At 48.0% G+C, this 57,671-nt stretch carries 51 protein-coding genes and 1 riboswitch (1 of these 52 cut by a window edge); of the genes, 44 read left to right on the top strand and 7 right to left on the bottom strand.

Annotation, left to right across the window (positions count from 1 at the left end):
* The first annotated feature begins 436 nt into the window (after window positions 1-436).
* From BLA28_RS15885 to BLA28_RS15800, 18 genes are all read left to right on the top strand, one after another.
* The gene (locus tag BLA28_RS15885; RefSeq protein ID WP_081330087.1) at window positions 437-1,858 is read left to right on the top strand and encodes a sodium:solute symporter family protein; all 1,422 of its coding nucleotides are present in this window, start codon (window positions 437-439) and stop codon (window positions 1,856-1,858) included.
* A 44-nt stretch (window positions 1,859-1,902) separates the two neighbouring features.
* On the top strand, window positions 1,903-3,834 hold the full coding sequence (locus BLA28_RS15880) for an FAD-dependent oxidoreductase (protein ID WP_069158141.1): 1,932 nt from the start codon (window positions 1,903-1,905) through the stop codon (window positions 3,832-3,834).
* Between the two features lie 72 nt (window positions 3,835-3,906).
* A complete protein-coding gene (locus tag BLA28_RS15875) occupies window positions 3,907-4,176 on the top strand; it encodes a 4Fe-4S dicluster domain-containing protein (protein WP_009252463.1) in 270 nt (89 codons plus the stop codon).
* Between the two features lie 61 nt (window positions 4,177-4,237).
* Window positions 4,238-4,915 carry a Crp/Fnr family transcriptional regulator gene (locus BLA28_RS15870; protein ID WP_044969814.1) on the top strand — a complete coding sequence of 226 codons (678 nt, stop codon included), beginning with the start codon at window positions 4,238-4,240 and terminating at the stop codon, window positions 4,913-4,915.
* A gap of 113 nt (window positions 4,916-5,028) precedes the next feature.
* Window positions 5,029-7,530, top strand: coding sequence for an FAD-dependent oxidoreductase (locus BLA28_RS15865; RefSeq protein ID WP_069158140.1), 2,502 nt, complete (start codon window positions 5,029-5,031; stop codon window positions 7,528-7,530).
* Between the two features lie 203 nt (window positions 7,531-7,733).
* On the top strand, window positions 7,734-9,176 hold the full coding sequence (locus BLA28_RS15860) for a DUF389 domain-containing protein (protein ID WP_069158139.1): 1,443 nt from the start codon (window positions 7,734-7,736) through the stop codon (window positions 9,174-9,176).
* Window positions 9,177-9,185: 9 nt separating this feature from the next.
* A complete protein-coding gene (locus BLA28_RS15855; RefSeq protein WP_069158138.1) occupies window positions 9,186-13,364 on the top strand; it encodes a DEAD/DEAH box helicase in 4,179 nt (1,392 codons plus the stop codon).
* Between the two features lie 24 nt (window positions 13,365-13,388).
* Entirely contained in the window at window positions 13,389-14,030 is a 642-nt protein-coding gene (locus BLA28_RS15850) for a nuclease-related domain-containing protein (RefSeq protein WP_069158137.1), read from the top strand.
* Between the two features lie 375 nt (window positions 14,031-14,405).
* A complete protein-coding gene (locus BLA28_RS33775; protein ID WP_169897253.1) occupies window positions 14,406-14,600 on the top strand; it encodes a hypothetical protein in 195 nt (64 codons plus the stop codon).
* A 14-nt stretch (window positions 14,601-14,614) separates the two neighbouring features.
* Window positions 14,615-16,648 carry a ribosomal protection-like ABC-F family protein gene (gene abc-f / locus BLA28_RS15840; RefSeq protein ID WP_069158630.1) on the top strand — a complete coding sequence of 678 codons (2,034 nt, stop codon included), beginning with the start codon at window positions 14,615-14,617 and terminating at the stop codon, window positions 16,646-16,648.
* 104 nt (window positions 16,649-16,752) lie between these two features.
* Window positions 16,753-17,184 (top strand): MarR family transcriptional regulator, encoded by a 432-nt coding sequence (locus BLA28_RS15835; RefSeq protein WP_044962712.1) that lies wholly within the window; start codon window positions 16,753-16,755, stop codon window positions 17,182-17,184.
* A 14-nt stretch (window positions 17,185-17,198) separates the two neighbouring features.
* Window positions 17,199-17,645 carry a pyridoxamine 5'-phosphate oxidase family protein gene (locus tag BLA28_RS15830; protein WP_016359749.1) on the top strand — a complete coding sequence of 149 codons (447 nt, stop codon included), beginning with the start codon at window positions 17,199-17,201 and terminating at the stop codon, window positions 17,643-17,645.
* Window position 17,646: 1 nt separating this feature from the next.
* Window positions 17,647-18,198: a flavin reductase family protein gene (locus BLA28_RS15825; protein WP_069158135.1), complete on the top strand. Its 552-nt coding sequence runs from the start codon at window positions 17,647-17,649 to the stop codon at window positions 18,196-18,198.
* Window positions 18,199-18,286: 88 nt separating this feature from the next.
* Window positions 18,287-18,373, top strand: a riboswitch (Fluoride riboswitch).
* A gap of 60 nt (window positions 18,374-18,433) precedes the next feature.
* Window positions 18,434-19,609: a cation:proton antiporter gene (locus BLA28_RS15820; RefSeq protein WP_069158134.1), complete on the top strand. Its 1,176-nt coding sequence runs from the start codon at window positions 18,434-18,436 to the stop codon at window positions 19,607-19,609.
* A gap of 91 nt (window positions 19,610-19,700) precedes the next feature.
* Window positions 19,701-20,396 carry a hypothetical protein gene (locus tag BLA28_RS15815; RefSeq protein ID WP_069158133.1) on the top strand — a complete coding sequence of 232 codons (696 nt, stop codon included), beginning with the start codon at window positions 19,701-19,703 and terminating at the stop codon, window positions 20,394-20,396.
* On the top strand, window positions 20,383-20,967 hold the full coding sequence (locus BLA28_RS15810) for a hypothetical protein (RefSeq protein ID WP_069158132.1): 585 nt from the start codon (window positions 20,383-20,385) through the stop codon (window positions 20,965-20,967). Before BLA28_RS15815 ends, BLA28_RS15810 begins: the two co-directional genes overlap by 14 nt.
* A complete protein-coding gene (locus tag BLA28_RS15805; RefSeq protein ID WP_069158131.1) occupies window positions 20,964-21,818 on the top strand; it encodes an ATP-binding cassette domain-containing protein in 855 nt (284 codons plus the stop codon). Before BLA28_RS15810 ends, BLA28_RS15805 begins: the two co-directional genes overlap by 4 nt.
* On the top strand, window positions 21,812-22,537 hold the full coding sequence (locus BLA28_RS15800; protein WP_069152590.1) for a hypothetical protein: 726 nt from the start codon (window positions 21,812-21,814) through the stop codon (window positions 22,535-22,537). Before BLA28_RS15805 ends, BLA28_RS15800 begins: the two co-directional genes overlap by 7 nt.
* Before the next feature lie 101 nt (window positions 22,538-22,638).
* On the opposite strand, the gene BLA28_RS15795 is transcribed toward BLA28_RS15800, so the two are convergent.
* Both BLA28_RS15795 and BLA28_RS15790 read right to left on the bottom strand, forming a co-directional pair.
* The gene (locus BLA28_RS15795) at window positions 22,639-23,745 is read right to left on the bottom strand and encodes a Gfo/Idh/MocA family protein (protein ID WP_069158130.1); all 1,107 of its coding nucleotides are present in this window, start codon (window positions 23,743-23,745) and stop codon (window positions 22,639-22,641) included.
* Between the two features lie 29 nt (window positions 23,746-23,774).
* Entirely contained in the window at window positions 23,775-24,506 is a 732-nt protein-coding gene (locus BLA28_RS15790; RefSeq protein ID WP_069158129.1) for a ThuA domain-containing protein, read from the bottom strand.
* Between the two features lie 222 nt (window positions 24,507-24,728).
* Here BLA28_RS15790 and BLA28_RS15785 point away from each other — a divergent pair, with 222 nt between their 5' ends.
* From BLA28_RS15785 to BLA28_RS15680, 20 genes are all read left to right on the top strand, one after another.
* Complete coding sequence (locus BLA28_RS15785) at window positions 24,729-25,511, top strand: AraC family transcriptional regulator (protein ID WP_069158128.1); 783 nt, start codon at window positions 24,729-24,731, stop codon at window positions 25,509-25,511.
* 263 nt (window positions 25,512-25,774) lie between these two features.
* Window positions 25,775-26,047 (top strand): CD3324 family protein, encoded by a 273-nt coding sequence (locus tag BLA28_RS15775; protein ID WP_069158126.1) that lies wholly within the window; start codon window positions 25,775-25,777, stop codon window positions 26,045-26,047.
* 345 nt (window positions 26,048-26,392) lie between these two features.
* Window positions 26,393-27,055, top strand: coding sequence for a DUF1062 domain-containing protein (locus BLA28_RS15765; protein WP_069158124.1), 663 nt, complete (start codon window positions 26,393-26,395; stop codon window positions 27,053-27,055).
* A gap of 244 nt (window positions 27,056-27,299) precedes the next feature.
* Entirely contained in the window at window positions 27,300-28,538 is a 1,239-nt protein-coding gene (locus tag BLA28_RS15760) for a DUF6070 family protein (RefSeq protein ID WP_242880619.1), read from the top strand.
* A 307-nt stretch (window positions 28,539-28,845) separates the two neighbouring features.
* Window positions 28,846-30,231: an ABC transporter substrate-binding protein gene (locus BLA28_RS15755; protein ID WP_069158123.1), complete on the top strand. Its 1,386-nt coding sequence runs from the start codon at window positions 28,846-28,848 to the stop codon at window positions 30,229-30,231.
* A gap of 94 nt (window positions 30,232-30,325) precedes the next feature.
* The gene (locus BLA28_RS15750) at window positions 30,326-31,213 is read left to right on the top strand and encodes a carbohydrate ABC transporter permease (protein ID WP_069158122.1); all 888 of its coding nucleotides are present in this window, start codon (window positions 30,326-30,328) and stop codon (window positions 31,211-31,213) included.
* Entirely contained in the window at window positions 31,213-32,007 is a 795-nt protein-coding gene (locus BLA28_RS15745; RefSeq protein WP_009252487.1) for a carbohydrate ABC transporter permease, read from the top strand. The genes BLA28_RS15750 and BLA28_RS15745 overlap by 1 nt, the downstream gene beginning before the upstream one ends.
* 67 nt (window positions 32,008-32,074) lie before the next feature.
* Complete coding sequence (locus BLA28_RS15740) at window positions 32,075-33,958, top strand: cache domain-containing sensor histidine kinase (protein WP_143131504.1); 1,884 nt, start codon at window positions 32,075-32,077, stop codon at window positions 33,956-33,958.
* Window positions 33,958-35,520 (top strand): ADP-ribosylglycohydrolase family protein, encoded by a 1,563-nt coding sequence (locus BLA28_RS15735; protein WP_069158120.1) that lies wholly within the window; start codon window positions 33,958-33,960, stop codon window positions 35,518-35,520. Before BLA28_RS15740 ends, BLA28_RS15735 begins: the two co-directional genes overlap by 1 nt.
* A gap of 75 nt (window positions 35,521-35,595) precedes the next feature.
* A complete protein-coding gene (locus BLA28_RS15730) occupies window positions 35,596-36,348 on the top strand; it encodes a response regulator transcription factor (protein WP_069158119.1) in 753 nt (250 codons plus the stop codon).
* A 102-nt stretch (window positions 36,349-36,450) separates the two neighbouring features.
* The gene (locus BLA28_RS15725) at window positions 36,451-36,828 is read left to right on the top strand and encodes a BlaI/MecI/CopY family transcriptional regulator (protein WP_044962744.1); all 378 of its coding nucleotides are present in this window, start codon (window positions 36,451-36,453) and stop codon (window positions 36,826-36,828) included.
* A 41-nt stretch (window positions 36,829-36,869) separates the two neighbouring features.
* Window positions 36,870-38,786 (top strand): M56 family metallopeptidase, encoded by a 1,917-nt coding sequence (locus BLA28_RS15720; RefSeq protein WP_069158118.1) that lies wholly within the window; start codon window positions 36,870-36,872, stop codon window positions 38,784-38,786.
* A gap of 435 nt (window positions 38,787-39,221) precedes the next feature.
* Complete coding sequence (locus BLA28_RS15715) at window positions 39,222-41,072, top strand: NAD(P)-binding protein (RefSeq protein WP_044962750.1); 1,851 nt, start codon at window positions 39,222-39,224, stop codon at window positions 41,070-41,072.
* Entirely contained in the window at window positions 41,066-42,772 is a 1,707-nt protein-coding gene (locus BLA28_RS15710) for an NADH-dependent [FeFe] hydrogenase, group A6 (protein ID WP_069158117.1), read from the top strand. The genes BLA28_RS15715 and BLA28_RS15710 overlap by 7 nt, the downstream gene beginning before the upstream one ends.
* Before the next feature lie 176 nt (window positions 42,773-42,948).
* Window positions 42,949-44,526: a DEAD/DEAH box helicase gene (locus BLA28_RS15705; RefSeq protein WP_069158116.1), complete on the top strand. Its 1,578-nt coding sequence runs from the start codon at window positions 42,949-42,951 to the stop codon at window positions 44,524-44,526.
* 132 nt (window positions 44,527-44,658) lie between these two features.
* The gene (locus tag BLA28_RS15700; protein ID WP_044962946.1) at window positions 44,659-45,144 is read left to right on the top strand and encodes a superoxide dismutase family protein; all 486 of its coding nucleotides are present in this window, start codon (window positions 44,659-44,661) and stop codon (window positions 45,142-45,144) included.
* Between the two features lie 109 nt (window positions 45,145-45,253).
* Window positions 45,254-45,976, top strand: coding sequence for a pseudouridine synthase (locus BLA28_RS15695; RefSeq protein WP_009252498.1), 723 nt, complete (start codon window positions 45,254-45,256; stop codon window positions 45,974-45,976).
* 40 nt (window positions 45,977-46,016) lie between these two features.
* Window positions 46,017-47,981, top strand: coding sequence for an NAD-dependent DNA ligase LigA (gene ligA / locus BLA28_RS15690; protein ID WP_069152576.1), 1,965 nt, complete (start codon window positions 46,017-46,019; stop codon window positions 47,979-47,981).
* Between the two features lie 3 nt (window positions 47,982-47,984).
* The gene (metA, locus tag BLA28_RS15685) at window positions 47,985-48,899 is read left to right on the top strand and encodes a homoserine O-acetyltransferase MetA (protein ID WP_009252500.1); all 915 of its coding nucleotides are present in this window, start codon (window positions 47,985-47,987) and stop codon (window positions 48,897-48,899) included.
* A 112-nt stretch (window positions 48,900-49,011) separates the two neighbouring features.
* Complete coding sequence (locus BLA28_RS15680; protein ID WP_069158115.1) at window positions 49,012-49,494, top strand: HAD family hydrolase; 483 nt, start codon at window positions 49,012-49,014, stop codon at window positions 49,492-49,494.
* A 90-nt stretch (window positions 49,495-49,584) separates the two neighbouring features.
* Here the strand turns inward: BLA28_RS15680 and BLA28_RS15675 are convergent, their stop codons facing one another.
* Genes BLA28_RS15675 through BLA28_RS15665 form a run of 3 tightly spaced genes read right to left on the bottom strand, consistent with a single transcriptional unit; the run spans window position 49,585 to window position 50,539 of the window.
* Entirely contained in the window at window positions 49,585-49,776 is a 192-nt protein-coding gene (locus tag BLA28_RS15675; protein ID WP_141702968.1) for a helix-turn-helix transcriptional regulator, read from the bottom strand.
* A gap of 2 nt (window positions 49,777-49,778) precedes the next feature.
* Window positions 49,779-50,069, bottom strand: a complete 291-nt coding sequence (locus BLA28_RS15670) for a hypothetical protein (RefSeq protein WP_069152574.1) — start codon at window positions 50,067-50,069, stop codon at window positions 49,779-49,781.
* A 53-nt stretch (window positions 50,070-50,122) separates the two neighbouring features.
* Window positions 50,123-50,539, bottom strand: a complete 417-nt coding sequence (locus BLA28_RS15665) for a hypothetical protein (RefSeq protein WP_069158113.1) — start codon at window positions 50,537-50,539, stop codon at window positions 50,123-50,125.
* Window positions 50,540-50,749: 210 nt separating this feature from the next.
* On the opposite strand from BLA28_RS15665, the gene BLA28_RS15660 reads away from it, so the two are divergent.
* The 6 genes from BLA28_RS15660 to BLA28_RS15635 all read left to right on the top strand — a co-directional run bounded on the left by BLA28_RS15660 (window position 50,750) and on the right by BLA28_RS15635 (window position 56,700).
* A complete protein-coding gene (locus tag BLA28_RS15660) occupies window positions 50,750-51,376 on the top strand; it encodes a DUF4317 family protein (protein WP_044962947.1) in 627 nt (208 codons plus the stop codon).
* 42 nt (window positions 51,377-51,418) lie between these two features.
* Complete coding sequence (locus tag BLA28_RS15655) at window positions 51,419-52,066, top strand: hypothetical protein (protein WP_141702949.1); 648 nt, start codon at window positions 51,419-51,421, stop codon at window positions 52,064-52,066.
* A gap of 529 nt (window positions 52,067-52,595) precedes the next feature.
* Window positions 52,596-53,912, top strand: a complete 1,317-nt coding sequence (locus tag BLA28_RS15650) for an ABC transporter substrate-binding protein (protein WP_069431126.1) — start codon at window positions 52,596-52,598, stop codon at window positions 53,910-53,912.
* A 92-nt stretch (window positions 53,913-54,004) separates the two neighbouring features.
* Window positions 54,005-54,874 carry a carbohydrate ABC transporter permease gene (locus BLA28_RS15645; RefSeq protein WP_069158628.1) on the top strand — a complete coding sequence of 290 codons (870 nt, stop codon included), beginning with the start codon at window positions 54,005-54,007 and terminating at the stop codon, window positions 54,872-54,874.
* Window positions 54,874-55,725, top strand: a complete 852-nt coding sequence (locus tag BLA28_RS15640) for a carbohydrate ABC transporter permease (protein WP_044962779.1) — start codon at window positions 54,874-54,876, stop codon at window positions 55,723-55,725. Before BLA28_RS15645 ends, BLA28_RS15640 begins: the two co-directional genes overlap by 1 nt.
* Before the next feature lie 21 nt (window positions 55,726-55,746).
* On the top strand, window positions 55,747-56,700 hold the full coding sequence (locus BLA28_RS15635) for a glycoside hydrolase family 43 protein (protein ID WP_009252508.1): 954 nt from the start codon (window positions 55,747-55,749) through the stop codon (window positions 56,698-56,700).
* Window positions 56,701-56,737: 37 nt separating this feature from the next.
* Here BLA28_RS15635 and BLA28_RS15630 read toward each other — a convergent pair whose 3' ends face one another.
* Together BLA28_RS15630 and BLA28_RS15625 are read right to left on the bottom strand one after the other, a co-directional pair.
* Window positions 56,738-57,337: a YesL family protein gene (locus BLA28_RS15630; RefSeq protein ID WP_159463978.1), complete on the bottom strand. Its 600-nt coding sequence runs from the start codon at window positions 57,335-57,337 to the stop codon at window positions 56,738-56,740.
* A gap of 45 nt (window positions 57,338-57,382) precedes the next feature.
* Window positions 57,383-57,671 carry the final stretch of an ArsR/SmtB family transcription factor gene (locus BLA28_RS15625; protein WP_044962784.1) on the bottom strand. Its footprint extends 683 nt past the window's final position, so only the last 289 of its 972 coding nucleotides appear in the window; its start codon lies off the right edge, out of view — the gene reads right to left on this strand; it ends in the stop codon at window positions 57,383-57,385.

Here is a 57,671-nt window from a genome sequence, read left to right as displayed (position 1 = left end):
TCCTTTTATATATGTTATCGGTATCGCTGTCGTGTTATCTGCAATGGAATCACCCTTTCTTTTACTATGTATCTATATACTAAGTGTAACACATTTTTAAGTTGTTAGAATTGCTGTTGAAGGACAAAAAAGTACTTTTGGTGGTCAAAATAATTCATATTTAATAGGGAGTAACCAATGACAAAAATTATTTTACATCCATCTATATGAAGAAGATTCCCCTCCTTCCACCATTTTTCCTATAGCCTCTTATGAACGGCTTACAATATGGAAAGCGTAAATACGGAAAGTACAAATGCGGCTTGCTTTCCCTATGGTAAAATGTTACAATAATAAAGCTTTGCTGCTTTAAAGCGTGTACGCGACAGCGTGTGTATGCGGGAAGCCGAAAATCTATGCATGCAATACCCAAGATAAAATATCCAAAGGAGACAGAATGATGGGGGAAAACACAGTTATTGTAACAATCTGCGTGGCATATTTTCTGGTTATGATCGGGACCGGAATCTATGCATCGAGAAAGAATAAGAAAGCGTCGGATTTCCTTGTGGCAGGAAGACGACTGAACACTCCGATGACAGCCATAACACTGGCGGCTGTCCAGATAGGAGTCGGTATTGTGCTCAGCAGTGCCACAAACGGTTATAACGATGGCGTATGGCCGGGAATTTATTATTCCATTGGCTGCGGCGGCGGATTAATCCTGGCCGGGCTTCTGACGGCGAGAAAGCTGCGCCAGGAGGAAGGCTATGTGCCTCTCGATTTCTTCGCAAAGAGATACGGGGACAGCAAAGGCATCCGCTTCTGGGCATGGATCAGCAATGTACCGAGCCTTCTGGGAATTTTTATCGCCCAGCTTCTTGCCTGCGGCGGTATCCTTTCCGGCTTTGGGATTCCTTTTGAAGCAGGTGTTGTCATTACCGCCGTGGTTATCCTTATTTACTGTACGGTTGGCGGCATGTGGGGTGTGGTGCTTACTGATGTAATTCAGACAGGGATTATAATCATCGGGATTCCCATTCTTGCCGTTGCAACCCTGATTCAGTTTACTCATGCGGGAGGAAGCATCGGCGCTATCTATGCAACACCGTTTATTCCTCATGGAATGGGCACCAAGTTTATCTATCTGGTGCTGCCGTTTTTCCTCTCCATATCGGTTTCTTATGATGCCTATGCCAGGATTCAGTCGGCCAAGGATGCGAAGACGGCTACCAGGGGATGTATTGGGGGCGGAGTGATCGTTATTATTATCGGTCTGCTGTGCTCTACGGTGGGAGCGGCCTCCACCATACTTTTCCCGGGAGTGACGGATGGTATTTTTACCATAGCGGCTACCGGAGTCCTTCATCCTGTGTTGGCGGGAATTGTTATTGCGGCTATTCTTTCTGCGGCGATGTCAAGCGCAAACTGTGTTATTCTGTCTTTGGGGGCTTCTTTTTCCAGGGATTTCTATAACAAATTTCTTCACCCTGAGGTGGAAAATCTGGATGAGCTTCCCAAGGCCAAGCTGATATCCCGTGTGGCCGTATTTGGAGGCAGTATTGCAGGAATTCTGTTTGCCTTTAAGATGACGGATATACTGGACGCCATGATTATTTTTAATTATCCGTATATGGGAAGTATGCTGGTTCCTCTGCTGGGAGGGCTTTTGTGGAGCGGAGCTACCAGAAAAGGCGCCTTTGCGGCGGCTTTCGCAGGCGGGATCGTAGGAGTGGTTTCCTTCTTTATCGGAATCCCGGGACCTCTTTATGGTGTGATCAATGTGGATCTGGCGCTGATGATCGCTTACCTGGTATCAGCCGCAGCGCTGGTTATTTTCAGCAGCCTGGATAAGAACGGGAAGAAAGTGCGTGCTTAACCGGCAGCATAACAGGAAAATGTAAAAGGAATGTGAGAAGATATATGAGTACATATCAGTGGCCATATCAAAATGAAATCGGTCAGGAAGAGGAAGCTTCCTGTGATGTCCTGGTTCTGGGCGGAGGGCTTGCGGGATGCTATGCGGCCATTGCCGCCGCCAGAAAAGGGAAGAAGGTAATCGTGGTGGAAAAAGGGGCAACCGAGCGCAGCGGCGCGGCGGGAAGCGGCTTTGACCACTGGGAATCAGCCTGTACCAATCCCTGTTCCCTTGTCACGGCGAAGGAAATCGCCGAAGCATATGTGGAGGAGCAGGATTATTACAGCAATGGAATAGCCCATTATATCGAATGCAGGGAAGGCTATGACCGCCTTCTGGATATGGAATCCTTCGGCGGAAAGGTGAGGGATACGGAAGACGAATTCAAGGGAGCGGAGTTCCGGGATGAGGAAACCAGGCTCATGTTTGCCTATGATTATAAAAACCGTTTTACCCTGCGCGTTTGGGGGAGCACCTTCAAACCGGCCCTTTTTAAGGAATTGAAGAGACTGGGAGTAAGGGTTTATGACAGGACGGAGGCCACTGCGCTGCTGACGAAGACAGAGAATGGGAAAAAACGGGGAATCGGCGCCATGGGCATGAATGTGCGCACCGGAAAATTCATGGTTTTCAAAGCAAAAGCCACGATCCTTACAATGTCAAGGCCGGCCAGGCTCTGGCTCTTTAATCCGGATCTGGTCGGACTGTGCGAGTTCAGGCCGACGCAGAGCATCGGCAGCGGACATGCCATGGGTTATCGTGCCGGGATCGAATTTACCATGATGGAAAAATCCGTGAAAGGGGAGTTCTCTGCGGCGGGCAGAAGCTTTCCTCCCTATGGAACAGGCAACAATCATAATACATGGTATGCGGCAACCATGGTGGATGCCAGGGGAGTGGAAATTCCCTATGTGGACAGGGACGGCAGGGAGCTTCAGACGGTATCGGAGCGCTATTATCCTGCTCCGGGACAGAAGTTTTTCCTGAAAGGCGGTGTGATTGACGAGGCAAAATATGAATACCGGGGGCCGGAAACCCTTCCTTTTGAGGAATTGATAAAACGGGGCTATCAGCTTCCCTTCTATGCAGATTTAAGCCGTATGCCGGAAATGGAGCGGAAGGTGATATGGGGAATGATGGTAGGAGAAGAAGGAAAAACCAAAATTCCCATTCTGGAAAATTATACGAAGCGCGGATTTGATCCGGCAAAGCATATGCTGCAGAGCTATGGAAACGGCTGGCAGTCCGCTGCATTCCTTGCCCAGGAGCGCCAGCTTTTCGGAGCGCCGGGCGGCATTATGCACGACTGGGATCTGAAAACTAATATTGATGGTATTTACGCCGCAGGTGATCAGCTTTTTGCATCGGACTGCTGCGGATTTGCCGCGGCAACAGGGTACTATGCGGGAAGAAAAGCCGCGGACAGTACGGAGGGCATACCGGAAGCGGAACCGGACCGGCTGGAGACAGAAGCGGAGAAAAAACGGCTCTATGCCCCTCTTTATGTGGAAGAGGGAATGGATTGGAGAGAACTGAATATGGCCGTCTCCAAGGCGATGCAGAACTACTGCGGCGGCGTGAAATGCAAAGCGCTCCTGGAGGAAGGTCTTGCTTTGCTTAACAGCTATGAAAAAGAAGCGCTGCCTCTTGTGAAAGCGGAAAATCCTCATGAACTCATGCGCGCCCATGAAGTATTTGATATTCTGGAGGTTGCCAAAATGATTCTTCAGGCCTGTATCTTCCGGGAATCCAGCTCCAGGCCCTTGTGTTTTGAACGCAGTGATTTCCCGGAAATGGATCCGAAGGAAGACAACTGTTTTATCACCATCCGCCAGGAAAACGGGAAGGCAGTTAAAGGCAGAGTTCCCCTGGGCTATTTCGGTGATTTGGAAACGGAATATGAAAAAAGAAATCAGGATTATATAAAGAGCCGCTGATACGGCAGCAGGGGGAGTGTCAGGCACCCCTTGCATTCATTCGCGTGCAGATGCGCGCAGACAGGAGGAACCATGGAAAAGGAAATGACGGCTTCGGTGATTCCCTGCAGTGCAAGGCCGCTGAAATTCGATGACAGTCTGTGTGTGGGCTGTAACCGCTGTGCAGATGTGTGCCAGGTGGATATTATGATACCCAATCCCACAAAGGGGAAACATCCCATTGTAATTTATCCGGGAGAATGCTATTATTGTGGCAGCTGTGTGATGGCCTGTCCGAATAAAGGGGCGATTTCCCTGGAACATCCGCTTATGAACCAGGCGAAATTTGTTCCGGTCAGGTGATAGCCGCTGAACACTTGTTTTGAGTATTCGGCCCTTACGGCAGCAGAACAGGGGGCATGGTATGCAGAAAGAGGATTGCGGAAGGATGGCGGGCTTTTTCCCATTCTGGGATAAGCTGACCGGAGAAGAACAGAAGACAATCTGCAGGAATGCTGCTTCGGCAGAGTATCCGAAAGGCGCTTTTATCCATCGGGCATCGGAGGACTGTGTTGGAGTCCTTCTCGTTAAGGAGGGGCAGCTTCGGGTATATATGCAGTCGGAGGACGGCAGGGATATCACCCTGTTCCGGATTGATGAAGGAGAAGCCTGTGTTTTAAGCGCTTCCTGCTTTATGCAGGAAATCACCTTTGAGATCCTCATAGATGCGGAGAAAGACAGCGAGGTTCTGGTAATCCCGACGGCTGTCATCCGAAGGCTTTCCCAGGAAAATATCTATGTGGAGAATTTCATCTACAAACAGGCGGCGGAACGGTTTTCCGACGTGATGTGGACCATGCAGCAGATTCTTTTTATGAGCTTTGATAAGAGGCTGGCGGTGTTCCTTGTGGATGAAGCCGCCAAAACAGGAGAAGATACCCTGACTATGACACATGACCAGATTGCCAGGTATACCGGCAGCGCAAGAGAAGTCGTTTCCCGTATGCTGAAATATTTTGAAAAAGAAAATCTGGTGGAACTGGCAAGAGGCAGAGTGAAGCTGGCAAATAAGAAAAAACTGCAGGAGCTGGCCCGGAAATAGCGGTCAGTAAAAAAAGAAGACCCGAAATCAGACATATGTGACCTGGTTACGGAAAAAAAGCACTCCCCGGAGTAAGATTGTTTCAGGATCTTATTTCGAAGGAGTGTATTTTTATGAGTAAAACAGTGATTATCGGCGGCGTGGCCGGTGGGGCTACCGCAGCGGCAAGACTTCGCCGCAGAGATGAAAGCATGGAAATCGTGATGCTGGAGAAAGGAGAATATATTTCCTTTGCCAACTGCGGCCTTCCCTATTATATCGGAGACGTCATTCACAGCCGGGAATCCCTGCTGCTGCAGACGCCGGAGGGGATGAAGAAAAAATTCAATATAGATGTACGTATCTGCCAGGAGGCTGCAGCCGTCCGTCCGGAGGAAAATATAGTTACGGTACGGAATCTGAAGACAGGAGAAACCTATGAGGAGAGCTATGACAATCTTATCATCGCCACCGGTTCCTCACCTCTGAAGCCTGGAATTCCGGGAATTGACGGAAGCCGCATTTTTACCATCTGGAATATTGCGGATACGGACAGGATAAAAGAATTTATGGAAAAAGAGAAGCCGGAGAGCGCTGCGGTCATCGGCGGCGGCTTCATTGGCCTGGAAATGGCGGAAAATCTCCATCGTGCGGGTCTTTCCTTATCCGTGATAGAGATGCAGAAGCAGGTCATGGCTCCTCTGGACTATGAAATGGCCCAGCTGCTGCATGAAAATATGGAAATGAACGGCGTGGAACTGATTCTGGAAGACGGCGTAAAGCAGTTTTGTCAGAAGGAAAACCAGGTGGAGCTTTTGCTTGCCAGCGGGAAAACAATCCGCACGGATATGGTTATCCTTTCCATAGGGGTGCGTCCCAACAGCCGTCTAGCCTCAGAGGCCGGGCTTGCCCTGAATGCAAGGGGCGGTATCCTGGTCAATGAATTCCTGCAGACAAGTGTTCCCAATATCTATGCTGCCGGGGATGTCATTGAAGTGGAACAGCTTGTCTCAGGAGAGCGGACGATGATACCTCTCGCCGGCCCTGCCAATAAGCAGGCCAGGATTTGTGCGGATAATATTGCGGGCGACAGGAAGCGCTATAAAGGAAGCCTGGGAACCAGTGCGGCCCAATGTTTTGATCTGACCGCCGCGGCTGTGGGCTTAAATGAAAAGGCACTGTTGGCCTCCGGAAAAATAAAAGGCCGGGATTATCATACCATACTGATACAGCAGAAATCCCATGCAGGCTATTATCCCGGCGCGTATCCTCTGACTCTGAAGCTGCTTTTTGATCCGGATTCCCGGATCCTGGGCGCACAGATAGTGGGCCAGGAGGGTGTGGACAAGAGGATTGATACCATCGCCTCCGTCATGCGGCTGTCCGGCACAACCGATGATTTGGCTAAACTGGAGCTGGCATATGCCCCTCCTTTTTCCTCGGCGAAGGATCCGGTGAATATGGCGGGCTTTACGGCGGAAAATGTACGGAAAGGTCTTGTATCCTTCCTTGGAGTACAGGAACTGGAAAGCATACAGGCGGATGAAAAGAAGAGGGACGACTGTCAGATACTGGATGTGACTGAAGCGGCGGAACGCCTTGTATTTGCTGTCCCCGGTTCCATGCACATCCCTTTGGGAGAACTCAGGGAGCGGATGGAAGAGCTGGATCCCGGAAAACTGATTATCCCTTACTGCTCGGTGGGAGTCCGTTCCTATAATGCGGCACGTATCCTGATGCAGTCCGGTTTTAAGCGGGTGAAGGTACTGGAAGGCGGGACGACATTCTATAAGTCCTATCATTATAAAAATTACAGGATGGCAGAAGCTGTGGAAAAAACGATGCGGGAACGAAACGATAAACAGGAAAAAAGAGTGCTGGAACTGGACTGCAGCGGCCTGCAGTGCCCCGGGCCGATCATGAAGGTTAATGAGACTCTGCGCGATATGGAGGAAGGAGAAAGGCTCTGTGTTGCTGCCACGGATTTGGGCTTCGCACGTGATATTTCCGCATGGTGTTCCAGAACCGGCAATACCCTGGCCGCATCGGAAAAGGACGGAAAACAGATCCGGGTTACCATTGAAAAAGGGAATGGGGAAAAAGGAAGCGGGAAAGCAGCCGAAACAGGCTGCTCTGTCCGGGAAGACGGAAATCCTGCGGCGGAACGGGAAGGAAAAACAATTATTGTATTTGACGGTGATCTGGATAAGGTGCTTGCCGCCTTCATTATTGCCAACGGAGCGGCAGCCATGGGTAGGCCGGTAACCATGTTTTTTACCTTCTGGGGACTGAATGCCCTCCGCAGACCGGATAAAGTAAAAGTGAAAAAGCCGTTCCTGGATCGTATGTTCGGCATGATGATGCCGCGGGGAACAGGGAAACTGAAGCTTTCCAACATGAATATGGGAGGTATGGGCACACGGCTCATGAAAAAGGTGATGCGGGATAAGAACGTAAGCTCTCTGGAGGAGCTGATGAAACAGGCCATGGCACAGGGCGTGCGTCTGGTAGCCTGCACCATGTCCATGGATGTGATGGGAATTACAAAGGAAGAACTGATAGATGGCGTGGAATTGGCAGGAGTGGCTTCCTATCTGGGGGATGCGGAGCTTTCCAATGTGAATCTGTTCGTATAATAAGACCGGCCGGAAGAGGATTCTGCGGAAATTTCCGCAGGACCTCTTTTTTGCGTGCAGGATGGCCGTTCTGCCGTGTTATTTTGATACCGGCTTAATGGAAACCATATGTTCGGAAAAAATTGTTTGGAATATGACAGGGAAAAGGATATAATAGGGGAAATGAGAAAAACCGGCCGGGCCGGAGAAGGCGGTAAAGAAAGTTGAACCAGCTGCGAAAGATATTGAATGATACCTTTAATCTGAATACGGACTGTGCATCCCAGGAGGAGATTGCGGAAAGGATAAGGAGCGGAGGGCAGCTTCGGGGAACCAACATGTGCATCATGATTCTTGCCATGTTTATCGCGTCCATCGGGCTTAATATGAACAGCACCGCGGTCATTATAGGAGCGATGCTGATATCTCCCCTGATGGGCGGGATCATGAATATCGCTTATGGAATTGCGGTCTATGATATGGCCCATGTCAGGCATGCGTTTATGAAGCTGGGATTTCAGGTGGTATTCTGTGTGCTGGTTTCCACGGTTTATTTTATGCTTTCCCCAATAACAGCCCCGTCCAATGAGCTGCTGGCAAGAACCTCGCCGACGATTTGGGATGTGCTTATCGCCGTGTTCGGCGGTCTTGCGGGTATCATAGGAATAACAAGGGAAGAAAAGGTAAGCAATGTGATCCCGGGTGTGGCGATAGCTACGGCCCTGATGCCGCCGTTATGTACGGCTGGCTATGGAATTGCCCGCCATTCCTGGAAATTTTTCGGCGGCGCCATGTATTTATTTTTTATCAACTGCTTTTTTATCGGCATGGCTGCCGTTGTGGTTCTGAAGATCATGCATGTGACCTCCAAGAGGGAAATTTCCGATAAAGTACTGCGGAAACAGAAGTTCTATGTGTCGCTTGTAATTATTATTACCATACTTCCCAGCTTTTTCCTGGCCTGGCAGATGATTAACAACAGCGCGGTGAACAGCCAGTTCGGCAGCTTTATTTCCAGCCAGTTCGATTTTGATGATACGCAGGTGGTATCCAAAAGCCTGGATGCCAAAAACGGGATTATACGGGTGGCTGTCGTGGGAAAACGTCTGGACAGCTCCACACAGGAGGCTATTCAGGCGGCGCTTTCGGAATACAGCCATCTGAAGGGTATGAAGCTGTATCTGACCCAGACGGAGTTTACCGGAGGAATTTCCAAGGAAGAGGTGGAAAGCCTGATTAATACGGAGATTGCTGCGGGAGAAGAGCTTCAGCTGGACTATGAAGAAAAAAATAAGGCTCTTTCGGATAAGGTGGATTTATATTGGCCTGCCTATGCCCAGTTTTCTTTCAATTCCTCCCTGAAAGAGCAGCTGATGTCTGAGCTTCCGCTTTTTTATCCCCAGATCCGGGATCTGGATTGTGCGGCGCTTGGAAGCCTTGACGAGGAAAAGAAGGTACGGGTGGATAAATACCTGCTGATCCTTCAGGTGGATGCGCCTCTGGACGCAGAACAGGTGGCTAAAATCGAAGAGTGGTCATCCAGAATCATAGACGGTGATGTGCTCGCTTCCTGGCGTCTGCTTCCCGGCGTATCCGATAATTCGGTATCCGGAAACAGCGTTTCGGAAAACAGCCTGGAGGAAATGCCGGACAGTAACGGAGAATGAGGAAACAGAATGACAGATATGAACAGCATTTTCGATAAAAATACGGCAGACTGGTTTGCCGGAGCCCTTGGAGAACCGACGCCGGTTCAGAAGGAGGCCTGGCCTGCCATTGCGGGAGGAAAGAATACACTGGTGTCCGCTCCTACGGGTACCGGCAAGACGCTGTCTGCCTTTCTGGTGTTTATCGACAGGCTTACAAGACAGGCGAGAGAGGGGACGCTGACAAGACAGCTTCACCTGATCTATATCTCTCCGCTGAAATCCCTGGCTGCGGATATCCGGGAAAATCTGCGAAGGCCGCTGGACGGGCTTGCAGGCCAGGGCGGAGAAGAAATTGAAATCGCCATCCGTACCGGGGACACGCCTCCGAGAGACAGGCAGAGGATGATCAAATATCCGCCTCATATTCTTATCACCACACCGGAATCCCTGTATCTGATGCTCACGAGCAAAACGGGGCAGGGAATACTGGCAACGGCGAAGGCCATCATACTGGACGAGCTTCACGCCCTGATAGACACCAAAAGGGGAGCCCATCTCATGCTGTCCGTAGCCAGGCTGGATAAGCTTTGCAGTCAGCCGCTGCAGCGTATCGGGCTGTCGGCTACCATCGAGCCGCTTTCCACGGCGGCGGCCTACCTGTCTCCGGAACCGGCCGCCATTATTGCTCCTGCCATGAAAAAGGAAGTGCAGCTTATCGTGACAAGCCCGTTTGCGGATGTGACGGCCGGAAAAAGGAAGGATCCGGTATGGGAGGAACTGGCGGAGCTGGTATATCGCCACTGCCAGGGTAACCGAAGCGTGATTGCCTTTGTGGAAGGGCGCAGATATGCGGAGAAACTGGCATACTATGTGAACAGGCTGGGAGGAGAGGGCTATGCCCGTGTCCATCACGGAAGCCTTTCCAGGGAACAGAGATTTGAGGTGGAGCATTCCCTGCGGGACGGCAGTCTCCGTCTGCTGTGCGCTACCTCTTCCATGGAGCTTGGCATCGATGTGGGTGAAATTGATCAGGTGCTTCAGGTGGGATGCCCCAGAACGATTTCGGGCACGATGCAGCGATTGGGCCGTGCAGGGCATAATCCGGGGCGGGTGAGCGTGATGTATCTGTTTCCCAGAACGGCGGCGGAAAGCGTATCCTGCGGGATGACGGCAGAGCTTGCCAGGCGCGGCGGTGTGGAATATGCCAGACCGCCGATCGGCTGTCTGGACATTTTGGCCCAGCATCTGGTTTCCATGGCGGCTTTCCGCAGCTATGAGGTGGAGGATGTGATGGAAATCCTGCCAAGGGCCTATTCCTTCCGGGATGTGAGCAGGGAAGATGTGGAAGGCGTTCTGGGCATGCTGGCCGGTGATTTCGAACATGAAAGGGATATTCCTGTCCGTCCCAGAATTCTGTATGACCGGATTCACGGTCATGTGGAGGGAGACGGCTACAGCAGGATGCTTGCGGTATCGGCGGGCGGAACAATTCCGGACAGAGGGCTTTATGCGGTACGTACGGAAGAAGGCGTCAAGGTAGGAGAAGTAGACGAGGAATTCGTCTATGAGTCCCAGAAAGGGGACCGGTTCCTTTTGGGAGCCTTTGCCTGGCGGGTGCTGGATATCAGCAGGGATTCGGTGACAGTGATACAGTCGCCCATTGAAGGGGCAAGAGTTCCTTTTTGGAGAGGAGAATTAAAGGGCAGGGATTTAAGAACCAGCAAGGCCTTCGGGCAGATTTTCCATCAGCTTCAGGAAGCCAGTGAGAAGGGAGAGCTGATGCAGGCACTGTACCGGCTGGGACTGGATGAAGCGGCGGCCAAACTGGCTGAAGGGTATTTAAAAAGACAGATAGCTGCCACAGAGGGGCTGCCGGATGATAAAACAATCCTGGTGGAGCATTTCCGGGATCAGTCCGGGAACGCTCAGGTTATGATCCATTCCCTGTTCGGAAGGAGGGTGAACACTCCCCTTTCCCTTCTGCTTCAGGAGGCTGCCAGGGCACAGACCGGGCAGAACGTGGGCTGTGTGGATGAGGAGGACGGCATTCTGCTGTATTCCTATGGTCAGGAGAGTCTGCCTGAGGGACTGCTTTTCCAAGTATCCCCGGAGACTTCTGATGCTGTCCTGGAGGCTCTGCTTCCCGCCACTCCTTTGTTCCATGTGGTATTCCGCCATAACAGCGGAAGGGCGCTGATGATGGGAGTGAAGAAAAACGGCCGTCTTCCGCTGTGGATGCAGCGTCTGCGCAGCGCGGAAATGCTTGACACCATCGTAAGAGAAAAAAAGCATCCTCTGATCCTGGAAACAAAAAAAGAGTGTCTGACCCAGATGTGGGATCCGGAGGGAGTGAAGGAAATCCTTCATGATATCCGTTCCGGAGCGATTACAGTCCGTGAATTTCATTCGGATGTTCCTTCGCCCATGTCGCTTCCCCTGCAGTGGCAGCAGGAGGCTGCGGTCATGTATGACTATTATCCCACGCCCAGAGGTGTCCATGCGGCTGTGGAAGAGGAACTGAAGCAGGTACAGATGATCGCCGCGGGAAAGGAAGAGCTGGAACGGGTTCAGGAACGCAGCCGTCTTCCGGAAGATGAGAAACAGCTGCATACTCTTTTGATGACAGAAGGAGATCTGGCGGCCGGAGAACTGGATATTCCCATAGAATGGCTGGAAAGCCTGGCGGTCCAGGGCCGGGCAACCTATGTGGAGCCAGGGCTTTGGATTGCCATGGAGCACAGGGAGGAATACCTCAGTGCGCTTTCCGATCCGGATGAGGAGCAGCATGCAGGAAGGAATTCCCGGAAAAAGGAAGCCCCGGCAGATGAGCCGGATCCGGACAGCCGCCTTCATATTGTAAGGCGACTGCTCCGTTACAGGGGAGCGCATACGGCACAGCAGGTGGCGGAACGTTATTTCTGGCCGGAGGAAGAAGCGGAACGGATACTCGGGATTCTTGCTGACAAGGAAGAGGCCGTGGAAAAGGATGGCGTTTATTACCACGGAAGGCTGTATGACCGGGCGAGAAGAGAGACGATTAAAAATCTTCGCAGCCAGGTAACTACAAAGCCTGCCTCTTCTTATGCGGCACTGTTGGCTTCCCGTATGACTATCCATGCGCCGGCGGCAGAACAGCTGGAACGGACGGTCGGAATCTATGCGGGCAAAGCGGTTCCCGCGGCGAACTGGGAAAGCGTTATCCTGCCTGCGCGGGTGAAAGGATACAGAGAATCCCTCCTGGATGCCCTTTTGGCGGAAGGCAAATACTTCTGGCATATGGAGGAACCGGGGATGATACGGTTCGATGAACCGGAGGATATTGACTGGGATACACCTCCTGACAGCAGTCCGGAAGGCCTTACGGAGAAAGAACAGATGGTCTATCAGGCTCTGCTGAAGAGAGGAGCCAGCTTCATGCAGGCTCTGCAGGGAGTGCTGCCCGGAGAATCCCCTCACGAAACCCTGCTTTCCCTTTTGGAAAAGGGGCTTGTATATGCGGACAGCTTTGTGCCGGTAAGGCAATGGCTTGATAAGGATAAAACCCGGAAGGCGACCGCAAGACAGCGCGTGAATACGCGGGTAATGGCGCTGCATGCCGGCCGCTGGGATGTGGTGAGGCCTCTCCGGGAAAGAAAAGAACAGGAATGGGAGAGCTGTTTTGACAGAAGCATTATTCTGTGCAGAGAAACGGCGGCGGACTGGAATGTGTCCTGGCAGGATGCGCTTCGGGTACTGCGGATTCAGGAATACACAGGACAGGTGCGGAGAGGATATTTTGTGGAAGGCTTGTCCGGTGCGCAGTTTATCCGTGATAAAGATTTCCACAGCGCCCTTCTTGCTCTTGAACAGCCGCAGGAAGAATTAAGCTGGCTCAATGCCGCGGATCCTGCCCAGATATGGGGTAAGGTGATTCCTCATCTGGAGGGCAGAAGCTTTACCAACGTGCCGGGAACGGCGGTCGCCATAAAAGCGGGAGTGCCGCAGGCGGTTTTTGAACGGCAGGGTAAGACACTGCGTACATTCGGAGAATGGGATGAGGCAGCGGGAACACAAATGCTGCAGAGCTTTGCGGCGGCTTTTCGCGGCAAGACTTTGTTCGCCGGGATAAAAAGAGTGGTAGTGAAAGAATATCCCGCCGAATCGGCTGAAGCGCTGGCAGCGGCAGGCTTTATCAGGGAAATGCAGGATTATGTCCTGTATCGGTAACGCGGGAGGAATGCGGCGGCGAATATGATATCCATACTTTTTTTGATACTGATTTTTATATGGTTTTATAAAAAAAGAACCTCTTATAACCCTTATGATATCAGCCTGAGCCACAGCTCTTACTATGAGTGCGCTTTCTGCCGGGAAGAAAAATGTACGGAGGAAGTCCTTCGTATTCTGGAGCCGGTGGCCGGCTATAAAAGAATACTGAAGAATGTTTTCCTGCAAGGGGAAAAAGACGGTCGGGCCGGAGCCGATGTGGTTATGATTCACGAGTCCGGAATTTATGTGATACGTTCCGCCAATCTGGAGGGTGTCATAGCGGGAAATCCCCAGGGACGCTACTGGAAACAGACCTTCCGTGAGGGCTGGCTTCTGGCCTGCAGAAATTACCTGTACAATCCCTTTCTGGAAAACAAGAAAATACTGGATGTAATGCAATGGGAATTCCGGGATATGCCCTGGCTTCCTTATTATTCTTTTGCGGTTTTCGGAAACCGGGGCGTGCTCCTTACATCGGGATGGATGGGGGAAAACTGCTTTTCACTGCCGGTTCATGCGCTGTCTTCGGCGGTAGCGGATGTTTTCCGCCATAACAGACGGTTCCTTAAAGAGCAGGATATTGAAAGGATATATGAGAGAATGAAAAATACCTTGCATTCATGATAAGGTCATGATAAGATAAGAGAAATTCAGAAACATTCAGGAAGGAAAAAAGATGATCGGTTGTATCCATGATAATACAATTTTAGACAGATTACCGATATCCCTGTCAGGAATTACGCATGTATTTTCCCAGGTTACAGGTGGAGTCTGCCCAAAATTGCATAATTGGAAGAAAGTAACCGACGTCAGCCGTGTAAGATAACCGGCTGGACTGAACTGTTTTTGAATGGGAAATAAATGTTTTGTCCGTGATATAAAGTGCAGGGCAGGGCATAAGAAAATGATAGAACGGATCCGGAGGCTGCTTTTCTCCGGGTCTTTTTTGTTATAGAAAATACCGTTCCGTTTTTTCTGTCTTCAGGAAAAGGGAAGGGCATGAAAACAGCGGGGAGGCCCTGGCAGTGCGTACTGCCGGAGCCTTTTGCCATACATCTGATAGATGTATATATCCGATGGAGGTATGTATCTGATGGATGCATGTATCCGACGGATGCCCGACGGGCGCAGTTTATCCTGCGGGCGGCTGCATACTATGGGAAAAGCAGGGAGAGAAGCCCACGGATGCGGTGAAGGAGGAAATGAAAATGATACAGGTATCATGCAGTCAGGTAAAAAAATACTATGGAGCCCAGCTTGTCATTGAGAATATTACATTTGAGGTACAAGAGGGGGAACGTGTCGCCATAATCGGCAAAAACGGAAGCGGGAAATCCACGGTTCTCAAGCTGATCACACGCCAGGAAATGCCGGATGAAGGGACGATTTCAATTCGTAAAAATGCGGTAACGGGTTATCTGGAACAAATGCCGGAATACGGCAAGGGAATGACTGTAAAACAGGTATGCCGTCTGGCTTTTGAAAAGCTGGATGGACTCCGGGAAGAAATGAAACGTCTGGAAAGACAGATGGAAGCCCTTGCGGAGGAGGGCACACTATCGGAAGAAAATGCCGGCCATATGGATGAAGTATTAAAGAGATATATGGCTCTGCAGACAAAATATGAAACGGAGGGCGGCTATGAAACACAGGATCGCTTCGCCAGAATCTGCACAGGGCTGAAGCTGTCCGAACCCTTTTTGGAGGCGGAGTTCGACAGACTCAGCGGAGGTGAAAAGACGCTGGTATGCCTGGCAAAAACATTGCTCCAGCAGCCGGATCTTCTCATATTGGATGAACCGACCAACCATCTGGATATGTCCATGCTGCAATGGCTGGAAGAATATCTGAAAGCGTACCGGGGAACCGTGCTTCTGGTTTCCCATGACAGATGTTTCCTGGATGCGGTGGCATCGAGGACCCTGGAAGTGGAAAACGGCGTGGTGGAGGAATACCTGGGAAACTATTCTTACTACCTGGAAGAAAAAGAACGCCGTATGCAGCTGTGGCAGGATGCGTATAAAGAACAGCAGAAGCAGATAAAAAGTATGGAAAAGGCAATAAAAAATATGCGTATCTGGGCGGCGCAGGGAGATAATGAAAAAATGTTCCAGAGGGCGGCATCCATGCAGAAACGTCTGGATCGCATGGAAAAAGTGGAACGCCCCAAAAAGGAAGGACCAGGGATGCGGGTTGCCTTCGGGCAGGGGGAACGTTCCGGCAAAGATGTCCTTCATCTGGAAGGCGTGTCAAAGCGTTTCGGGGAAAAGCAGCTTTTCAGGAACCTGACCATGGATGTCCGCTATAAAGAACATGTAGCGCTTCTTGGCAGGAACGGCTGCGGCAAAACAACACTTCTCAGGATGGTTCTGGGAGAAATACCTGCGGATGAAGGTATCCTCAAATTGGGAGGCAGCGTGACCGTCGGCTATCTTCCCCAGCAGGTTCATTTCCCGAAGGAGGATGTGAGCGTTTTAGAAGCCTTCCGGGACGGGCTGGTGATCGGAGAAGGCAAAGCCAGGGAAGAACTTGCCCGATACCTGTTTACCGGGGAGAACGTATTTAAGAAGGTGGCGAATCTTTCCGGAGGGGAAAAAAGCAGATTATATCTTGCAAAACTGATGCAGACAGGGATTTATACTCCGCAGAACACATCGGATTCCGCAGCCGGAGGAAACGGCGAAAACAGCGGTAAAATCAATTTCCTGATTCTGGATGAACCTACCAACCATCTGGACATCATTTCCAGGGAAAATCTGGAAAATGCGCTGGAGCAGTTTGAGGGAACCTTGCTTATCGTTTCCCATGACCGTTATTTTCTGAATAAAATGGCGACAAGAATAGTGGAAATGACGGAAAACGGAGTATACAGCTACCAGGGCAACTATGAGGATTACAGGCATGAAAAGGCCAAAATGGAAGCATCGGAAAGCAGCGGAAGCGATGCTGCGGAAAAGAGCAGCCGTTCAGAAGAACGACGGACTGCTGTTGAGGCCCCTGTGAGAGAACCGGCACATCCGGCTGCGCAGGAAGAAAAACGCGGAGGAAAAAACCAATTCCGTCAAAGACAGCTGGAACAGGAAATAAAAACGCTTGAAGAAGAAAAAAGCAGGTATGAAGAAGAACTCGCCGCCGCAGGAAGCGATTATGAAAAGCTTATGGAAATGGAAGGCAGAAAGAAGGAAACAGAACGGCAGATTGAGGAGAAATTAGAAGAATGGCTTCTGCTGACTGAAAGCTGAGAATGAAATAAGCCGTGATACCCCGCTGCCTGAGCGGGGTATTTAAATTTTGTGATTGACAATAATAGTACTATATAGTACTATCCTATATAGGAGGAAAAGAAGTGAGAGCAACGAATGGAGGTTTTCTGATTTCACAGGTAAAGCAGGTACAGGGAAGAGTTTTTGATGCGATGCTGCAGGAAGCGGGAATTGAAGAGTTTAATGGCGCTCAGGGGCGCATCCTTTATATACTCTGGCAGGAGGACAATCTGCCAATTGTGGAACTCTCCCGGCGGACCGGACTGGCCAAGACCACTCTGACAGGAATGCTTGACAGAATGGAAGAGAAAGGTATCCTGGAGCGACGCTTTGATAAAAAGGATCGCAGACAGGTAAGAATTGTCCTTTCGGACAAGGCCAGGGAGCTGAATGATAAATATAACCAGGTATCCGATGCCATGAACGAACGTTTTTACCGGGGCTTTACCGACAGTGAAATCAAACAGTTTGAAGAGACTCTGGAGAGAATACTCCGGAATCTTACACAGGAATAAGGAGGGGAATTCCTATGCTGCAGTCAGTCAAGAATGATATCCGCAGGCTTGTGGAAAAATCGGGAAAAGTATATGTATCCTCCGTGGATGAGGCTGGCTATCCCAATACAAAAGCCATGTTCGCCCGTGAACACGATGGTATGAAGATACATTATATGTCCACAAACTGTTCTTCCCTGCGGGTAAGCCAGTTCCGGAAGAATCCGAAGGCATGTATTTACTACTGCAATGAAAGATTTTTCAAGGGTCTGATGTTTACCGGAACAATGGAAGTATGTACGGATCGGGAAACAAGGGAACGGATATGGCGCCGGGGGGATGAAATATATTATCCTGAGGGAGTGGATGATGAGGATTACTGTGTCTTGCGTTTTACAGCGGAGAAGGGTAATTATTATCATAATCTGATAAAAGAGATTTTTTCTTTGGAGGAACTGGAAGAAGAACAGGAGGAAAACTAATATGAAGGCAATGGGACCGGAAGAAGCATGTTTTTTTACACAACAAGTATATTTGATAGGAACCGAAGATGAAGATACAAGTCCCAGATTTGCACCTATTTCCTGGGTTAGCTATAGCTGGGGAAGTCCGGCCTGTCTGGTTATCAGTATTTATGGAACGAAGCAGACCAAGAAAAACATAGCCAGAACCAAACAGCTTACTGCAGCGGTGGTGACGGAAGATATGCTTCCTTTTATAGAACAGTGCAACAGACAGACCTATAGGAAAGAAGCCATGGAAAGTTTTCATGTCGATATTATCCAGGCTGAAACAGTGCAGGCGCCTATGCTCGCCGATGGAAAATTTACCTATGAATGCGAAGTTATTAACCAGGTTGAACTGGGAGAGACAACGACTTATTTTGCGAAAATCAATAAAATATGCGCTTCCGATGAGATACTTGCACTTGATTTTTTTGATCTGAGAAAGATTAAACCAGTGATTTATTCGCCGGAAAACTATTTTCTTCCGGGAGAACACCTTGGAAAGATTGGGGATTTTAGTAAATCGTAATCTGCCGGATTGGATAAGGATATATTGCTGCCGGTTAAACAAAACATCATTTATTTCTTGAATATGCTAAAAAAGTATGATAGAGTATTCGAAGATTGGAAATGAAGTTCTTCCATGGTACCGGATACCAACGGATTACCTAAACCGCTTGACAGCTGATGACTTCTGCGACAAATATTTCGCAGGGGCATCAGCTTTTTTGCTGTTGAAAACAGGAAGACGGGAGGAAAATAACATGTTATTAAGTCTTGCATTGATTTTTTTATGCGGCCTTGCGCTGGGAGGAATTTTCCGGAAACTGCATCTGCCGCAGCTGCTGGGAATGCTGCTTACGGGAATTTTACTGGGGCCTTACGTCCTGAACCTGCTTGACAGCTCCATTCTTGGAATTTCCGCTGATTTACGGCAGATTGCCCTGATCATCATACTTACCAGGGCGGGGCTGAACCTGGATTTGGAGGATTTGAAGAAAGTAGGCAGACCTGCGGCGCTTCTGTGTTTTGTCCCCGCTGCCTTTGAGATCGCAGGCATGCTGCTTCTGGCACCCCGGCTTCTTGGAATCAGCCTGCTGGAAGCTGCCGTTATGGGAACTGTGGTGGCTGCGGTTTCTCCGGCGGTAGTTGTACCGGGTATGCTGAAGCTCATGGAGGAGGGCTATGGGACCAAAAAGAGCATCCCTCAGATGATTATGGCAGGCGCATCCGTAGATGATGTATTCGTTATTGTCCTTTTCACTTCCTTTACCGGCCTGGCAGGCGGCGGAGGTATTTCTGCATGGGATTTCGTGCGGATTCCTGTTTCCATACTGCTGGGGCTGGCAGGGGGGATTCTCTGCGGCATACTGCTTGCCTTCTTTTTCAGAAAAGTCCATATGAGAGACAGCGTCAAGGTAATCATTATTCTGAGCCTGTCCTTCCTGCTTGTGACATTGGAGCATGCATTGACCGGCATTGTGGGATTCTCCGGCCTGCTTGCCGTAATGAGTATGGGAATAGCATTGCAGAAAGGAAGAAAGGAAGCTGCGGTGAGGCTGTCCGCCAAATATTCCAAACTGTGGGTGGCGGCAGAACTCCTCCTGTTTGTCCTGGTAGGAGCGGCAGTGGATATCCCTTATGCATTCAGAGCGGGAGCTGCTGCAGCGGCCGTGATCCTGGGAGTGTTGGTATTCCGTATGCTGGGAGTCCTGATCTGCCTGCTGGGTACGGAACTGAACAGGAAGGAGAAGCTGTTCTGTATGTTTGCCTACATGCCTAAGGCTACGGTTCAGGCAGCGATCGGTTCGGTTCCGCTGGCTATGGGGCTGGCATGCGGAAATATTGTCCTCACAGTGGCTGTGCTGGCAATTTTGATAACGGCTCCCGCAGGCGCATTTTTAATTGATTTTACCTATAAAAGGTTGCTCAGCAGATAGAATAAAGCGGCTTCCTTGAAAAAGTATCTCACTTCTTCCTTTTTCTATGGTACAATAAACATAGGGATTGCAAAAAGCAGGGAGGTGCGGCATGCTTTTTGATAAATACGGAGAATATCATAAGGAACAAAAAAAGGAATGGCAGATAGATAAGGGAATAAAAAGAGGGTGCAGTATCATCCGTATCTACTGTATTGTTTTTTCCCTGGCAGTGGCAGCATTTATAATAAGAACGGCCATATCTGTGAAGCAGGAATATCTGCGGCAGTTTACCACCCTTCGTTTTGAAACGATAGAGGGAAAGCAGGGAGACGGAACCGCGGCAGGAGGTTTTTTTGTGCTTCTGAAGGGGGCTGAAGATCTTGGAGCTTCAAACAGGGGGCTTAACAACCCTGTGGCTGAACATTTGCTGATGCTGGATTTCTCCGCAGAAAAAATAAAGCAGACACCGGAATATATTTCAAAAGTATACCTGAAGTATAATTTTCAGGGAAATCTGGTATATAAGGAAATTTCTGAACCGTATTTCAGAGATAAAATGCTGAATAAGCTTAATATAGACAGTACCAATATTCTCACGGACGATGGTTTAAGAGGGATTGGAGGGCGGCAGGCTTCCGAAGAGGGGCGTCTGTTCTTTTTCGTAGAGGAAGGCGCACAGAATATTCTCTGCTGTGTTGAAATAAGTGCTGAAGAGGAAGGGGCGGATCGCCTGAAATACCGCTGTATCATACCTGTTGTGCTGGGTGATGGGCAGGAAGGAGGCATGGCGGATGATGAATCCTGAGCTGGAATCGGAGGAAAGAAGGAAGAAAACCCGATACATAGGAAGGCATCTGGCTATAACTTTCCTGTGGTGTCTGATTCTCATTCTGCTGCCATATCTGTTTCTGCAGATTCTGAAGCACCGCCCATATTGGTGGCTGGCGGAGAATAAGAGCTTTATAGAAATGGAACAGATCTGTGTGGAAAAAATAGGAAACAAATACAATGGTTTTTATGCAGAACCGGGAACAGCTTATTATAGTGTACAGATCACATGGAAAAATCCGGCGAATGAGCCTGGGACATTACCCTATGTAGATATGGGAAGTGCGTCCGGAAATAAGGAAGAGCCTTCCATGCAGTGTCAGGTCTTTGATTACCGGGGAAAAGAAACCGGCGGAGTGATCGTTCCTCCCGGAGAAACCTATGAAGATGTAAGGATTGTCCAAATTGGTGAGGGGGCTGACCATTTGCTATTGGAACAAGGGGAAAAATGGCTGGGATATTCCCGAAACAAATACAAAATAACGCTTCCTGATAAGACAGGTGTTAAAAGCCTGCTTTATCGGGAGCAGCAGGAGACAGAATTGTGAATAACAGCATTTTGGAAGCAAAAAATGTAAGTAAGAAGTATGAAGGAAAAACGGTGCTGCAGGATATCAGTTTATTGGCGGGAAAAGGAGAGGCGATCGGCCTGGTAGGTGTAAACGGATGCGGAAAAAGTACGCTTTTGCGGATCCTTTCAGGTCTGAGTAATCCTTCTTCCGGTCAGGTTAGCTGTTCTCCGGGCATACGGATGGCATTGATCCCGGATCGGTACGAAAAAATAAATATGACTCTGCAGAAATTTATGGATCATATGTACCGTATGGAAACCGACAGGGAAAACAGGGATGAGATGGGACGCTATTTCCGGGAGTTTCATTTGGAATCCATGCTGGATACACCGATGAAATATCTTTCGAAAGGAACGCTTCAGAAAGCGGGGGTGATACAGGCTCTGCTGGGAAGAAGAGAGCTGCTGTTTCTGGATGAACCGTTGTCCGGGCAGGATACGCTGTCGCAGATGACACTGATTCAGGAGTTGAAAAAAAGAAAAGCGGCAGGAATGACTCTTATCATGGCCTGCCACGAAACATATCTTATCGAGGAGCTTGCCGACCGTATTTATGAAATCAAAGATGGGCGGCTGGAGGATGGGATATCATATGTATACGGCATACGCAGGAAAAAGGCAATTTTACTGGTAAAGTACGGAGAGGATTCCAGGCAGATAAAAGAAAGGCTTGAGAAGCAGTTCGGGGAATCCCTTTATGGGATGACGGATTATGGAAGCCTCTGCAGGCTGGAAGCAGATGTTCAGATTGCAGAAGAATTATTTCGATTTTTCGGAGAGATAAAATGGCATATAGTCAGATATGAGGAGGCAGAAGAGTTATGCTGAAGGAATTGTTCCGATTTGAAAGAGATAAATATTTCCATAGCAGCAGAATGATCCTTCCGCTTATCCTGCTGTTCTTTTATCTGGGCTTCGCCTATTCCATGGCTCCCCAGTATGTGCTGGACAGCTTCAGTATTTGTTCGCTGGTAGTATTCCTGCTGATGCTTTCCGTGGGGATTATGTATGATGATATCAATTATCCTATGATAGACCAGACTATATTCATAAAGACGGAAAAGAAGGAGCAGATTTTCGGCGCAAGATGTGTCCTGATTGCTTATATAAGCTTCGGAGCGTCCGCTGCATGCGTAGTGTATCCTGTGCTTGTGGATCTGGCAGGCAGGGGGAATCTGTTTATGCGGCCGCTTCGTCCTGAGGATCTGATATCCGCTTTCTTTCTTTTCTGGCTGATTGGGATCTGCGGAGGAGTTACCGGGCTTTTTGCCAACAGCCGTTTATTCAAAAAAAGAGAAGCGGCCCTGCTGTTAGGGGCCCTGCTGGGACTGGTGATTATTCTGAAAGGGCCTATCGGAGAGGAATTCCCGCCCACACGTCTGCTTACCTGGATTTTGCCGCCGGTTTATGACCTGAGCGTGAATTACTGTAAAGAGGATTATTTCTCCCTTTCGGCAAACGGGATATATTTCCTCTGGCTTGCAGGATATACAGGAATAGAAATTTTCCTTTATATATGGTTAATGAAAAGAAAAAAGTTTGAATAGGAACCTTTTCGGAATAATGAATGGAAAAAGAGCCTGTACCAACGCGGAATGAACCGTGGTACAGGCTCTTTATGTACGGTATATTAATCTTCAGAAAACCCTCAGTCCAGAATTCCGCGTACGGGGTTATGGGCCATGGCGGGGCCTCTTTCATAAGAGGTTTCCAGTTCCATATAGCGTCCTTCCCGGCTGCTTTTTTCAAAGGCAGTCATGATTTCCAGGACATGGAGAGTCTGGCTGCAGTCCGCCCGGCAGCCGCGGCCGCAGCGAAGGGCCTTCGCCATATCAGCCACACCCAGTCCGCGGCTGTTATCCTGATAATCAAATACCAGAGGGATTTCTTTAAAGCTTCCTTCTTCAGGACGCAGGAGAGTAATGCTTCCGCCGAACCCATTGGGATCGGGAACACGGAGGGTTCCTTCCGTACCGTAGATTTCCAGTTTGTCCTGTCTGTCATAATATACGTCAAAGGTGGTAGTAACCGTAGCGACTGCACCGTTTGTAAACTGGAGGATACCGTTTACGTGTGTGGGTACCTCCACGGGAACTACGGTTCCGCATTTGGGTTCACTGGTGATGGTACGTGTTTCAAAGCTTTTTGTGACCAGACCGGTCAACCCTTTTGCACTGCCAAGCAGATTAACCAGAGCGGTCATATAATAGGGACCCATATCCATCATAGGGCCGCCGCCATACTGATAATAAAACTCAGGAGAGGGATGCCAGCTCTCATGTCCGTGGCAGATCATCTGTGCTGTTGCACCGATGGGGCGGCCGATAAAGCCGTCATCAATCAATTTACGGCAGGTCTGGACAGCGGCACCCAGGAAGGTATCGGGAGCGCCTCCCAGCAGAAGGCCTTTTTCCTGTGCCAGAGCAACGAGTTCTTTTCCTTCTTCAAAGGTGGCAGCCAGAGGTTTTTCACTGTAAACATGCTTTCCGGCCAGAAGAGCCGCCTTCGTGGTTTCATAATGTTCAAAAGGCCGTGTGAGATTCAGGATGATTTCAATATCCTTATCCTGAAACATTTCTTCCATAGAAGAGTAGGCTTTGGGAATTCCATATTCCTTTTGCGCCTGTTCCATTTTTTCGGGGATTAAATCATATATGCCCACAACTTCTATTTCTCTGAACAGGCCGGTGAGGTTTTTCAGATAGATTCCGCTGATGGCGCCCAGTCCCAGAATACCGATTCTGACGTTTTCCATAATAGCTCCTTTTCGTTGTAAGTCTCTTTTTAGTACATTTTGGCTGTGTTTTTGAATCTTTCCGTAGTCAGTCCGTGTTCGGCGGCATACTGTTTTCCTTCTGCGGCCCACAGCATTCCTCTTTCCATCAGGATCTGTGCGGAAGGAGATTTATCAAATACGTCATCGTGATGACCGAGGGAGTTATAGAAGACTCTGCCGTTGCCCCAGAATTTAGTCCAGGCTACAGGCATATCAACCACTTTATTGGAGATATGATAATAAGGCACAACCGGGAAACGGGTGGTTGCCAGTACCTCTACCGCCGGATCCACATGCAGGTAATACTGTTCACTGCATACGGGGAAATCCTCCAGACCTTCCACAATAGGGCTGGAACCCTTGCGGATATTTACCTCATAGGAAATTCCATCGCCGCCGGGATGGCTTACCCACTGACCACCGGTCATAAATTGCCATTCCACATCATTGCGGAATGCATCGCACATACCGCCGTGGCAGCCTGCGAGCCCTGTTCCGGCAGCAACAGCCTTAACAATATTCTCACGAACCTTTGTATCTATCTCACCCATTGTCCAGCAGGGAATGATTAAATCCTGGCTCATTACAAGCTCCAGATCAAGCATTACCTCCTGATTGTCATAAATGACACAGGAATAACCGTTTTTCTCCATAATACCGGCAAATCTTTCCGCTATCAGATCCGGTTCGTGGCCGTCCCAGCCGCCTTTGAAAATCAATACCTTTTTTGTATCTGTCATTTGAATGCTCCTTTCTTCCTCATATAAGGAATCCCTTTTCTCTTAAGAAGAGTTTCTGTCTCCTGCGGAGAAGTTCTTTCTTCTTTGTGCTTGTATTATAGCAGGCCGGGGCGTATAATGATTGCCATAATGCAAATAGAAGTGGCCATAAATTGCTGTGATGGAATAAGAAACCGGATAAAATGAAATTTTCGGGATTTTCTGATCGGAACAGGAGCCTGTATGAATCCTTTTTATGAAAAAAGAAGCGGTAAACTGCAGATCGGAGTATCGGACAATATGAATTTCCCGGCTCATCTGCATGATGATGTAGAAGTGCTGTATTGCCTGGAAGGCGGAGTCCAGGTTTCTGTCATGGGAGAAACCCACCTGGTCGGCAAAGGGGAATGCGCCGTGATTTTTCCGGAACGGGTGCACAGTTATCGTTCGGAGGATAATAGCAGGGCGCTGTTGTTTATTTTCAGTACGGCTATGTCCGGTACGTATGGGAGGACTATCCAGAAATATTATCCGGAGAATCCGTTTCTGGAAAAGAAAGATATTCCGCCGGATGCGAGGCTGGCATTCAGGCGTTTATGCAGCGGGGATGTACAGAAGGATGATAAACTTTGTATCGCCTGGATTCAGGTGATTCTCGCAAGTCTTTTCCCGCGGTTTGAGCTCCGCGAGGATGAAAGACCGGAGGATATGGATCTCACATACCGTCTGGTAAGGTATGTGATGGAGCATTTTCAGGAACCCTTGTCCCTGGAGGAACTGGCAAGGAATCTGCATGTGAATAAATACTATTTGTCCCATACCTTTTCCAGCCGGCTGCAGATGAATTTCCGTGAGTACCTGAACCGGATCAGGCTGGAATATGCCATGCAGCAGATCCGTTCCACGAGGAAACCGCTGACGGAAATATGGGAGGATGCCGGTTTTGAAAGCCAGAGAAGCTTTAACCGTGTTTTTCATGAGGCAGTGGGGATGTCGCCTAAGGAATACCGGGGCCGGGGGTGGTAAAGGGCGGGGATAAATTAGAACAGAATTGCATATCGTTCTTTACGCAGGCGCATTTACGATATATAATGATAAAAGCTGTTGGACTGCCTGTTTTCATATACGGTAAAACCGGGCGGGCTTTTGTTTGGGTATTTGTAATAAAGGAGGGTGGTAATTTTATGACTACAGATATAACTTCTGCATAGCAAGGGCTATTGCAGATTTCGTGAATAGATACGTAATAGCCTTTGCTTATCCTGAATTCATATTTTTAGGAGGGCAGAATGGGCTACAGAAAGGCAGTGAAATTATTGCCGCCCGAGGTGGTGGCATTGATACAGCAATATGTGGATGGAGAATATATTTATATTCCGAGAAAGGAAGAGAACAGGAAAAGCTGGGGAGAATCCACGGATTACCGGCGGGAAATGGAAGAACGCAACCGTAAGATTTATGCTGATTACAAAAACGGCATGAATACGGAAATGCTTTCCGGCAAATATTTCCTTTCAGATAAAAGCATCCAGAGGATTATTGCGAATGAAAAAAGAAAATAAGCACAGGAAGAGGATTCCACAGCCTTTCGCAGGCGGGAATCCTTTTTCTCATTCTTTTTTCCTAAAAATAGGTGAGGAAGAAGTTGGGATAAAATTATGTTATCCTGTAATCAGCCGGCAAATACAGGGAAGAAGATACAGAAAAAACGAACTGAATTCTTCCGAAGAGGGAGGACAGCTTTATGATGAAAGATATTTTTTGTGCGTAGCAGAGGCTATTGCATGAAATTATAATATATGGCGCTTTCACTCAGAATGAGGAAGGCATTCCAGTCAGTAAATATAAAGATAGTGAGAATAGCTTCTGCAGTTTCTAATCGCAAAAAATAGAAACAGGAGTTGCAGATGAGCTATATAAAGAAAGAGGAATGGACCATTCTGCCGGGAGAAGCCCCTGCTATACGCAGGAACTGTTCCGGCTGCCGGAAAAGCAGTATATTCAGAAGCAGCGGAAACTTCCGGATGAATGCCAATGGAAATAAACTGGATGTGTGGCTGATATACCGCTGTGAAAAATGTGATACAAGCTGGAATATGGATATTTATACAAGAACAGCACCAGGAATGCTTGGGCAGGATTTGTATAACCGGTTTCTGGAAAATGATGCGGATACAGCCCTGGAATTCGGATGCCGGAAGGAAATTCTCAGCAGGAATAAGGCGGAGGCATTATGGGAACAGGTACCGCTTAAGGTGGAGAAAACGTTCCATGAGGCCAAAGATGCCAGTGAGACATTAGATTATGCAGAGAGGATGATTTCTGCGGAAAATACAGTTCCCGTGGAAAGGATAGTTTCCGTGGAAAGAATAGTTTCCATACACAATCCTTATGAAATTCCGATGCGCCTGGACAAGCTTCTGTGCAGGGAATTGAAATGTTCCAGAAAGGATGTTGTCTGTCTGGAGGACAGCGGAGGTCTGTACATCAGGACAGGAGGGAAGGACAGCAGGTCCAGAATCCCTATATATATGGAAGCAGAGATCAGGGAGCCGTTCCCGCGGGGATAACCGCGGGAACGGCTCCCCGTTTTTTGAGCTGTAAATCCGGTGCGGTTAATTTATTGGATTCTCCGAAAAAAGGCAGTGTAAAATAAGGTAAGGCTGGCTTATTTGATTTTCTCAGACTTGACTTATAAATATTACAGATGTAAGATATGAAGGGTATTTGTATTGATACTGGCCGTGTATTTTGTCCGGGCAGACATCTTTTATGTATAACCAGTGAACAGCAGGAACAAAAGGAGGTTTTATAGTGAAATACAGGAAGAAAAAGCTCCTGATTTTACTTTCCTTTCTGGCATTGGCCGGATGCGGCAGCAGGGCAGATGCAGAAGGGGAAGCAGGAGAAATAATAGATGAGCGTCCCTCGGCAATGACAGAAATTGCCGCAACTGTTTCGGATAAGGAGGAAGCAGGGGAAGTTTCGGAAAATGACATTGTCAGAGAGACAATAGACATAGCTGAATCATGCCGGGATATTTATGAAAAGGCAGTACAGGAAAATACAGCAGGCAATCAGGAGCTGGTGCGGGAACTCATAGGCCGCCTTGGAGAAATCGGATATGCCGCAGTGGATACGGAGAATCAGATTGACATGGTAAACTCCGGGCTTATAAAACAGTTCTGCGGTAAGGTTGAGGAAAAGCAGGGAGCAAAGACGACGCTTTTTATTGTGATGGAAAACGGTGATTTAATCCGTAATGAACTGGATACTGCCGGAGGAGAGGTGGATGTTACAAGGCTTGTGTTGAATTGGAAGGATGGGAATCCGGATGTAAGCTATCAAAATACGTATCAGGCCTATTCATGGACGTATGAAGATGACGGATATCTGTTTTTTGAGGAATACTGCCCGCCGGGATTTGATGGCGCCCCGGGGTATACGGCTGTCCGTGTGGACCCCCTGGATCCGGATCTCCGGGAGCTGAACGACAGGTATATTCTTCCTGTGGGTTATGGGCTGAACAACATGTTTACCTCCCATTGGAGTGAAGAGAACTTCGGGGAACTGAATTTCTATGATTTGTATGAACGGATGTATCAGATGAAGTATGGCAGCGGGCCTTTTGCCGCCGCCATTGACAGTGAGGCTTATCAGGTGCCGGAAGAAATTTTTGAAGGCGTATTTATGACGTTTTTCAGGATAGACAGTCAGGTGCTGAGGAGGAGTACGGTTTATCTGGATCAGGATAAGGCTTATCAATACCGTACGAGAGGCCAATACGATTTTGCCCCCATTCCCGGTGTGCCTTATCCTGAGGTGGCGGCCTGCGAAGAAAATCCGGATGGAACAATCAGGCTGACTGTGAATGCGGTATGGCCGAAGGAGCATCTTGCACGGGCGTTTTCCCATGAAGTGGTAATCCGTCTTTTGGAAGACGGCAGTTTTCAATATGTATCCAATCATGTGATACCGTCAGAGAAGAATGTGGAGCCGGTCTGGTATACGGACAGGCTGAGTGACGAACAGTGGGAAGAATACTACGGATAGAGTGCTTTCTCCTGTAATTCCAAGGTGAATAAAGAACAGCAATTGCTGTATATGCCAGCCGGGTTGGAACGGCTGGCTTTTTTTGCCGGTTTATGCCATGTAGATTGTGTATAATGCGCATGATTGATGCGAAAATAACAATGTTTAGAAACATAATAATGAATAAATTAATAAAACCATATGAGCGGATATACAAAACTAAAAAAATAACACATTCTGCAATAAATATTAAGTATATTTGCACAATTTTAATTTATATAATAAGCTTGTTAACAAAAAACGTATTTATATTGTGGAGGGATTCGTTATGAAGAGAAAATTTGTAAGTATTGGGTTAGCGGCTCTTTTGGCAGTGTCTCTGTTGGCGGGCTGCGGCGGAAAGGGCGCTGCGGAAACCGGAAGCACAGGGGATACCAAAGCTGTACAGGAGGCGGATAATACCGGAAATGCAGAAACAACAGGGGGCGGTACCGGCGAACAGGTCACTATTAATTTTCAGACCTGGAATCCCGGGGAAGGGGCGGCTATTGATGAGGTAATCGCAGCTTTTGAAGAAAAGTATCCGAATATCAAGGTGAATCATGTATACATGCCCTATACCGATCATGTGGAAAAATTGAAAATTGATTTAGCCAGCGGAGAGGGAGCGGATGTATTCGGAATGCAGACCGGCGCGACGATCAAGGAATTCCGTGATTTTGAAATGGATTTAACGAGCTATGCGGAAGAGTCCTGGGGAAGCAGCTGGAAGGATCAGTACATGGACTTCTGTATGGATCTTCTGAATGAAGACGGCCATTATTACGGTCTTCCGCTTGGCCTTACCTATGCAGGCTTTACCTGGGCGGATGTAAATATGCTGAAGGAATACGGTCTGGAGGTGCCCACCTCTTATGATGATTTGAAGGAATGCGCGAAGGTACTCCGTGAAAACGGACAGTATCCGCTGACTATCGGAGCTAAGGATGCATGGATTAATATTGATACCTGGATGAGTATGGCAAATGATATCAATCCGGAAAAGCTGTACTCTGCCATAGAAGGGGAGACACCCTTTACGGATCCTGATTTGGTGGAATCCTTCCGCATCTGGCAGTCCTGCTTTACAGAAGGGATTTTCCAGGACGGAGCGCTTGGGGTAGGCGTTTATAATGATACCTCAGACCTCTTTGAAAAGGAAGGAAGCATACCCATGATTCAGAATGGATCCTGGTCCGCAGGCTTTTATGTGAGCGGTGATCCGGATCAGAACCGGGTTTTCAACTCGGAAGGGGCGGATCATGATATTTTCCTTATTGACTGGAATAACGACGGCAAGGTATGTCCGGTAACGGCATCTGTGGATGTCTGCCTGTGTATGAATAAAAATACCAAAAATCCGGAGGCTGCCTGGACTTTCATTGACTTCATGCTTCATGAAGGGCAGGATATTCTGATTAACCGTTATTTTTCATACTGTCCTTCCAGAAAGGATCTGGAGCTGAATGTAGAGGGAATGAATCAGGATGGATTGGATAACCTGGCATACATTGTGGAACAGTCAGAGAATAACCTGGGCGGATACCGGGAAATGGCCTATGCGGATTTGAAGCAGGTTATCAGTGATCAGCTGACCGTCCTCGCATTGGGAGATGCAACACCGGAAGAAGCGGCGGCGGCAATTGAAGCGGCTTCCCAGGCACAGGCCAGATAAAATAAGCAGCAATATGCGGTTGTGCCATAAAAAGAGGGCGCCCGTTACCGCGAAGAAGACGGGAAGGGGCGTCCTCCTGAAGGAGGGAAGAGCCATGAAAAAGAAATTCTGTTCAGGGTATTTGTTTATCCTGCCTATCGTCATCCTTTTTCTGATATTTATTGTATATCCTATCTGCTATAACTTTTATATCAGCTTTTATGAATGGAACGGTATCAATATCGACAAGGTTTTTGTGGGACTGGAAAATTATAAAAATGTGCTCCGGGATCCCATCATGCAGAAAATCATCAGAAACTTTGTTATTTTCGCTTTGTTTACGATTATTATTCAGGCATTCTTCGGTCTGGTATTTGCCGACTTTTTCATAAGAAAATTAAAATTTGCATCTTTCTACAGGATCATTTTTTATATACCGGTAATAGCAACCCCTGCGATTGTCGGAAATATTTTTTCGAAAATCTTTGAAACGAACAGAGGATACCTGAATGTATTTCTGCGTTTCCTGCATCTGGATGGCCTGTGCCAGCAGTGGCTGGCCGATCCGAAATGGGCGCTTGCCTGTATCATTTTTGTGAATATCTGGCAGTGGACGGGATACAGTATGCTGATGTATTACGCGAATATGCTGAACATTCCCCAGGACCTGTACGAAGCGGCAACTATCGACGGAGCCGGACAGATACAGCAGTTTGCCAAGATCACCTTCCCTCTTCTCAGAGGAACCCATTATACGCTGTTCATCATGGGAATGCTGGGATCGCTGAAATGTTTTGATCTTCCTTATGTGCTGACCAGAGGGGGCCCGAATTATGCCACAGAGTTTTTTTCCACTTATATTTACAAGCAGTCCTTTAATCTGTTCAAGCAGGGGCCGGCATCGGCAATTGTAATGGTGATGTTTGTGATAGCCATGGTGATTACGCTGATACAGCTGAAATTTTATTATCGGAATGATAAGGATAAGGAGTTGGCGGGCTGATGAGAAAATCTTTGTTTTTTAAAATAGCAGGACAGCTGATCTGTATCCTGGCAACGGCGCTTTTTCTGTTTCCCCTGGTTCTGATGCTTATCCGTTCTTTTAAAGGGGAAGGCCTGCATAATTATGTAAGGGTTTTTGAAACCGTGAATCTGGCGCCGAACTTTCTGACCAGCATTACCGTAGTATTCGGTACGCTGCTCATTGTTTCTGCGGTGGCGGCCATGGCGGCCTTCGCGTTTTCCAAGCTGGATTTTCCGTTTAAGAAGGCTATTTATTATATGCTTCTTACCGGAATGATGATTCCTACTTCAGCGCTTATTTTCCCATTGTTTCAAATCGTAAAAGGGCTTAAAATAAATAATACACCTTTTTCCCTGATTTTTCCTTATGCCACACTGAACTGCTGCTTTAACCTGATGGTGCTTAAAAATTATTTTGACGCACTGCCGAATGAACTGATGGAATCGGCCAGGATTGACGGGGCGGGAAAAGGGCGGATATTCATAAGCATTATGATGCCGATAGCGGTTCCGGGACTGGCCTTTGTGCTGATTCAGACCTTCCTTTCCGCCTGGAATGAGCTGCAGATGGCCATGATTTTTATTAATGACACTTCCCTGCAGCCGATATCGGTGGTTCCTCTGCGGTTTACGCAGACAGCGGGGGTGCAGGGGTTTCCGCTGGAGGTGATGTATGCGGCGCTGGTGATTTGCCTGAGCCCGATTGCCGTATTTTATGTATTCGGGTCCCGGTTTTTGATAGCGGGGCTGACACAGGGAGCCATAAAGGGATAGACAGCAATTGACAGGAAATCCCGGCAGCTTGGTATGCCGCCGGGAAAGGCAGGAGGATTTTCCCATTATGAAAGGCGTTCCTTTTATTTTCCGGATACGCAAAAGCCTGAGTACTAAAATTACAGTGATGAATGCAGGGATCATTCTGCTGATTTTTATCAGTCTGATATTGACTACGGTATCGATCAATTATCAGCTTACCCTGGAAAATGAAAAACAGAAAATGAATGTGTATATTTCCAACACCCTGAGCTCTATTGACAATAAGCTGAAGGATATGGGGAGGGTTTCACTCATGACCTATTCCGATGAGAGGACCCAGGAAATATTGAAAAATTATGATTCCTTTGCGTATGCGGAGCAGCTGGATAATGTGGAATATCTGAGGAAGCTTTACACCTCGCTTATCACCATACGGGAGGATATCAATTCGGTCTATATTTTTGATTTGGATTCCCTGGTCTTCTGGCAGGATAACCTGGATCCGTCCATGCGGAGAAATATGGATATGTCCGTATTCCTGAAACGGATGGAAGAATGGGAGAGCAAGGAAAGGAGCGTGTCGGGCTGCCGTCTGGTGGTCGGGGTACAGCCGGATTTCATGCGCTTCAACACAAGATACCTGGAAAATGAATATACCAGACACTGTATCTATCTGGTGAGGGAGATCAAAAGCTTTTCCCCGAATGAACCGATTGGGCATATCCTTCTGATCACCACGATGGAAAATATCAGGGAAGTCCTGAACGAATATCTGGATAAGGAAGTGGAATACACGCTTCTTACGGAGGAGGGGGATATTGTCTGCGATGAAGAGGCGGAATACCTGGGGAAAAATATAAAAGATGCTTTTCCGGAAATCTATCTGCGGATGAATGAGGAAAAAGGAGTGTTCCGGGAACGGATCAGAGGAACAGACTGTCTTGTTACCTATCAGAAATCCCAATACAGCGGTATGATACTGGTGACGAGAAGGGCGATCGCTCTTATTTGGAAGGATGCCATGCGTTTCATCGGTGTTACGGTTGCTGTTTTCCTTGTGATTTTGGGAATCACCGTAGCCATGACTTTCCAGGGAACCAGGAAAATGCTTCGACCTCTTACCATACTGACAGATTCAATGGCACATTTTAACCAGGATGACATGGGGATGCGTTTTGTGGTTGCCTCAGAGGATGAAACGGGCAGGCTTGTGGCGTCCTTCAATAAAATGATGGATATCATTAACCAGCTGATAGAATCGGAATATGAAGGGAAGGTACGTCTCAAGGAGGCGGAATTGAAGCAGCAGAGGATGTCCCTGCTCTATCTGAAAAACCAGATCAACCCTCATTTCCTTTATAATACGCTGGATACCATCCGGATTAAGGCGGAACTGAACGGAGATAAGGAGGTATCCGCCATGATCATGCAGATGGTTGATTTTTTCCGGCTGAGTGTGAAGGCGGACAGCCAGATGGTGTCGGTAAGCCATGAGATCCGTTTGATACAGGCTTATCTCAAGCTGATGTGCTGCCGGTACCCGTTCCTGAACTGTGAATATGAAATAGACGAGTCGCTTCTGGATGTGGAAATGCCTAATTTTATTCTGCAGCCCCTGGTTGAAAACAGTGTCATGCACGGGCTGCGGGGAGTGGGCTATCGGGGGACGGTGCGGCTTTCGGTCAGCAGGGATGAGACGGATGGTGAAAATATTGTTATACGTATCTATGATAATGGGGCGGGATTCTCTCCGGGAACCCGGAGCCTGCTGGAAAATGTCCTGCAGAATGCAGGGGATGATACCTGTGAAACAGGTACGGAGGAAATGCACATAGGCATTGTCAATGTGCAGAGAAGGCTGAAGATGTTTTATCCGGACACCGCAGGTTTGTCCTATCAGGATAACCCGGAAGGCGGGGTTACGGTGACATTAATAATTAAGAGCAATGTAGAAAGAGAGGGTTTGTAATGAGAAAACTGGATTTTGCAACCTACAAAGACAAGGTTATGGGCTGCTGGGCCGGCAAAAATATCGGCGGTGTGCTGGGGGCGCCGTTTGAGGGAAAGAGACAGGTGAATGACATTTCCTTCTATACGCAGGATCTGTCCATGGGGCCTCCGCCCAATGATGATCTGGATCTGCAGATTATCTGGCTGGCGGCGGTGGAGCGCTATGGAAGGAATGTGAATGCTTCCATATTGGGTGAATACTGGCTTTCTTACTGTATTCCCAACTGGGTGGAATACGGGACGGGAAAGGCGAATCTGCGCGCAGGGCTGCAGCCGCCTCTGTCAGGGCTGATTGACAATACTTACAAAGACAGCTGCGGCTGTTATATCCGTTCGGAAATATGGGCCTGCCTGGCTCCCGGTAATCCCGAGCTGGCGGCGCGTTATGCCTATGAAGATGCCATCGTGGATCATGAAGGGGAGGGCATGTATGGGGAGATTTTCTTCGCGGCCCTGCAAAGCGCGGCATTTGTTGAGAGCGATAAAAGAAAGCTGATTGATATCGCACTGTCTTACATACCGGAGGAAAGCAAAACGACGGCTGCAATCCGCAAAGCCATGGAATGCTATGACAATCATATGGAATTTACGGAGGCGCGCAAAGCGATTCATAATACGGCTCCCGGTACCTTTGGTGTTCAGAGCGGAACGATTCAGGATATCCCTGCGGAAGGAAATGAGGGCATGGAAATCGGTGCTCCCGGCTTTGATGCTCCGGAGAATGTGGCGTTTACCATTGCCGGCTGGCTTTATGGAGAGGAGGATTTCGGAAAGAGCCTCTGCATGGCGGTGGCCTGCGGAGAGGACACGGACTGTACCTGCGCCACCCTGGGGGCTGTTCTGGGAATTATCGCCGGTGCGTCAGGGCTTCCTGAAAAATGGACGGCGCCTCTGGATGACAAGATAGCCACACTCTGCATCGACAAGACGAGCGGAGGCATCTGGGTGCCCTCCACGGTTACGGAACTTACGGAACGGGTGATGCGCGCGGCGCCCGGTTTCCTTGGCCAGGATATCTGTGATATCTTTGCGGACGGAGGCATGACTATCGATTGTAAGGAAGGAAACGAACTCTACTGCAAGAGAACCTCCGATTACATTCCGAAAATCAACGGAAACGGCAAAGACGAAGCGCTTCCTGTGAAGGATCTGTGCAGCCTGTCCCCTTATGTGGTGAGATATTCCTTCCCGGCCTTTAATATCATGGTGGATTATGAGGACTCGATCTTCTTTAAATCCGGGGAAACCAGGAAAATAAAAGTGACTGTGACGAATTCCCATACCATGAGGCAGCAGCAGTGGGCGAAGATCAACGTTTATATGCCGTCGGGAGTGGAACTCTTAAATGGAAAAGGCTATACCCTTCCATTAAATAATCTGTATGGCTCCAAAGCCGAAGTGGAGATTGCATTCAACACGGATCTTTATGACGGCGGAAGGCTTGAGTTTGTTGTAGAGGTATCCTTGGAAGGAAGACATTCTTCCGGAGCTGTAAAAGTAACGCTGATGCGGGAGGCATAAAGAATAAGCCCATGAGCCCTTTGCGGCCATGGGCTTTATGGTACCTTGCGCAGGGAAAAAATAGGGGAGGCCGGTATGGGAAATTCTCTGAAGGTAATGCTGGTGGATGACGAGGTGACAATCCTGGAAGGATTTAAAAGACTGTTTGACTGGAAGGCATATGGGTGTGAGGTGGTGTGTGAGGCCCTGGACGGGGTAATGGCTGTGAACCAGGCCAAATTGTACCAGCCGGATATTATTATCATGGATATCAATATTCCTGTTATGTCGGGGCTGGAAGCTCTTCGGGTAATCAGAGATCAGAACGGGGAATGCGCCTGTGTCATAGTGAGCGGCTATGATGAATTTGAATACTGCCGCGAGGCGCTGCGCCTTCAGATCATGGACTATATTCTGAAGCCTGTGGATTTCGGGGAGTTCGGAAAAGTGATTGAAAGAATAAAGCTGAAGCTGATACAGAACAAATGCCCGCAGACAGGCCTGTGTGCGGAAAAGCCTGTATATCAGCTGGCGGCCTACCTTCAGGAGCATCTTTCTGAGGATATCACCCTGCAGACCCTGGCGGACGAATTCCACTTGAATCCTTCTTATATCAGTCAGCTGTTTAAAAATGAACTGGGTATGAAGTATCATGATTATTTAACAAAGCTGCGCATGGACAAAGCGAGGACGCTGCTTGCTTCTACAGGAAAGAGTATTACGGAAATAGCGGGAGAAACAGGCTTCAGGGATTACCGGGTTTTCACCAAAGTGTTCAAGAGCGCGGAAGGGGAATCCCCCTCCGCTTTCAGAAGCAGGTTCTCCATTAGCTTTCCGGAAACCTGCTGAATAAGATTGACAAATAAGGTTTATTACTATAAACTAGGTTTATAGTAATAAACCTTATTTGCGTTTCGGGAAGGAATATCTGACGCAGAAAGCGAGGAACCCATGGAAATACCGAGAATACCGGATGGAGAATACCGATTTGCAGAATTAGTCTGGGACAATGAGCCGATAAACTCCACGATGCTGATCCGGCTTGCCCAGGAGAGCCTGGGGTGGAAAAAGGCTACCAGCTATACCGTGCTGAGAAAGCTGTGCGAGAAGGGGATCCTTAAGAATGAGAATGCCACGGTTACCGCACGGATTAAGAAGGATGCCGTATGCAGACAGGAGAGTGAGTATTTGCTGCACAGAAGCTTCGGTAATTCGCTTCCTGCTTTCGTCGCCTCCTTTCTCCAGGATAAAAAACTGACCCGGCAGGAGGCAGAAGAGTTAAAACGGCTGATTGATGCCGCCAGCGCAGGTGAGAATGAAAAGGGCTGAAAGAGCGGATTTTTTTGCAGAGCCGGAAAGGAGTCCTGATTATGTATGATATGCTTCAAATGCTGCCGAAGATTGTAAACATGACGCTTGCCGCATCCTTTGCAGGCTGCGTGGTCCTGCTGCTTCGGGCTGTGCTCAGGAAGGTGCCCGCAGGGTATTTTTATGCGCTGTGGCTCATGGTATTCCTGCGTTTCCTGTGCCCCTTCACATGGGAATCCGCGGTGAGCCTGATTCCTGTCAGAGGGGATGCGGTGACCTATAAGTCCTTTGTTTCTGCCGGAGTAAATGTTTATGCAGGAGTGAGCGCCGCACTGCCTGCGGACAGCGTGATTCGTAAAATCCCGGCTGCGGCAGGAAATATGGGGGTGGATTATGGGAAGCTGCTGGTCGGTTTTTGTGCGGCGGTATGGATTGCGGGAATGCTTGTTTTTCTTGCGTTCACGTTCCGTTCTTTCCTTCGGCTGAAAAAGCAGGTGGCGGAGGCTGTTGTCCTGTATCCTGCGGGAAAGGGACAGGCCCGTGTTTACGAAAGCCCTCAAATAGATTCCCCTTTTCTGCTGGGCCTTCTGCGGCCTGTGATTTATCTGCCCGCCGGAATGAAGGAGGAAGAAAGACAGCATGTCCTGGCGCATGAATATCAGCATGTCCGCCGCAGGGATTATCTGATAAAGCCGGTCTGTTTTCTGGCGGTGCTGCTTCACTGGTTCAATCCTCTGGCTTGGCTTTTTTTTCGTTTTATGACGGAGGACATGGAACGCTCCTGTGATGACAGAGTGTTAAAAAATATGAATGCACAGGAACGCGCGGGATATGCGCAGACCCTTCTGCGCCTGGGGCTTCGTAATAATGGTATGGGGTATATGCTGCCTGCGGCTTTCGGGGAAAGCAATACGAAAAAGCGTATTTCCCATATCCTCAGCTTCCGAAAGCCATCCGTATGGCTGTGTGCGGCAGCGCTGCTTCTGGTTGTGGGGGCAGGGGCGGTGCTTCTTACTTCGCCGTCTGCCAAAGAGGGGGAAGCGCAGGAGGAAGAAGGCGGCATGACGGCAGGGCCTCTGGAAGGAGAAGCGCTGGCGGCCGGGCTGTCGGACAAAAGGAATCCGTATATAGGAGATCACATCCGGGATGCGGCGCTGTTTGGTATGCTGCCGGTTCCGGAGACGCTGGAATACCGGAAGATGGAATTGCAGACGACGCAGGAGCCATACGAACTGATTATGGTGTACGGGCTCAGGGAAAATGCGGATATGCCAAGAAAGGAATGGAGCTTTTCCAATGCGGTTCTGCTCTTTGCTTCCATAGAAAATGCCGGAAAAATCAGCTATGCAGTGGAAAAGGGAGCGGAAGAATACCGTGTCACCTATGACAGAAGTGATGCGGAGGCCATTTTTGGCCCGCTGTATGCATATTCTGCCGATAAAGATAAAATGATGGAATTGCAGAGACTGCTTTCTTCGTATATGGGGAGAGGGATTACAATAGAGGCTGGAGAGGAAAAGATATACACGCTGGATTCGGAAGGAAACAGAATTCCGGGGCAGGCGGAACTGGATGGAGAGCCTGAAAAAACAGGCGAAGAATCAGAACCGGAACAGACGGATAACCTGCCTGTCCGTATGGAACTGGATAAAGAAGTATATTCCGTGAAGGAACCGGTACTGATAATGACAATAGAAAATCTGTCGGATCAAAATCTGACCTTTGGAGATCCTTATGATTTGCTCAGGGAAGAAGGAGGAGAATACCGGCTTGTTCCAATGAAGGAAAATACAGGCTGGCATGATATTTTAAATGTGATCCTGCCGGGAGGAAATACAGAGCAGAAAATGGATTTGAGCGTGATTTACGAAGGGCTGGATCCCGGAAATTATATGATCAGCAAATCAGCCGTACTGGAAGATGAAGATGGGGAAGCCGGTGATTCTATTGTGCTCTCCATTCCCTTTGTATTATACTAGCGCTCCATTCGGCCAGAAACACTAGGATTAAACTGAAAAGCAGATCAGGAAATACCGGAGTATATTTATATGCTGCCGGTATTTTACTGATCTGTTTTGTTTATAATGAATGATTTTCAAATATGCATGCAGATGCGATAGGCACAATTGGTACGCCTATGTATACATTCAGATTGTGAGTTGTAAAATATATATGAAAATACGGAAAAATAATTGATAATTTTATTCAATAATGCTGGTCGAATGAAGATAAATATGTTATAATTTTAACAGTCATGCGGCCGGCTTTTTTTATTGCCCCGGCTGCATACAAGGCGGCCGGACTGTCTGAGGGGAACAGTCCGGACTGCATCGGTATAATGGGATTGATAAAAGCTCTCCCAAAAGACTGAAGACAGTATGGAAAACGAGAAGGAAAGGGGAAGTTACATTTTAATGAGCCGACTAAAAATCAGTACACCTGACCGGGCCCAGTTAACTGTGGAACGGTTGTACAAGGATCTGGAACGTCATATTGTTGCCAGCCCGCCGGGGCTTTGCCCGGTCGATCTGCAGCTGTCCTTTTTGAAGCTGTGTCATGCACAGACCTGCGGCAAATGCGTACCCTGCCGTGTAGGCCTCCTGCAGCTTCAGAATCTGCTGGAGCAGGTTCTGGACGGGACAGCCACTATGGATACGCTGGCCCTTATTGAGGAAACCGCGAATAATATTACGGATTCCGCGGACTGCGCGATTGGCTTTGAAGCTGCCCACATGGTTCTGGCAGGGCTTCAGGGCTGCAGAGATGATTATGTTTACCATATTGAGCATGGAAAATGCTCTTATTCCATCACACAGCCGGTGCCCTGCGTGGCGCTCTGCCCGGCCGGTGTGGACATACCGGGATATATTGCCCTGGTGGGAGAAGAAAGATATGCGGATGCGGTTTCCCTCATCCGTAAGGACAATCCTTTCCCTACGGCATGCGCCCTGATCTGTGAGCATCCCTGTGAAGCCAGATGCCGCAGGAATATGATTGACAGCTCCGTAAATATACGGGGGCTGAAGCGGATGGCTGTAGATAATGCCCCGGCCAATACCGTGCCTGTACCGCCGAAGGCTCCGTCTACCGGAAAGAGAATTGCGATTGCAGGAGGAGGCCCCGGAGGCTTGTCTGCGGCATACTATCTGGAATTGATGGGCCATCATGCGGTAGTGTTTGAACAGAAGAGCCAGCTGGGCGGCATGCTGCGTTACGGGATTCCCAATTACCGTTTCCCGAGAGAACGGCTGGACGAGGACATAGAAGCCATTTTGTCCACCGGCGTGGAGGTACATACGAATGCGAATATCGGGAATGGGGAGAATGACATCCCTCTGAGCCGTCTGCGGGAAGATTTCGATGCGGTTTATATCGCCATAGGCGCCCATACCGATAAGAAGATCGGAATGGAAGGAGAAGATGCGCAAGGTGTTATTTCAGCGGTGGAAATGCTGCGTAATATCGGTGATGGCAATCCTCCTGATTTTACAGGAAAAAGAGTTATCGTCGTGGGCGGCGGCAATGTCGCTATGGACTGCACCCGTTCAGCGCTCCGGCTGGGCGCAAGCTCGGTGGGGATCGCTTACCGCAGACGCCAGAATGACATGACGGCGCTTCCGGAAGAAGTGGAAGGCGCAATAGCGGAAGGGGCGGAGCTTTACAGCCTGAAAGCACCCGTGAGAGTGGAAGCGGACGAGGATGGAAATGTGGCGGCCCTGTGGGTGCAGCCGCAGATAATCGGGCCGATTGATGCCTGGGGACGCGCCCGTCCGGTACAGGCTGACGTGGAACTGAAAAGAATACCGTGTGATATCGTGATAGTTGCGGTAGGACAGGGTATTGAATCCCGGCATTTCGAGGATTCCGGCGTTCCGGTGCACTGGGGAACGATTGAAGCCCTGGAAGAGGCTTCCGTTAAAGATATTCCCGGCATTTTTGCCGGCGGGGACTGCGTGACGGGACCGGCGACGGTAATCCGTGCCATTGCAGCGGGCAAGGTGGCTGCCGCCAATATCGATGAATATCTGGGTTACCATCATGTGATTTCCTGCGATGTGGAAATCCCGCAGGTAAACTATGCGGATAAGAAACCCTGCGGCCGGGTGAATATGGAAGAACGGGAAACCGGCGAACGGAAGTGCGATTTTGAGGAAATTGAACGCTGTATGACAAAAGAAGAGGCCGCACAGGAAGCGGGACGCTGCCTCAGATGCGATCATTACGGATATGGAAATCTGAAAGGAGGCCGCGCAGCAATATGGTAACACTGACAATAGACAATAAAAAAATCAGCGTGCCGGAAGGCACTACGATAATGAAAGCGGCGGCGTCCGTGGGAATTATGATTCCCCATCTGTGCTATCTGGAAGGAATCAATGAAATCAGCGCCTGTAAGGTATGCGTAGTGGAGATGCAGGGAAAGACCAAGCTGATAACCGCCTGCAATAATCCTGTGGAGGAAGGAATGGTGCTCTATACCAATTCTCCCAAGGCACGGGCAGTCAGAAGGACCAATGTGGAGCTGATTCTTTCCCAGCATAACAGCAACTGCGCCACCTGCGTGCGCAGCGGCAACTGCAATCTGCAGAAGTTGTCCAATGACCTAGGGATTATTGATATACCTTACAAAAAAGAAATTATGGAAATGCCCTGGAATCGGGATTTCCCTTTAATCCGAGATTTCGGCAAATGCATTAAATGCATGCGCTGTGTGCAGATATGCGACAAAGTACAGGATCTGCATATCTGGGATGTGCAGAATACAGGCTCAAGGACAACGGTGGATGTATCACAGAACCGGATAATAGAGGAATCCGACTGCAGTATCTGCGGTCAGTGCATTACCCATTGTCCCACAGGCGCTTTGCGTGAAAGGGATGATACGTCAAAGATTTTCCGCGCGCTGGCTGATCCGGAAACCATTACGGTAGTGCAGGTGGCGCCGGCAGTGAGAGCCGCCTGGGGAGAGGCCCTGGATATGCCGGCCTATATGGCGACGGAAGGCCGGATGGTAGCCGCGCTGAAAAAAATAGGTTTTGATTATGTGTTTGATACCAATTTCTCCGCCGATCTCACTATAATGGAAGAAGGCAATGAACTGCTGGCCCGGCTGGCGGATCCGGAAGAAAAAAGATGGCCCATGTTCACCTCCTGCTGTCCGGCCTGGGTAAGGTTCATGAAATCCCAGTATCCGGAAATGGCGGATCATCTTTCCACTGCCAAATCACCCCAGCAGATGTTCGGGGCAATTACCAAGAGCTATTTTGCGGAGAAGACGGGAGTGGATCCGAAGAAGATCTGCAGTATTTCCATCATGCCCTGTGTTTCCAAAAAGATGGAGGCCGTACTTCCGGATATGTACAGCGCGGGAGCGGGAGCAGATGTGGATATTGTTCTGACAACCCGTGAATTCGCAAGACTTGTCCGGGCAGAGCATATCGCTCCGGCGCTGCTCACGGAAGAAGCGTTTGATTCCCCGCTGGGGGAGAGTACCGGAGCAGGCGTGATTTTCGGTGTGACCGGCGGCGTTATGGAAGCGGCGCTCAGGACTGCTTACTATTGTGTGGAAGGAGTGAATCCTCCGCCTGACACCTTTTCCGATGTGAGAGGATTTGAAGGCCGGAAGGAAGCTTCCTTTACCCTGGGAGGAAAGAAGCTCCGCACCTGTACGGTCAGCGGGCTTAAAAATGCCAGGGATTTGATGGAGGATATACGCTCCGGTGCTGTACATTATGATTTTGTGGAAGTGATGGCATGTCCGGGAGGCTGTGTGGGAGGCGGCGGACAGCCTATCCTCGACGGTGTGGAAATGGCGGATGTAAGAGGGCCGAAGCTATATAAGCTGGATTCCCAAAGGCCGCTGCGCTTTTCCCATGATAATCCTGAGATCATAAAGCTCTATGAAGAATACCTGGAAAAACCGTTGGGAGAGAAGTCTCATCACCTGCTTCATACCCACGGATAAACTGCAATTGACGACGCTGCGGAAATTTGGAAAATATTCTTTTTTTCAAATTACTTGACAGCGTCGGAAAGTACACAGTATAATAAGAAGGATTCGTAGAAGGAAAGGACAACACCCTTGTACCACGGGTGTTGTCTTTTTGTGTGAAAAGCTTGAAATAAAGGAAGGATTTTTGAATGGAAATAACGAGATACCAAGACGCAGCAATTGATTCCCGCATACTTCGTGCCGTGGAGGAAATGGGTTTTGTACAGATGACACCTATACAGGAGCAGGCAATTCCCGTATTATTGGAAAGAAAAGATGTAATTGGCCAGGCACAGACAGGAACCGGAAAGACAGCGGCCTTCGGAATCCCTGTTATACAGAATACAGATCCGGATAACAGAAACCTGCAGGCAGTGGTTCTGTGTCCTACCAGGGAGCTTGCAATTCAGGCGGCGGATGAGATGCGCCGGTTTGCCAAATATATGCATGGAGTCAAGATTCTGCCTATTTACGGAGGGCAGGACATTAACCGACAGATTAAGGCATTAAAGAGCGGTGTCCAGATTATTGTCGGGACCCCGGGACGTGTTATGGATCATATGCGCCGCCATACACTGAAGATGGATCAGGTGAATATGGTAGTCCTGGATGAAGCGGACGAAATGCTGAACATGGGCTTCCGTGAGGATATCGAGACTATTCTTCAGGGGATTCCCTCTGAACATCAGACGGCATTATTCTCAGCGACAATGCCCAAACCTATTCTGGAAATTACGGATACCTACCAGCAGGATGCAACCTATTTGAAGATGACCAGACAGGAACTGACCATTCCGCTTGTAAAGCAGTACTATTACCGGGTTAACAGTCAGATTAAGGTGGAGGTAACAAGCCGCCTTCTGGATTATTACAGTATACAGAGATCCCTTATTTTCTGCAATACCAAGAGAATGGTGGATGAACTTTCCGAAACACTGAAGGGTAAGGGCTATGCGGCAGAGGGCCTGCATGGTGATCTTTCCCAGAACCAGAGGGATACGGTGATGAATCGTTTCCGCAGCGGCAACCTGCAGATCCTGATCGCTACGGATGTGGCGGCAAGGGGTATTGATGTGGATGATGTGGAAGCGGTATTTAATTATGACCTCCCTCAGGATATTGAATATTATGTGCATCGTATCGGACGTACCGGAAGAGCGGGAAGAGAAGGACGTTCCTTTACCTTCGTTTCCAACCGGGAAATGTACCGCCTCAGAGATATCGAAAAAAGCTGTAAGACCACGATTCAGGAAAGAAAAGTTCCGTCTGCGGCAGATATTGTTTCCATAAAGGCGGAAAGAGCGCTTCGTGCAGCCTTCGATCTTCTGGAAGGGGATTCCTTTAAGAACCTGACCGAAATGGTGGAAAGAAAGTTGGAAGACAGCGAGTACAGCGCTGCAGAGCTGGCAGCGGCATTCCTGAAGCTTCAGATGGGTGAAGAGCCTCAGGAAATACCGGAGATGGTTCCCGAAAGAAGAAGAAGCTATTCCAGGGGCAGCCGTGACTTCAGTAATGGACGTCAGGACAGAGACGGAAGGAACAGAAGCAGAGGTGCGGGAAGCTCCGATGGCAAGCGTCAGCGTTTTTCTGATGACAGAGGCGGTGAGAGACGCAGATACCGTGATACGGCTTCCGGAAAAGACGGCAGAAGCGGACACAATTACAGTTCCGGCCGCCGTCAGGCAGAAGGCGGAGCCCGCAGGGAAAAAGACAGACGTATCGGTTAATTATATGGGTAATGGGAAAGCTGCCATCGGGAAATAGCCTGACGGCAGCTTATTTTTTTTAAGATATCTTTCATAAACAGGAACCGGGACGGAATACCTTTTAAAAAGAGTTTTTGTTTATGGAGGAAACTTATGCTACAATTAATGACAGATGGAATTCTCAGATTTCTGGCAAATCAGCCGAAAGCCTTTGCCCATGTGAAAGGATCGGAACATTATCCGGATGTGCAGGGGCTTGTTACCTTTTATGATTTAATGGATGGGACAATTGTGATGGTGGATATTTCCGGGCTGCCGGATACGGGTGAACCCTGCGGCGGGAAATTTTATGGATTTCATATCCATGAAGGAGCGGCATGCACCGGGAATGATACGGATCCCTTTGCGGATGCCGGAACGCATTATAATCCGGATAACTGTCCCCATCCTGCCCATGCAGGTGATATGCCTGTGCTGGAAGGAAACAGGGGCAGGGCCTGGACGGCATTTTATACGGAACGCTTTACACCCGAACAGGTGAAGGGGAAAACGGTGATTATACATTCCATGGCCGATGATTACCGATCCCAGCCTTCCGGTGATTCCGGGGAAAAGATGGCCTGCGGAACTATCCGTTGAGGATTTATTTGCATGGGAAAAAAAGGTAGTGTATAATACAAGTCAAATACCCCGCCGCAGGCAGCGGGTATCATGCGCCTGTTTTCAATGAATACGAAATGAGGAAAATATGAACGATAGTAAAAAGGAAGAACGTTTAAATAAATATCTGGCCGACTGCGGGATTTGTTCCCGCAGAGAGGCGGATCGGATGATAGAAGCGGGAAGGGTTATTGTAAACGGCGTCCCCGCGCAGATGGGAATGCGTATTTCCGAGATGGATGACATAACGGTGGACGGCCGTCCGCTGGATAAAAAGGACAGAAAGGTCGTCCTTGCTTATTATAAGCCGGTGGGAGTTACCTGTACGGAAAAAGATAAATATGCGGAAAAGACCATACGTGATGCCATTGATTATCCTATCCGGGTTACCTATGCGGGAAGGCTGGACAAGGATTCGGAAGGACTTCTTCTCCTTACAAATGACGGTGATTTGATCAATGGCCTGATGAGGGCTGCCAATTACCATGAAAAAGAATATCTGGTAAGGGTGAATAAGCCGATAACAGATACCTTTCTACAGAAAATGGCGGAAGGTGTTTTTCTGAAAGAGCTCAATGTACAGACCCGTCCCTGCCAGGTGGAAAAAGAAGGAAAATTTGTTTTCCGGATCGTACTCACCCAGGGATTGAACAGACAGATCAGGCGAATGTGCCGGGCCCTGGGATTTGACGCGCAGGGAATAAAACGGGTGCGTGTGGCCAATATTACCATTGGGAAGCTGAAACCGGGAAATTACCGTCTGCTGACAGCAGAGGAATTGGATGAACTCTACGGGCAGCTGAATTCCTGAAAAAATGTGACAGACGGAGATTAAAGGAGATTCGCAGGAGATGGATAAGACTGCAAGAATGAAGGAACTGATTGCAATATTAAATGAAGCGTCCAGGGCTTATTATGCTCAGGACAGGGAAATTATGAGCAATTATGAATATGATAAGCTGTATGATGAACTCGTATCCCTGGAGGAAGAGACAGGCACTGTTATGGCGGGAAGCCCCACGGTCAGCGTTGGCTATGAGGCGGTTGACGAACTGCCCAAGGAGCGGCATGAAAGTCCCATGCTTTCCCTGGGAAAAACGAAAAGCAGGGAAGACCTGAGGGACTGGCTGGGAGAACAGAAGGGACTGCTTTCCTGGAAGCTGGATGGCCTGACAATTGTACTTACCTACAGGGACGGACAGCTGTTTAAGGCGGTAACCAGAGGAAACGGGGAAATCGGGGAAGTGATTACCGGAAATGCCAGAGTGTTTGTGAACCTCCCTCTGTCCATACCCTTTAAGGGAGAACTGGTGCTTCGCGGAGAAGCGGTTATCACATATGAGGATTTCCGGAAAATAAATGAACAGATTGAGGATGCCGATGCCAGATACAAAAATCCGAGGAACCTTTGCTCCGGTTCGGTGAGACAGCTGAATAATGAGATTACCGCACAGAGAAATGTCCGCTTTTTTGCATTTGCGCTTGTAAAGGCGGACGATGTGGATTTTCAGAATTCCCGAAAGGAACAGTTCTTATTTCTGCAGAAGCTGGGCTTTGAGGTTGTGGAATTTAAAGAAGTGGACAGCGATACCATTCTGTCCGCTGTGGAAGAGTTTGAAAATAAGGTGGCAGGCTATTCGGTTCCTTCGGATGGTCTGGTATTGATTTATGATGATATCGCCTATGGCCTTTCCCTGGGACGGACAGCTAAATTCCCCAGGGATTCCATCGCGTTTAAGTGGGCGGATGAAACGGCAGAAACCACGCTGCGTGAGATAGAGTGGAGCGCGAGCAGGACGGGACTCATTAATCCGGTTGCCATCTTTGACCCGGTGGAGCTGGAGGGAACAACGGTGAGCCGTGCCAGTGTCCATAATATCAGTATTGTCAGAGGACTGAAGCTGGGAATCGGTGACCGTATAACCGTTTATAAGGCCAATATGATAATCCCGCAGATTGCGGAAAACCTCACCGGCAGCGATACGCTGCCCATACCGGATACCTGCCCGGTGTGCGGAGGGGCAACGAAGATAGAGCAGGTGAATGACGTACAGTCTCTGTACTGTACCAATCCGGACTGTGATGCCAAAAAGCTGAAGGCTTTTACACTTTTTGTGAGCCGCGACGCCATGAATATTGACGGGCTGTCGGAGGCTACCTTGGAGAAATTCCTGGGAAGAGGATATCTTCATACGTTTGCGGATTTGTTCCATCTGGGGAAATATGAGGAAGAGATCATTGAAATGGAAGGGTTCGGGGAAAAATCCTTCCGGAATCTCATGGAAAGCCTGGAAAGAGCAAGAAAAACCACGCTGCCCAGAGTGATTTACGGTCTCGGAATAGCTAATATCGGCCTCGCGAATGCCAAAATGCTCTGCCGGGAATATCATGATGATTTGGAACGCATGATGGAGGCCGATGTGGAAGAACTGAGTCTGATTGACGGCATCGGGGGAGTGATTGCGGGAACCTTCCATGATTACTGGCAGTCTGAAACAAACAGGGAAAATATGAAAAAGCTTCTGAAGGAGCTTGAGATAGAGCAGATAGAAGTGGACGAATCGGCGCTGACCCTGCAGGGAAAGGTTTTTGTAGTAACCGGAAGCCTGGAGCATTTTGACGGCAGAAGCGCATTGAAGGAGCTGATTGAAAGCAGAGGAGGAAAGGTGACAGGAAGCGTTACCGGCAAAACCACATGCCTGATTAACAACGACATCGCGTCCAATTCCTCCAAGAATAAAAAGGCAAAGGAACTGGAGGTTCCTATCGTTACGGAAGAAGATTTTATGAGACAATATCTGGATATGGAGGTATAAGGGATGCCAATTAAAGTACAAAGTGATCTGCCTGCAAGGGCGATACTGGAAGATGAGAACATTTTTGTCATGGATGAATACAGGGCGCAGCATCAGGATATGCGCCCTCTTCAAATCTGCATCCTTAATCTGATGCCTGTGAAGCAGGATACGGAGCTTCAGCTCCTGCGCTCTCTGTCGAATACGCCTCTGCAGGTTGATGTGACTTTCATGAAGATGAACAGCCATACCTCGCTGAATACCTCGCCCACGCATCTGAATAAATTTTATAATACCTTTAATGAATTGAAATCGCATAAGTATGACGGCCTTATAATCACAGGGGCGCCCGTGGAACAGATCCCCTTTGAAGAGGTGGATTACTGGCCGGAGCTCTGCGAAATCATGGAATGGTCCAAGAGCCATGTCACCAGCACCTTCCATATATGCTGGGGAGCCCAGGCGGGCCTTTACTATCATTTCGGGTTAAATAAGGTCCTGCTTCCGGAAAAGCTTTTCGGTGTATTTTCCCATAAGGTATCCAATCGGAGGGTCCCGCTGGTAAGGGGCTTTGACGATTATTTTTACATACCGCACAGCCGGCATACCACTGTGCCCGCCGAAGAAATCCATGCCTGCAGGGAATTGCTGGTTATGGCGGAATCGGAGGAGGCCGGCGTGCTTCTCGCCATGGCCGGAGAGGGCCGGCAGATTTTCGTAATGGGGCATCCGGAATATGACAGATATACGCTCCATAATGAATATATGCGTGATAAAGAGAAGAATCTGCCTATTCAGGTTCCGCTCAATTATTATCCGGAGGACGATTGTACACAGCGTCCGACTATGCTTTGGAGATCCCATTGTAATGATTTGTATACTAACTGGCTGAACTACTATGTATACCAGGCAACGCCATATGATCTGGGTGAAATTTGAGGGAAATATGATACCTTGTTTTTGAAAAACACTGCAGAACAGGAAAGAATCTGCTTTTGCAGTGTTTTTATACGGAAGATGTTGATTTAAAACAGGAAGGTGAGTCAAAAACATGCCTTATGTTAAATTATCAGATAAAGCGAATTCAAATATAACAATAATGATTTTTACAGAAGGTACATTAATTATGCATACCTCGCTGATGCATATCTATGACTATTCAACATATAAACCAATTGGAAACTGTGTGGATTTAATCAATAAATGGAACGAGCAAGGTGCAGAAATTGTGTATTGTACTTCACGAAAAGAAAAGCAAGTAGCAATAATTGCCGATATATTGAAAAAGAATGGTTTTTGTGGCACTAAATTATATTATCGCGGCAAGGATCAAACTTATAGTGAAATTATTGAACAGGTAAAACCGGATATCCTTATTGAAGATGATTGTAAAAGTATTGGCGGTAAAACGCAAATGTGCATATATCATGTCCGTGAGATAATCAGACAACAAATTCATTCAATTGCTGTTGCTGAATTTAAAGGTATTGATCATTTGCCAGATCAGATTTCAGAATTACAAGATACAAAATGAGCCGATTGAGAAACTATAAAGGCATGAAATATAAAGTTTCGCTTAGTCTGTTGCTTCTTCTGATATGTGGCTAAAATAGCTTACACTACCTTATAACGAAATAAAAAGTTCATCAACTGTTGTCCTTAATTCTTTCGCTAAACTGAATGCCAAAGCCAAAGTCGGATCATATTTATCATTTTCGATAGCATTAACGGTTTGTCTGGAAACCCCGCATTTTTTTGCTAATTCTTCTTGTGATAATCCGCGTTCTTTTCTTTTTTCCCTGATTATGTTTCTCATCATCAATCACCATGCTTTTTCTTGAAAGCCAGAAGAGATATGCAGTAAATCATTGCAATAACACTGAGCTTTATAAAAGGATTTATTACCATAGCTTCCACTTTGACAATAGCCTCAATTATATCAATCACAAGACCAAATACGGCAACAAGGAGAGTAAAGGCGCTGGCTTTCCAGACTATTAATTGTTTTCTCTCATCACCCGGTTTCAGCAGAGAAATAATCATCACGATATCCAGCACAATGAGCGCAAGAAGAAAAATACCAAAGCAAATTAACATTAAATTGTCCATAAAATACTCATTTCTATTTTTTGTAGTTTAAGGCTCTGGCTGATGCATTCTCCTTATTCCATTTCGCTCACCGGTTCATCAGCCCCGGCGGTGCTGTCTTCGGCATCTTCCTTAATAACAGACACACTTCCTTTTGCCCTTTTCCCTGTCACAGCAACAGTATAGGTGCCATCATCCTGTATGACTACCTGAAAGGCTGAGGTTGGAATATCGGTGCCTTTATATATCGGATCTTCCTCGCCTTTTTGAAGCTGAATATCAACACTTCCCGACTGGCTGACAACATCAAAACGGAGAATATCACCCGCCGCCAATTTCAATTTCTGGGAATCTGTCATATTCAATACATCATACTGCATAATAAGCTGGCTTTCATTTCCTGTACGGCTGCCGTCAAATTTCGTAAAATTACAGGCGGAAAAGGAAACTACTGATACCAGTATCAAAATAGAAGTAAAAATTTTTTTCATTATGCCTGCCACCTTTCGCTATTTGTATCCATTCTATTCACGGGTAATCCTCTGTTTTTTCAAACAAGTCTTTTTGATTATACTTTATTCTTCCATGTTTTCATAGCCGTCAGGCAGAAGATGTTGCCGCCTGCATACTCTGTGAGGTATAATGAAGTAAAGCACATGCCTGCGGCTGTACATAAAAATAGCAGAGAAGGAATACATAACATGATAAACAGAGAAGACATGCTGGAACTGACCAGGCGGATGACCCTTGCCCGGACATCTTTTTCAAGAATAGCCGGATGCTATATAGATAAGGATGGTGACTTTGAGGGGAGCTTCAACACGAACTTCCTGAAGCTGTCCGCAGCGGAAAAAACGAAAAAGCTGAAGCTGGCGAAGGCGATTCCCTATTCAGAAACAAATGTAAACCTTAAGAAATACGAAATACCCCAGAGTATGCAGAAGCCGGGGAGCATGTGGCAGCTGCTCATGACAATGAATGAGTGCGGTCTGAAAAATGATGCCCTGATGGATACATTTTATGATATTGTGATGGAAAGCTATCGTTCAGATTCGGAGTATGCCATTCTGGTTTTCCACGGCCGTTATGATATCCCTTTGAAGGCCGCTGATAAAGTGGGGCTGTGGGAGTCGGAGGAGGTTTTTGAATATATGATTTGTGCCATTTGTCCGTTGGAGGGAGAATATGAGCCGGGGGATCCGGAGTGTGGATTTTTGTTTCCGGCGTTTACGGACAGAAGCAGGGACTTAGACCATATAGCTGTTTTTCAGGCGGATACGGATCGGCCGCATGAGGAAATATTAAAGATTTTAGGGATAAGCCGGTAAAAAGGATGAGGTATGAAAAGGGATTTTCCCGGGAGGTTTGTTATGAAAAAATATGTTTCTATTATTATTGTATTCGTATTTATGCTGACTCTCATGGCTTGTGGCCGTAAGGAAATACCGGAAGTAACAGAGACAGATGCGATGGAAACAACAGAAACAGGCACGATGGAAACAGTTTCTGGCACGGAGGAAGAAAGTATTCCTGCAGAAACCTCTTTGCAGGAAACGGAGGAAGAGGAGATTCCTTTCCTTACAAGCGCGCCGAAGCTTTACCTGTCCGATGCCTTATCCAGCACGATGAACCGGATTGAACTGCAGTCCGGAAATTATTCATGGAGCTATCTGGACAATGGGGAAACGACAAGTATGGTGGCCTGCGGCGTCCATCCTCTGGATAAAGGGGCGGGCGGTGAGGAAAAAGTGAAACTGCCGGATTATAACGGGATTGATTTTGTGTCTTATCTTGTTTCAAGTGAAGCGTCACCCGACAGCATTCTGGTCAGTGAATGGGATGCTGCCGATGAAGGAAATGTTGAGGCAAAGCCGAATTATGAAGAGGTCTATGAGGAAGCCTTCTTCATAGAAGTAAAGCCGGATAAAATATATGAGATTACAGCGGTATGGAAGGATGAAAAGCTGGAAGAAAGAGGATTCAGCGGTGAGGCCTCTTATGTATTGAAGACGGAGTAAGCAAATATCATAATGTTGTTCGAAGAGACGGCTGTTTCCCCACAGCCGTCTTTTGCTGTACAAAAGACTTTTCCGAAAAATGCAGAAAGAATCTCTATAGCGGTACTATTTAATAATACAGTTATGTCTTGTAGACATCTTTTTTATAACTACAGAAAAAATGTACTAAAAGCACTTAGTACATATATTTTGTACAAATTAAATAATAAACATTGAAAAACACCGGATAACAATATATAATAAGTGCATAAATAACAGCTTCGACAAAAGTGATAGCGCTATCATATAGTCAAAATGATTATTTTTATTGACCGAACAAAAGAAATAATGGTTGAAATATTTGCTGTACAGACATTCAAAAAGAAGGCGGACAAGCGATATAGATACAACAAATATGCAATAAAGAAGATACGAAAAGTAAGTAAACTCAAAAAGAAACTGTTAATTCAACAAAGTAAAGGAGGAAACTGGTTATGAAGAGACTGGGAGCTGTATTATTGTCAGCAGCTATGGTTCTGTCGCTTACAGCATGTGGGGGGGGGGGGTAAAAACTGATGCACCTGCTGCCTCCGAACCGGCTAAGGAATCCGCTTCTCCTGAAGCGGCACCTGCGGATGACGCAGAAGGCGCTGCGGCGGAAGGTACGGATATCAGCGGAAGTACGCTGGAGGTTGCGGTTACTTACACCGGTGATCAGGCGACCACGTTCCAGGGCCTGGTAGACAAGTTTGAAGAAGAGTATGGATGTACGGTTAATGTAGCCGAGTATGGTACGGATTATGAAAACACCTTAAAAACACGTATGGCGGCAAATGAGCTTCCCGATGTATTCCAGACACATGGATGGTCCATCCTGCGTTATAAGGAATACCTGATGAATCTGCAGGATCAGCCCTGGGTTTCGGATTATGATGATTCCGCGCTGGGCGTTATCCAGGATGATGACGGAGCGATTTATGTCCTGATGATTTCCGAACTGATTAACGGAACATTGGTAAATACGGATGTTTGTGACGCGGCAGGAGTGGATCCTTATACCATCCATACATGGGATGATTTCACAGAGGCATGTGAGAAGGTGAAAGCGAGCGGAACTACCCCTATCTGTGTGCTTTCCAATCCCGGACTCCTTGCAAACTATGCGGGAACCTTTGTAAGCTATGAAGGAGAAATGTTCCAGGATTCTGCGGCTATGCTGGACGGTTCTTTTGACTGGCAGGATTACAAGGCTTCACTGATTAAGTATATGGCAGGCTGGATTGAATCCGGTTATTACTTCGATGATATCCTCACACTGGTGGATACTGACCTGACCGAACGTTTCGCAGCCGGAAAGGGCGCGTTCTGTTTGGGAAATGACCCTTCCGTAATGCTTACCTGCCTCACTCTTAATCCGGATGCCAACTTTATTTTCCTTCCCTCTTTTGCATCAAAAGAAGGCGGTAAAGAGCATGTTGGTATTGGAGAAGGAGATGCCTTTGGTATTTGGAAAGACACAAAGAATGCTGATGCCGCCAAACTTTTCTTAGAGTATATGGCACGTCCGGAGGTGGCGAAAGAAATGAACGCCGCAACAGGCAAAATCAGCTGTCTGAAATCCACCATGGATATTGATGATGGTTATGGCCTGAAAGTATTCCAGGAAATGAAAGAAAAATGTGCGGACTGCGATATTTTCTATGAGAACCTTTGGGACAGACAGTATATGCCGTCCGGTATGTGGCCGATTTTCGGAAACGCCAGCAATATGCTTTTTGATGACCCCAGTGAAAAAGGTCAGGATGCGGTAATTGAATATCTGCTTGAGAACTATCAGGATTTGTATGAAGCTGCTAAAGAAGGCTGAAATAGTTAAACAGAGAGAACAACTGAAAGAAATCTGAAACGATGGTGGGGTGGCAATGCCATCTCACCTGTTTTGATAAAGGGGGTTTTATTTTGAAAAAAAGAAAGTGGATCTATCTCTCTTTGACTATTCCGGCTCTGGCCTTAATGATTTTATTTATTGCAGCTCCTCTGGTAAATGCGATTCGGATATCCTTCTTTAAGTGGAATGGATATTCGCAGAACATGCGCTGGTACGGCCTGAAGAATTTTGCGAATCTGTTCAAAGATGATTTGTTCTGGAGATCGACTCTGAATACATTTATTTATGGCTTTGGCTCCACGCTTGTCCAGAATGTGGGCGGTCTTGCAGCCGCATTGTTTCTGAATAACAAGTTCAAGGGCAGAAATGGTGTACGAGTTATCCTGTATATGCCTATTATGATTTCCGCATTTATTATGGGGCAGATACTATATTATTTTGTACAGGCAGAAGGCGGCGTATTTAATGAACTGTTAGGCCTTATCGGCATTCCTGCGGTTTATTGGATGAAAACAGGCCTTTCCTCCACCCTTATGATTACCCTCGCCAATTCCTGGCAGTATATGGGGCTTTGTATGATCATTTATCTGGCAGGCCTTCAGAATATTCCTTCCATGTATAAGGAAGCGGCAAAGCTGGACGGCGCGAACAGGGTAAAAGAATTTGTCCACGTAACACTTCCCCTGCTGATTCCCTCTATCACAACAGCAGTGGTAACCAACCTGATAGGCGGTTTTAAGTTGTTTGATGCCATTGTGGCGATGTCAAACGGCGGCCCCAACAGGAAGTCCATGTCCCTTTCCTTTTATATCTCCCAGCTGTATTTTAATGATGAAAAGGCGGGATATGCTTCTGCAGTTGGTATCATGACTTTCTTTATCATTATGATTGTAGCTCTGCCTGTAAACGCTTATCTGCGTAAGAAGGAGGTGGAGTATTGATGGAAGGAAAGCTTAAGAAAAGCAAGGGGCCGAATACCCGCTCCGTATGGTGGTGCTATCTTGTGGCGGTATTGCTGATACTGATTTATCTGCTGCCTATTTATATCATGCTCAACCTGTCATTTCGTACGCTGCAGGATTTGGGATCGAAATTATCCCTTCCGGCGGCCTGGAATCTGCAAAACTACGCAGATGTATTAAAGAGCGGTGATTTATGGCTGGGCTTCAAGAACTCCATTATTCTTGTGGTGGAAACGGTAACGCTTGAAATCGTGCTGGCTGCGCTGGCGGCCTATGGGCTTGCAAGAAGCAGCGGCAGGCTTTCGGAATCGATCCGTAACCTGAATATGGGTATCATGATGATTCCCAGTGTGGCGCTTCTGGTTGGTACATACGGCCTGATGGTTAAATTCCATATGACCAATACCCTTTACGGGCTGGCTCTGCTGTCCGCGGCAGGAGGGATCCCGGGAACCATGTTTATGTATGTCAACTTTGTGGTTTCCATTCCCACGGCGCTGGATGAGGCGGCGGCTATTGATGGCGCAGGCGTAATCCGTACCTTTACCCAGATCATCATGCCGCAGCTGAAGGCCGTGACAGTAACCAGAATTATTATGTCTGCAACAGGCTGCTGGAATAATTACCTGATGCCCATGTACCTGCTGCAGGATAAGTCGAAATTCACCATTATCCTTGTGATCAAGTCGGCATTTAACAGGACAAATGGCGTAGGAAATTTGCCCAAGGCCTGTGCGACGTGTGCGCTGGGGCTGCTGCCCGTTATTCTGCTTTATCTGTTCCTTCAGAAATACATTATAGAAGGGCAGATTGACAGTTCCGTGAAATAAATACAGGAAGGAAAAGGAACCATGAAACTATATAAACGAAAGCTGCACGATCCCGCGCCTCTGGGGCAGGCAGATCCCTATATGATGAAAGCCTCAAACGGTAAATATTATATTTATGCCACCGGTCCTTCCGGCCCGCAGCTCTACAGCAGCGACAGCCTGATGGAAGGCTGGGAATACAGGGGATGCTGTCTGGACATGACAGGACAGAAAAATTGCTGGGCTCCCTGTGTGGTGGAGCTCGGCGGGAAATATTATATGTATTATTCAAGCATGGACGAGGATGATGAAGATGAGCACGGCCAGACTATGCGGGTTGCAGTCTCGGATTCTCCGGAAGGGGAATTCCGACTGGTTAAAAATCTGCTTCCGCCTTTTTCCATCGATCCCCATGCGGTCGTCACGCCTTCCGGAATGTATTTTTTCTATTGTGTAAATGAATATGAGGCGGAGAGAGTAGGGACGGTGGTCATGTGCGATAAAATGACGGATCCCCTTACGTTGGAGGGTAATCCGGTCTGCGTGATCCGGCCCACTCTGGATGAGGAAATATATCAAAGGGATCGCTTTAAGGAAGGACAGCACTGGCATACTATTGAGGGCGCCTTTTATTTCTGCGTCGGAAATACCCATTATCTGATGTATTCCGGCGCATGCCATCAGAATCCCACTTATTTCATCGGCTACAGTGTGGCTCATGGGGCTCCGGATGCGGATTTGAGAACTCTTGACTGGAAAAAGTATCCCGATGATAACACCTATTCGCCTCTGCTTTCCAAAAATGATTTTGTAGAAGGCATGGGACACAACAGCGTGATCTTTGATAACGGGAAATGTTATATTGTGTATCATGGACGGGACTATGGAAGTGAAGCCTTCCGTAATGATTCGGGTATACCGGAAGATACCCGGTCAGCCAGAATTGATGAAATGAAAATAGACGGAGATGTCTTATCCGTAGAGCCTACGAGATAATATCAGAAAAAGCCGGCGTGGAGCCGGCTTTTTCCATTTAAACCGCAGAGATATCATTATCCTCTTCATAATTGATGTACTTTTTGAACAGAGGCTCCTGTATGAAAGAGGAGAGCCAGAAGGAGCCCGCAGGAATGATGAACAGAAGAGGCGGATAATAAATCGCCAGCTCCACAGCAAAAACAAATATACATATAAGAAGGAAATTCTTAAAAGGATGCCGGAAGGTGAGCCTGACAATCAGGGTAAACAGTTCACGCCGGTTCAGCCGGAAACGTCCGGAAAGGGCAAACCCATGAATCTGTGCGGCCAGACAGACAAGAATGGAAAACACGGAAAAAAATACATATATGCCGGCAATGATACTGTCCGGATTCTGCCAGCATACATAGCAGGTTGCGCCGAATAAGACATAGACAAGAACCAGCAGTACAGTAAAGGGAAATGTCTGCCTCAGGCTGCCTTTGAAGGAGTCCCTGAAGGTGGCAAAAGCATATCCCCGGTTCTGCCGGATAACCTTTACCGCGGTATGGTAAAGAGCTGCGCTGGAGGCTCCCAGAGTGAGTATGGGAAGGCTGCAGAGACACCACAGCACGCTGAGCACCACCATATCGGCCGCTTTATTCAATATTGTCATAAGTGTACTGTCCTGATTAAACATAAGGTTTCCTTTCCGGGCCGGTCAGCTGTTTTCGTATTCCACTTTCATAACGATATCCTGGGCATAATCACCGAAGTGCTTGCCGAACAGGTTCATGCCGCCTATATGCTGACTGTCATCGTCTACCTTCAGTATGAAGGAAAAAAAGTAATTATCCAGCAGGCCCAGGCTTTCTATGGTTTCGTCGGAGACCTTCTGATTGTCCATGTAACAGCCGTGATGGGTCACGTGAATTTTTTTGTATTCTCCAAACTGTGTGTTGGATTCGCTCCACCAGCTGGGATTATATATTCCCTTTCTTCCGCCGTAA

It is taken from the genome of Eisenbergiella tayi, assembly GCF_001881565.1.
GTDB classification, from domain to species: domain Bacteria; phylum Bacillota; class Clostridia; order Lachnospirales; family Lachnospiraceae; genus Eisenbergiella; species Eisenbergiella tayi.
The sequence above is the reverse complement of the archived record's forward strand: the minus strand, read 5'-3'. Positions and strand labels throughout refer to the sequence as shown.

Coding starts and splice junctions, on each gene's coding strand:
- BLA28_RS15885 (WP_081330087.1), top strand. CDS start 437: ATGATGGGGGAAAACACAGTTATTGTAACAATCTGCGTGGCATATTTT.
- BLA28_RS15880 (WP_069158141.1), top strand. CDS start 1,903: ATGAGTACATATCAGTGGCCATATCAAAATGAAATCGGTCAGGAAGAG.
- BLA28_RS15875 (WP_009252463.1), top strand. CDS start 3,907: ATGGAAAAGGAAATGACGGCTTCGGTGATTCCCTGCAGTGCAAGGCCG.
- BLA28_RS15870 (WP_044969814.1), top strand. CDS start 4,238: ATGCAGAAAGAGGATTGCGGAAGGATGGCGGGCTTTTTCCCATTCTGG.
- BLA28_RS15865 (WP_069158140.1), top strand. CDS start 5,029: ATGAGTAAAACAGTGATTATCGGCGGCGTGGCCGGTGGGGCTACCGCA.
- BLA28_RS15855 (WP_069158138.1), top strand. CDS start 9,186: ATGACAGATATGAACAGCATTTTCGATAAAAATACGGCAGACTGGTTT.
- BLA28_RS15850 (WP_069158137.1), top strand. CDS start 13,389: ATGATATCCATACTTTTTTTGATACTGATTTTTATATGGTTTTATAAA.
- BLA28_RS33775 (WP_169897253.1), top strand. CDS start 14,406: ATGAAAACAGCGGGGAGGCCCTGGCAGTGCGTACTGCCGGAGCCTTTT.
- abc-f (WP_069158630.1), top strand. CDS start 14,615: ATGATACAGGTATCATGCAGTCAGGTAAAAAAATACTATGGAGCCCAG.
- BLA28_RS15830 (WP_016359749.1), top strand. CDS start 17,199: ATGCTGCAGTCAGTCAAGAATGATATCCGCAGGCTTGTGGAAAAATCG.
- BLA28_RS15825 (WP_069158135.1), top strand. CDS start 17,647: ATGAAGGCAATGGGACCGGAAGAAGCATGTTTTTTTACACAACAAGTA.
- BLA28_RS15820 (WP_069158134.1), top strand. CDS start 18,434: ATGTTATTAAGTCTTGCATTGATTTTTTTATGCGGCCTTGCGCTGGGA.
- BLA28_RS15815 (WP_069158133.1), top strand. CDS start 19,701: ATGCTTTTTGATAAATACGGAGAATATCATAAGGAACAAAAAAAGGAA.
- BLA28_RS15810 (WP_069158132.1), top strand. CDS start 20,383: ATGATGAATCCTGAGCTGGAATCGGAGGAAAGAAGGAAGAAAACCCGA.
- BLA28_RS15800 (WP_069152590.1), top strand. CDS start 21,812: ATGCTGAAGGAATTGTTCCGATTTGAAAGAGATAAATATTTCCATAGC.
- BLA28_RS15795 (WP_069158130.1), bottom strand. CDS start 23,745: ATGGAAAACGTCAGAATCGGTATTCTGGGACTGGGCGCCATCAGCGGA.
- BLA28_RS15790 (WP_069158129.1), bottom strand. CDS start 24,506: ATGACAGATACAAAAAAGGTATTGATTTTCAAAGGCGGCTGGGACGGC.
- BLA28_RS15785 (WP_069158128.1), top strand. CDS start 24,729: ATGAATCCTTTTTATGAAAAAAGAAGCGGTAAACTGCAGATCGGAGTA.
- BLA28_RS15775 (WP_069158126.1), top strand. CDS start 25,775: ATGGGCTACAGAAAGGCAGTGAAATTATTGCCGCCCGAGGTGGTGGCA.
- BLA28_RS15765 (WP_069158124.1), top strand. CDS start 26,393: ATGAGCTATATAAAGAAAGAGGAATGGACCATTCTGCCGGGAGAAGCC.
- BLA28_RS15755 (WP_069158123.1), top strand. CDS start 28,846: ATGAAGAGAAAATTTGTAAGTATTGGGTTAGCGGCTCTTTTGGCAGTG.
- BLA28_RS15750 (WP_069158122.1), top strand. CDS start 30,326: ATGAAAAAGAAATTCTGTTCAGGGTATTTGTTTATCCTGCCTATCGTC.
- BLA28_RS15745 (WP_009252487.1), top strand. CDS start 31,213: ATGAGAAAATCTTTGTTTTTTAAAATAGCAGGACAGCTGATCTGTATC.
- BLA28_RS15740 (WP_143131504.1), top strand. CDS start 32,075: ATGAAAGGCGTTCCTTTTATTTTCCGGATACGCAAAAGCCTGAGTACT.
- BLA28_RS15735 (WP_069158120.1), top strand. CDS start 33,958: ATGAGAAAACTGGATTTTGCAACCTACAAAGACAAGGTTATGGGCTGC.
- BLA28_RS15730 (WP_069158119.1), top strand. CDS start 35,596: ATGGGAAATTCTCTGAAGGTAATGCTGGTGGATGACGAGGTGACAATC.
- BLA28_RS15725 (WP_044962744.1), top strand. CDS start 36,451: ATGGAAATACCGAGAATACCGGATGGAGAATACCGATTTGCAGAATTA.
- BLA28_RS15720 (WP_069158118.1), top strand. CDS start 36,870: ATGTATGATATGCTTCAAATGCTGCCGAAGATTGTAAACATGACGCTT.
- BLA28_RS15715 (WP_044962750.1), top strand. CDS start 39,222: ATGAGCCGACTAAAAATCAGTACACCTGACCGGGCCCAGTTAACTGTG.
- BLA28_RS15710 (WP_069158117.1), top strand. CDS start 41,066: ATGGTAACACTGACAATAGACAATAAAAAAATCAGCGTGCCGGAAGGC.
- BLA28_RS15705 (WP_069158116.1), top strand. CDS start 42,949: ATGGAAATAACGAGATACCAAGACGCAGCAATTGATTCCCGCATACTT.
- BLA28_RS15700 (WP_044962946.1), top strand. CDS start 44,659: ATGCTACAATTAATGACAGATGGAATTCTCAGATTTCTGGCAAATCAG.
- BLA28_RS15695 (WP_009252498.1), top strand. CDS start 45,254: ATGAACGATAGTAAAAAGGAAGAACGTTTAAATAAATATCTGGCCGAC.
- ligA (WP_069152576.1), top strand. CDS start 46,017: ATGGATAAGACTGCAAGAATGAAGGAACTGATTGCAATATTAAATGAA.
- metA (WP_009252500.1), top strand. CDS start 47,985: ATGCCAATTAAAGTACAAAGTGATCTGCCTGCAAGGGCGATACTGGAA.
- BLA28_RS15680 (WP_069158115.1), top strand. CDS start 49,012: ATGCCTTATGTTAAATTATCAGATAAAGCGAATTCAAATATAACAATA.
- BLA28_RS15675 (WP_141702968.1), bottom strand. CDS start 49,776: ATGAGAAACATAATCAGGGAAAAAAGAAAAGAACGCGGATTATCACAA.
- BLA28_RS15670 (WP_069152574.1), bottom strand. CDS start 50,069: ATGGACAATTTAATGTTAATTTGCTTTGGTATTTTTCTTCTTGCGCTC.
- BLA28_RS15665 (WP_069158113.1), bottom strand. CDS start 50,539: ATGAAAAAAATTTTTACTTCTATTTTGATACTGGTATCAGTAGTTTCC.
- BLA28_RS15660 (WP_044962947.1), top strand. CDS start 50,750: ATGATAAACAGAGAAGACATGCTGGAACTGACCAGGCGGATGACCCTT.
- BLA28_RS15655 (WP_141702949.1), top strand. CDS start 51,419: ATGAAAAAATATGTTTCTATTATTATTGTATTCGTATTTATGCTGACT.
- BLA28_RS15650 (WP_069431126.1), top strand. CDS start 52,596: ATGTGGGGGGGGGGGGTAAAAACTGATGCACCTGCTGCCTCCGAACCG.
- BLA28_RS15640 (WP_044962779.1), top strand. CDS start 54,874: ATGGAAGGAAAGCTTAAGAAAAGCAAGGGGCCGAATACCCGCTCCGTA.
- BLA28_RS15635 (WP_009252508.1), top strand. CDS start 55,747: ATGAAACTATATAAACGAAAGCTGCACGATCCCGCGCCTCTGGGGCAG.
- BLA28_RS15630 (WP_159463978.1), bottom strand. CDS start 57,337: ATGACAATATTGAATAAAGCGGCCGATATGGTGGTGCTCAGCGTGCTG.